This window comes from Streptomyces novaecaesareae, from assembly GCF_000716875.1.
Lineage (GTDB): Bacteria > Actinomycetota > Actinomycetes > Streptomycetales > Streptomycetaceae > Kitasatospora > Kitasatospora novaecaesareae.
The window spans coordinates 56,708-98,478 of sequence record NZ_JNWQ01000029.1; the positions used below are offsets into that span (position 1 = coordinate 56,708).

The 41,771-nt window shown below is 72.0% G+C and carries 36 protein-coding genes and 2 pseudogenes (1 of these 38 cut by a window edge); 32 read left to right on the top strand and 6 right to left on the bottom strand.

Features of this window, described 5'->3' with window-relative positions:
• The 14 genes and pseudogenes from rimM to OP86_RS13590 form a co-directional block, all read left to right on the top strand.
• A protein-coding gene (rimM, locus tag OP86_RS13525; protein ID WP_033331818.1) for a ribosome maturation factor RimM crosses the window boundary here: on the top strand, positions 1–559 show its 3' portion. Its footprint begins 89 nt before the window's first position; only the last 559 of its 648 coding nucleotides appear in the window; the start codon falls outside the window, past its left edge; the stop codon is at positions 557–559.
• A gap of 32 nt (positions 560–591) precedes the next feature.
• The gene (gene trmD, locus OP86_RS13530) at positions 592–1,410 is read left to right on the top strand and encodes a tRNA (guanosine(37)-N1)-methyltransferase TrmD (RefSeq protein WP_030056775.1); all 819 of its coding nucleotides are present in this window, start codon (positions 592–594) and stop codon (positions 1,408–1,410) included.
• Positions 1,411–1,564: 154 nt separating this feature from the next.
• Positions 1,565–1,915: a 50S ribosomal protein L19 gene (rplS, locus tag OP86_RS13535; protein ID WP_030056776.1), complete on the top strand. Its 351-nt coding sequence runs from the start codon at positions 1,565–1,567 to the stop codon at positions 1,913–1,915.
• A gap of 77 nt (positions 1,916–1,992) precedes the next feature.
• Complete coding sequence (gene lepB, locus OP86_RS13540) at positions 1,993–2,916, top strand: signal peptidase I (RefSeq protein WP_063832367.1); 924 nt, start codon at positions 1,993–1,995, stop codon at positions 2,914–2,916.
• A gap of 187 nt (positions 2,917–3,103) precedes the next feature.
• Complete coding sequence (gene lepB / locus OP86_RS13545) at positions 3,104–3,856, top strand: signal peptidase I (RefSeq protein WP_425337758.1); 753 nt, start codon at positions 3,104–3,106, stop codon at positions 3,854–3,856.
• Positions 3,857–4,098: 242 nt separating this feature from the next.
• Complete coding sequence (lepB, locus tag OP86_RS13550) at positions 4,099–5,142, top strand: signal peptidase I (RefSeq protein ID WP_030056779.1); 1,044 nt, start codon at positions 4,099–4,101, stop codon at positions 5,140–5,142.
• A gap of 145 nt (positions 5,143–5,287) precedes the next feature.
• Complete coding sequence (gene lepB, locus OP86_RS13555; RefSeq protein WP_030257882.1) at positions 5,288–6,043, top strand: signal peptidase I; 756 nt, start codon at positions 5,288–5,290, stop codon at positions 6,041–6,043.
• Positions 6,044–6,155: 112 nt separating this feature from the next.
• Entirely contained in the window at positions 6,156–6,629 is a 474-nt protein-coding gene (locus tag OP86_RS13560) for an NUDIX hydrolase (RefSeq protein WP_030056780.1), read from the top strand.
• Positions 6,630–6,684: 55 nt separating this feature from the next.
• Positions 6,685–7,011, top strand: coding sequence for a DUF2469 domain-containing protein (locus OP86_RS13565; RefSeq protein WP_030056781.1), 327 nt, complete (start codon positions 6,685–6,687; stop codon positions 7,009–7,011).
• A 196-nt stretch (positions 7,012–7,207) separates the two neighbouring features.
• Positions 7,208–7,741 (top strand): YraN family protein, encoded by a 534-nt coding sequence (locus OP86_RS13570; RefSeq protein ID WP_418952605.1) that lies wholly within the window; start codon positions 7,208–7,210, stop codon positions 7,739–7,741.
• A 1-nt stretch (position 7,742) separates the two neighbouring features.
• Positions 7,743–9,452 carry a YifB family Mg chelatase-like AAA ATPase gene (locus OP86_RS13575; protein WP_078588809.1) on the top strand — a complete coding sequence of 570 codons (1,710 nt, stop codon included), beginning with the start codon at positions 7,743–7,745 and terminating at the stop codon, positions 9,450–9,452.
• Positions 9,449–10,699 carry a DNA-processing protein DprA gene (dprA, locus tag OP86_RS13580; protein WP_051830050.1) on the top strand — a complete coding sequence of 417 codons (1,251 nt, stop codon included), beginning with the start codon at positions 9,449–9,451 and terminating at the stop codon, positions 10,697–10,699. The genes OP86_RS13575 and dprA overlap by 4 nt, the downstream gene beginning before the upstream one ends.
• Positions 10,700–11,292: 593 nt before the next feature.
• Positions 11,293–12,112, top strand: a pseudogene (whiG, locus tag OP86_RS32920) (RNA polymerase sigma factor WhiG); the annotation flags it as partial.
• Positions 12,113–12,252: 140 nt separating this feature from the next.
• Positions 12,253–12,837 (top strand): TetR/AcrR family transcriptional regulator, encoded by a 585-nt coding sequence (locus OP86_RS13590; RefSeq protein WP_030056787.1) that lies wholly within the window; start codon positions 12,253–12,255, stop codon positions 12,835–12,837.
• Between the two features lie 169 nt (positions 12,838–13,006).
• Here OP86_RS13590 and OP86_RS34755 read toward each other — a convergent pair.
• Positions 13,007–13,669: pseudogene (locus OP86_RS34755) on the bottom strand (peptidoglycan DD-metalloendopeptidase family protein); the annotation flags it as partial.
• A 523-nt stretch (positions 13,670–14,192) separates the two neighbouring features.
• On the opposite strand from OP86_RS34755, the gene rpsB reads away from it, so the two are divergent.
• The 6 genes from rpsB (at position 14,193) to rlmN (ending at position 20,413) form a co-directional block, all read left to right on the top strand.
• Positions 14,193–15,080 (top strand): 30S ribosomal protein S2, encoded by an 888-nt coding sequence (gene rpsB / locus OP86_RS13595; RefSeq protein WP_030056788.1) that lies wholly within the window; start codon positions 14,193–14,195, stop codon positions 15,078–15,080.
• Between the two features lie 129 nt (positions 15,081–15,209).
• Complete coding sequence (gene tsf, locus OP86_RS13600) at positions 15,210–16,049, top strand: translation elongation factor Ts (RefSeq protein WP_030056789.1); 840 nt, start codon at positions 15,210–15,212, stop codon at positions 16,047–16,049.
• Between the two features lie 262 nt (positions 16,050–16,311).
• The gene (pyrH, locus tag OP86_RS13605) at positions 16,312–17,076 is read left to right on the top strand and encodes a UMP kinase (RefSeq protein WP_030056790.1); all 765 of its coding nucleotides are present in this window, start codon (positions 16,312–16,314) and stop codon (positions 17,074–17,076) included.
• Between the two features lie 98 nt (positions 17,077–17,174).
• Entirely contained in the window at positions 17,175–17,732 is a 558-nt protein-coding gene (gene frr, locus OP86_RS13610) for a ribosome recycling factor (RefSeq protein ID WP_030056791.1), read from the top strand.
• Positions 17,732–19,201: a phosphatidate cytidylyltransferase gene (locus tag OP86_RS13615; protein ID WP_234434954.1), complete on the top strand. Its 1,470-nt coding sequence runs from the start codon at positions 17,732–17,734 to the stop codon at positions 19,199–19,201. Before frr ends, OP86_RS13615 begins: the two co-directional genes overlap by 1 nt.
• A gap of 72 nt (positions 19,202–19,273) precedes the next feature.
• Positions 19,274–20,413, top strand: a complete 1,140-nt coding sequence (rlmN, locus tag OP86_RS13620) for a dual-specificity RNA methyltransferase RlmN (RefSeq protein WP_030257891.1) — start codon at positions 19,274–19,276, stop codon at positions 20,411–20,413.
• A 9-nt stretch (positions 20,414–20,422) separates the two neighbouring features.
• Here rlmN and OP86_RS13625 read toward each other — a convergent pair whose 3' ends face one another.
• From OP86_RS13625 to OP86_RS13640, 4 genes are all read right to left on the bottom strand, one after another.
• On the bottom strand, positions 20,423–21,574 hold the full coding sequence (locus OP86_RS13625; protein WP_051830051.1) for a hypothetical protein: 1,152 nt from the start codon (positions 21,572–21,574) through the stop codon (positions 20,423–20,425).
• A gap of 45 nt (positions 21,575–21,619) precedes the next feature.
• Positions 21,620–22,360, bottom strand: a complete 741-nt coding sequence (locus tag OP86_RS13630; protein ID WP_030056795.1) for an ABC transporter ATP-binding protein — start codon at positions 22,358–22,360, stop codon at positions 21,620–21,622.
• 237 nt (positions 22,361–22,597) lie between these two features.
• Positions 22,598–23,992 carry an aspartate aminotransferase family protein gene (locus OP86_RS13635; protein WP_030056796.1) on the bottom strand — a complete coding sequence of 465 codons (1,395 nt, stop codon included), beginning with the start codon at positions 23,990–23,992 and terminating at the stop codon, positions 22,598–22,600.
• Positions 23,989–24,462: an Lrp/AsnC family transcriptional regulator gene (locus tag OP86_RS13640; RefSeq protein WP_030243538.1), complete on the bottom strand. Its 474-nt coding sequence runs from the start codon at positions 24,460–24,462 to the stop codon at positions 23,989–23,991. The genes OP86_RS13635 and OP86_RS13640 overlap by 4 nt, the downstream gene beginning before the upstream one ends.
• 268 nt (positions 24,463–24,730) lie before the next feature.
• Here OP86_RS13640 and OP86_RS13645 point away from each other — a divergent pair, with 268 nt between their 5' ends.
• The 3 genes from OP86_RS13645 (at position 24,731) to OP86_RS13655 (ending at position 29,051) form a co-directional block, all read left to right on the top strand.
• Positions 24,731–26,206 carry a gamma-aminobutyraldehyde dehydrogenase gene (locus OP86_RS13645; protein WP_030056799.1) on the top strand — a complete coding sequence of 492 codons (1,476 nt, stop codon included), beginning with the start codon at positions 24,731–24,733 and terminating at the stop codon, positions 26,204–26,206.
• A gap of 220 nt (positions 26,207–26,426) precedes the next feature.
• On the top strand, positions 26,427–27,785 hold the full coding sequence (locus tag OP86_RS13650) for an aspartate aminotransferase family protein (protein WP_030056800.1): 1,359 nt from the start codon (positions 26,427–26,429) through the stop codon (positions 27,783–27,785).
• Positions 27,786–27,851: 66 nt separating this feature from the next.
• Positions 27,852–29,051 carry a polyamine ABC transporter substrate-binding protein gene (locus OP86_RS13655; RefSeq protein WP_030056801.1) on the top strand — a complete coding sequence of 400 codons (1,200 nt, stop codon included), beginning with the start codon at positions 27,852–27,854 and terminating at the stop codon, positions 29,049–29,051.
• Positions 29,052–29,088: 37 nt separating this feature from the next.
• On the opposite strand, the gene OP86_RS13660 is transcribed toward OP86_RS13655, so the two are convergent.
• The gene (locus OP86_RS13660; protein WP_030257894.1) at positions 29,089–30,744 is read right to left on the bottom strand and encodes a PucR family transcriptional regulator; all 1,656 of its coding nucleotides are present in this window, start codon (positions 30,742–30,744) and stop codon (positions 29,089–29,091) included.
• 375 nt (positions 30,745–31,119) lie between these two features.
• On the opposite strand from OP86_RS13660, the gene OP86_RS13665 reads away from it, so the two are divergent.
• The 9 genes from OP86_RS13665 to OP86_RS13705 all read left to right on the top strand — a co-directional run bounded on the left by OP86_RS13665 (position 31,120) and on the right by OP86_RS13705 (position 41,574).
• The gene (locus tag OP86_RS13665) at positions 31,120–32,631 is read left to right on the top strand and encodes a gamma-aminobutyraldehyde dehydrogenase (protein WP_030056804.1); all 1,512 of its coding nucleotides are present in this window, start codon (positions 31,120–31,122) and stop codon (positions 32,629–32,631) included.
• 58 nt (positions 32,632–32,689) lie between these two features.
• Entirely contained in the window at positions 32,690–33,949 is a 1,260-nt protein-coding gene (locus OP86_RS13670; RefSeq protein ID WP_078588811.1) for a polyamine ABC transporter substrate-binding protein, read from the top strand.
• A gap of 44 nt (positions 33,950–33,993) precedes the next feature.
• Positions 33,994–35,136, top strand: a complete 1,143-nt coding sequence (locus OP86_RS13675; protein ID WP_030257897.1) for an ABC transporter ATP-binding protein — start codon at positions 33,994–33,996, stop codon at positions 35,134–35,136.
• Complete coding sequence (locus OP86_RS13680; RefSeq protein WP_030056807.1) at positions 35,133–36,077, top strand: ABC transporter permease; 945 nt, start codon at positions 35,133–35,135, stop codon at positions 36,075–36,077. The genes OP86_RS13675 and OP86_RS13680 overlap by 4 nt, the downstream gene beginning before the upstream one ends.
• Positions 36,077–36,880: an ABC transporter permease gene (locus OP86_RS13685; RefSeq protein ID WP_030056808.1), complete on the top strand. Its 804-nt coding sequence runs from the start codon at positions 36,077–36,079 to the stop codon at positions 36,878–36,880. Before OP86_RS13680 ends, OP86_RS13685 begins: the two co-directional genes overlap by 1 nt.
• 61 nt (positions 36,881–36,941) lie before the next feature.
• A complete protein-coding gene (locus OP86_RS13690; RefSeq protein ID WP_030056809.1) occupies positions 36,942–38,336 on the top strand; it encodes an NAD(P)/FAD-dependent oxidoreductase in 1,395 nt (464 codons plus the stop codon).
• A gap of 167 nt (positions 38,337–38,503) precedes the next feature.
• Positions 38,504–38,935 (top strand): bifunctional DNA primase/polymerase, encoded by a 432-nt coding sequence (locus tag OP86_RS13695; protein ID WP_030056810.1) that lies wholly within the window; start codon positions 38,504–38,506, stop codon positions 38,933–38,935.
• Positions 38,936–39,052: 117 nt separating this feature from the next.
• The gene (locus OP86_RS13700) at positions 39,053–39,817 is read left to right on the top strand and encodes a nucleotidyl transferase AbiEii/AbiGii toxin family protein (protein ID WP_030056811.1); all 765 of its coding nucleotides are present in this window, start codon (positions 39,053–39,055) and stop codon (positions 39,815–39,817) included.
• 233 nt (positions 39,818–40,050) lie between these two features.
• Complete coding sequence (locus OP86_RS13705; protein WP_030056812.1) at positions 40,051–41,574, top strand: CoA-acylating methylmalonate-semialdehyde dehydrogenase; 1,524 nt, start codon at positions 40,051–40,053, stop codon at positions 41,572–41,574.
• Positions 41,575–41,771: the final 197 nt, after the last annotated feature.

Genomic DNA, 41,771 nt, shown 5'->3' on the forward strand with positions numbered 1-41,771 from the left:
GCTCGGCCCGGGTGCCGTCCTGCTCACCGACCCTGCGTCCGCCGGGCCGCTGACCGTCGAATCCGGCAAGGTGCACAGCGGTCGGCTGCTGCTGCGCTTCGCCGGCGTCAAGGACCGCACCGCGGCCGAGGCCCTCCGGGGGACCCTGCTCATCTCCGAGGTCGACCCGGAGGAGCGTCCCGACGATCCGGAGGAGTACTACGACCACCAGCTCATCGGCCTGGACGTGGTGCTGCTCGACGGCACCCCGGTCGGCGAGCTGACCGAGGTGGTCCACCTGCCGTACCAGGACCTGCTCACGGTGAAGAAGGCCGACGGGACGGAGGTGCTGGTGCCCTTCGTCACCCAGATCGTGCCGACCATCGACCTGGAGAACCAGCGCGCGGTGATCACCCCGCCGGCCGGGCTGATCGACCCGGACCAGGCCGACGTCGCCGGTACGTCCTCGGCCGAGCGCACCAAGGGTTCGGAGGGTTCGGAGGGCGTGGAGGGCGCGGAGGAGGCCGAGGGCTCGACGGGGACCTCGAAGGGGACCGAGGGTTCGGGGGAGTCGGAGTGACCGTCGAGGAGAGCGGCGGTGTGCAGAGCGGCATGCGGATAGACGTCGTCACGATCTTCCCCGAGTACCTGGAGCCGCTGAACATCTCGCTGGTCGGCAAGGCCCGCGCCCGCGGTCAGCTGGACGTGCACGTCCACGACCTGCGCGAGTGGACCCACGACGTGCACCGCACGGTCGACGACAGCCCGTACGGCGGCGGCCCCGGCATGGTGATGAAGCCCGAGCCGTGGGGCGAGGCGCTGGACTCGGTGGTCGCGGGCGGGCCCGAGGGGCAACTGCCCACCCTGGTCGTGCCCACCCCGAGCGGGCGCCCGTTCACCCAGGAGCTCGCGCAGGAGCTGGCCGGCCGCCCCTGGCTGGCCTTCACTCCCGCGCGCTACGAGGGCATCGACCGCCGGGTGATCGAGGAGGCGGCCACCCGCATGCCGGTGGTCGAGGCCTCGATCGGTGACTACGTGCTGGCCGGTGGCGAGGTCGCGGTGCTGGTGATGGTCGAGGCGATCGCCCGGCTGCTGCCCGGAGTGCTCGGCAACGCCGAGTCCCACCGCGACGACTCCTTCGCGCCGGGCGCGATGGCCGACCTACTGGAGGGCCCGGTCTACACCAAGCCCGCCGAGTGGCGCGGCCGGACGGTGCCGGACGTGCTGCTCAGCGGCAACCACGGCCGGATCGCCCGCTGGCGGCGCGAGCAGGCCTTCGCCCGTACCCTGGCGAACCGGCCGGACCTGGTCGAGCGCTGGCAGCACGGCGCGTTCGACAAGAAGGACCGCGAGGCGCTCAGCATCCTCGGCCTGGCCTGGGACGAGCAGCTCGGCCGATTTCGGTCCGTGGCCGGTGGTGTGGAAGAATAGGCGGCTGCTGTCTGTCGCTGGTTCCCTCCTGTAGGGAGCACGTGGACCGGCGCCCCCGCCACGGGGGGCTCGCCGTCAGCCGATGCGGCCCGCAGCAGACCCCATTGTGACGATTTTCCGTGGGCGGCCCGTGGCGCCTGCGATGGAGAGCAACATGAGCAACAAGCTCGCTGCTGTCGACGCGGCCTCGCTGCGTACCGACATCCCGGCCTTCCGCGCCGGTGACACCCTGAAGGTTCACGTCCGGGTCATCGAGGGCAACCGCTCCCGTGTCCAGGTCTTCCAGGGCGTCGTCATCCGTCGCCACGGCGCCGGCATCGGTGAGACCTTCACCGTTCGCAAGGTCAGCTTCAACGTCGGCGTGGAGCGCACCTTCCCGGTGCACACCCCGGTCGTCGAGAAGATCGAGGTCGTGACCCGCGGTGCGGTTCGCCGCGCCAAGCTGTACTACCTGCGTGACCTCCGCGGCAAGGCCGCGAAGATCAAGGAGAAGCGCGACCGCTGATCCACCGGCCCCCGGCCTCGCCGGGGGATCGGAGCGCTCTGGGGGGCCGAACGGCCGCAAGGTAAGCTCACCCCCCGATGAGCACGTACGAACCACCCGCGGACCGCGACGGCAGTCCCGCACCCACCGGTGCGGGCGCGCTGTCGCGGTCCGCGGTCGTTTCGGGGGCTGCGGGGGGCGCAGCCGGGACCGCTTCCGAGGACGGCGCGGAGCGCGCCGCCGGGAGCAGGTCCGCCGAGGACGTCGCGGAGAGCGCCGCGGAGCGCGTTGCGGAAACCGCCGAGGAGAACGTCGCCGATGGCTCCGAGCAGGAGGAGGAGCCCGGACACTCGCGCTCGCGCGACCTGCTGTTGCTGGTGGGGATCTGCCTGACGGCCCTGCTCGTGGTGAACGCCTTCGTCGCGCGTCCGTTCGCGGTCCCCTCCGGGTCGATGGAGGACACCCTGCGGCCGGGGGACCGGCTGGTCGCGAACCAGCTCGCGTACGCCTTCGGTGGCCACCCACAGCGGGGCGACGTCGTGGTCTTCGACGGAACGGGCTCCTTCCTGAGGGAATCGGCGAAGCCGTCGGGCTTCTGGGACGGCCTGCGGGCGTTCGCCCAGGACCTCGGGCTGGCCCCGGTCGGCGACACGGTCTACGTCAAGCGCGTGATCGGGGTCGGCGGCGACCGGGTGACCAGCACCGGCCCGGGCGCGCCGATCACCGTCAACGGCGTACCGGTGAACGAGACCTCCTACCTGGCCCCGGGGGACGACCCGTCGAGTGTGGCCTTCGACGTGGTGGTGCCGGCCGGTGAGCTGTGGGTGATGGGCGACCACCGCAGCGCCTCCCGAGACTCCCGTGACCACCTCGGTGAGCCCGGCGGCGGCTTCGTGCCCGAGGAGAAGGTGATCGGCCGGGCGGACTGGGTGGTCTACCCGTTCTCGCGCTGGACCAGCCTGGACCGGCCCGCGGCCTTCGCCGCGACTTCGGGGACGGGCGGTCATGGGGACCAGAGGTAGGGGCAGGCTCGCCGACCGCCCGGCCCGGGCGCGGGGCGAGGCGGGGCCGGCGGCCGCGGGAGCGGGAGACAGCAGGGCCGCCGAGGCCCCGGTGGTACGCGGCCGGGCCGAGCGCCGCCGCAGTGCCCGACGCGTGGCCCGCCGACGCAAGCGGTCGCTGGTGCGCGAGATTCCGATGATCATCCTGGTGGCCCTGCTGGTGGCGCTGGTGATGAAGACCTTCCTGGTCCAGGTGTTCGTGATCCCCTCGGGCTCGATGGAACAGACCATCTTGGTCGGTGACCGGGTGCTGGTGGACAAGTTGACCCCCTGGTTCGGCAGCGAGCCGCAGCGCGGCGACGTGGTGGTGTTCAAGGACCCGGGCGGTTGGCTGGAGCACGACCACAAGCCCTCCGACGACGGTGCGGTGCTGGGCGCGGGCAAGCGGGTGCTGACCTTCGTCGGGCTGCTGCCGTCCGAGAACGAGCAGGACCTGATCAAGCGGGTGATCGGCGTCGGCGGGGACACCGTCGAGTGCTGCGACGCGCAGGGGCGGCTCAGTGTCAACGGCCATCCGGTGGACGAGTCCTACCTCGCGCCCGGCAACCCGCCGTCCCGGCAGCCCTTCAAGGTGAAGGTGCCGGCGGGCCGGCTGTGGGTCATGGGCGACCACCGGGACGTCTCCGCCGACTCCCGTTTCCACATGGGCAATCCGGGCCAGGGAACGATCCCGCTGAGCGGTGTGGTCGGTCGCGCGTTCGTGATCGCCTGGCCGTTGGACCGCTTCCATCAACTCGACGTGCCGAGTTCACTCTCCTCTCTCGCCGGGGCTCCGCAGGCCGCCGGAACTGCCGCGGAATACGTGGGCGTTGGGCCGGTTCCTATGGAACCTCCGCTCGTTATGGGTGTGTTGGGCATCCTTCCGCTCGTCGTTCGTCGGCGGGGCCGGCCTCCGGAGTGAGCCGTGCCGACCGCCGGCCGGCGGGGCCTCGCGTGTGGAACCGCGAGCCGGATGCCTTGGAGTGATAGAGAAGTGCAGGTGCGGCCGGGAGCGGTCCCGGTCGTACGCCGAGGCTGTGCCGGTGTCAGGGGAGCCCGCGGTGGGCAGCCCTGAGGCGTTCATGGTCATGGCGAGCGTGGTGCCCGCTGTGCGGCACTCTGAGCGCGGGCGCGCGGGCGTCCGCACAGCAGGGAGGAGACGTTGTGGGGGATTTGGTGATCGGTGCCCGCTCAGGCGCCGGAGAACCCGAGGGCCCGGGCCGTCGGGTGGCCCGGTCCGCCGACTCCGCGGCGCCCTCGGCCGCAGTCGAGGACGCGGCGGCCCAGACCGCCGACGAGCACGGCTCCGGAGCGGAGGACTCCCCGGAACGCTCGCACCCGGATTCCTCGCATCCGGGACCCTCGCATTCGGAGACCGAGCCGGCGGACGGGTCGGAGTCGGAGGCTCCGACCACGCCGCGCAAGCAGCGTTCCTTCTGGAAGGAACTGCCGATCCTGATCGGCATCGCGCTGATCCTCGCGCTCGTGATCAAGACCTTCTTCGTCCAGGCGTTCTCCATTCCGTCGGAGTCGATGCAGAACACGCTGCAGGTGGGCGACCGCGTTCTGGTGGACAAGCTGACCCCATGGTTCGGGGCGGAGCCCGAGCGCGGTGAGGTCGTGGTGTTCCATGACCCGGGTGGCTGGCTGAACGACGAGCCGACCCCGCAGAGCAGCAACTCCTTCGTCCGCGGCGTGCAGGACGTGCTCAGCTTCGTCGGGCTGATGCCCTCCGCCAACGAGAAGGACCTGATCAAGCGGGTCATCGCGGTCGGCGGGGACACCGTCGAGTGCGAGGGCGAAGGCCCGGTCAAGGTCAACGGCGTCGCGCTCAACGAGCCGTACGTCTTCCAGGGCAACACCCCCTGCGGTGACCACCCCTTCGGGCCGGTCAAGGTGCCCAAGGGCCGGATCTGGGTGATGGGCGACCACCGTGCCAACTCGCTGGACTCCCGCTTCCACATGGACCAGCCGGGTGGTGGCACCGTCCCGGTGGACAACGTGATCGGGCGTGCCTTCGTGGTGGCCTGGCCGATCGACCACTGGTCGACGCTGCCCGTGCCGGACACCTTCGACCAGAAGGGCCTGGCGGCGGCCGCGCCGTTGGCACCCCCCGTGGCCGGTGCGGTGGGGGCCGTCGCGCTGCTCCCGCTGGTGCGCCGGGTGCGGGGTCGGGCGGACCGGGTGGAGCGCCGGAAGGACTCCTGAGCTCCACCGGGTCGTCCCCGACTCTTGCGCGGGCCGTGGTACCGACGAGTAATCTGCTCGGACGTGCCACGGCCCGTCGGCCTTTCCGCCGGTGCCCCCGGCGTGCCAGTGGAGTTCTCCGGTCGGCCAGAGGTGGACGGTGTCGATGAGCAGTGTCGTGGAGCAGACGGCCGACCGCCCGGTCGCGCCCGCCGGTGGGCACCGCGGGCCCGGCGCGGTGCTGCAGGGCATCGCGCTGGCGCTCGGACTGCTGATGATGATCGGCGGTTTCGCCCTCATCGCGATCGACTACCGGCCGTACAACATCCCCACCGCCTCGATGCACCCGTCCCTGCAGGCGGGGGACACCGTGCTGGCGCGCAAGGTCGGCGGAGGCGCCATCGGCCGCGGCGACGTGGTGGTCTTCCGGGACCAGGCCTGGGGCGGCGAGCTCATGGTCAAGAGGGTGGTCGCGGTCGGCGGGGACACCGTCGCCACCAGCGGGGACAACCGCCGGCTGACGGTCAACGGACAGGCGGTGGACGAGCCCTACCTCGCGGCCCAGGGCCGTCAGGGCGAGTCGTTCAGCGTGACGGTGCCGCAGGGCAGGCTGTTCCTGCTGGGCGACAACCGGGTGGGCTCGCTCGACTCCCGCACCCACCTGGAGGTCGACGGCGGGACCGTCCCGGCCGACGCCGTCGAGGCCAGGGTCGAGGCCACCGTGTTGCCCTTCGGCCGGATGGGCCTGCTCGGCCGGACCACGGCCTTCGCCGGCCTCACGGGCCCGGGGACGTCGCAGCCCGGGCCGCTGGAACCCGCCGCCTACGCCACCGTCGCGGGTGCGGCACTGATCCTCGTGACCTCGGCGGTGGGCGGGGTGGCGGGCCTGGCCCGCCGGCTCCGCCGCGGGCGCAGCTCCTGAGCGGGGCCGTCGCGGCGCGGGCCGCTCTGTCGAACATCGCCCCGGCCGGCCGCGCCGGGTGGCAGGATCGGTAGCGCCACCGATACGGACGGAAGGAGCGTGGAGAGCCGCCATGACCGCACAGCGCCGCAGGGCGGCGCGGATCCTGCTGCTGGACGGGCTGGACCGCATCCTCCTCTTCCTGGGCGCCGATCCGGCGGTACCCGGGGAGACGTGGTGGTTCACGCCCGGGGGCGGCTTGGAGCCGGGGGAGGACCTGCGCGAGGCCGCCGAGCGGGAGCTCGCGGAGGAGACCGGCTTGCGGGGCGTGGACCTGGGGCCCTTGGTGGCGTACGGCACGGTGTCGTTCTCCTTTCAGGGACAGCGCTACGAGCAGGAGCAGTGGTTCCACCTGGCCCGGACCACGGAGACCGGGCTGGACCACTCGGGGATGGGCTCGGAGGAGCACGCCCAACTGCTCGCCGCGCGCTGGTGGACGGTCGAGGAACTGAGGGGGACCGCCGAGACGGTCTATCCGACCGGCCTGGCGGACTTCCTGGAAGTGCTGCTGGCCGAGGGCCCGCCGGTTGATCCGGTACGGCTCTGACCGTGGGTGCGGTGGTCCACAATGGGTGGACGTGACAAGTTGAGGGGACGCCTGGATGAGTGCCGAAGATCTCGAGAAGTACGAGACCGAGATGGAGCTCAAGCTCTACCGGGAGTACCGGGACGTCGTCGGCCTGTTCAAGTACGTGATCGAAACCGAGCGACGGTTCTACCTCACCAATGACTACGAGCTGCAGGTGCACTCGGTCCAGGGCGAGGTGTTCTTCGAGGTGTCGATGGCGGATGCGTGGGTCTGGGACATGTACCGGCCGGCCCGGTTCGTCCGCAAGGTCCGGGTGCTGACCTTCAAGGACGTGAACATCGAGGAACTCGCGAAGAGCGATCTGGAGCTGCCCTCGGACGAGTCCGGCTTCGGGAACTGACGTTGGACGACTCCGCCCCGCGTTGTCCAGCCGAATTTCGCGGGATCGGGGCTTCTCACTCCTGCGGGTGACAAAGTTATCCACAGGCCCGAGTTATCCACAGGCCCGAGAATTTCCGGGCCTCTCGGCGCGCAGTGGTGCAGCCTCCTCGGCGGAGGTGGTCACCATGCAGCACACCGTCGTGCAGGACCAGGCCGTGCCGGACACGGAAGCACCGGAGGCGGCCGTACCCGCCACGGCCGCGCCCGCCACGGCCGTACCCGAGACGACCGCGTCCGGGGAGAAGGCCAGGGCCGTCCCGGACCGCAACAGCAAGAACGGGCTCGGCCGCTACGGGGAGCGGGTCGCCGCCCGCCGCCTCGCGGAGGCCGGGCTCCGCATCCTGGACCGCAACTGGCGCTGCGTCGAGGGCGAGCTGGACATCGTCGCCCTCGACGGCGACACCGTGGCCGTCTGCGAGGTGAAGACCCGCTCCGAGCGGGGCTTCCAACAGCCCAGCGAGGCCATCGACCGGGTCAAGGCCGCCCGGCTGCAGCGCCTGGCCGAGCGCTGGATGGCCGAGCGCTGGCCCGGCCACTTCGCCCGGCTGGCCGGGCCCGACTACGACGCCGGCCCGACGGACCCGCACTGGCCGCCCGCCCCGCCGGGCGGTGTGCGGATCGACCTGGTCGCCGTGGTCAACCGGGCGCGGGGTGCGGCCCTGGTCGACCACCTGCGGGGGGTGGTCTGAGATGGCCTTCGCCCGTACCTGTTCCGTCGCGCTGGTCGGCGTCGACGGCGTGATCGTCGAGGTCCAGGCCGATCTGGAGCCCGGGGTGGCCGCGTTCACCCTGGTCGGCCTGCCCGACAAAGCGCTCAGCGAGGCCCGCGACCGGGTCCGCGCCGCGGTCGTGAACAGCGGCGAGGCCTGGCCGCAGCGCAAGCTGACGGTCGGCCTCAGCCCCGCGTCGGTTCCCAAGAGCGGCAGCGGCTTCGACCTCGCGGTGGCCTGCGCCGTGCTCGCCGCCGCCGAGCGGCTCGACCCCTCCTCCATCGCCGACCTGCTGATCATCGGCGAGCTGGGGCTGGACGGCCGGGTGCGGCCGGTCCGGGGGGTGCTGCCGTCGGTGCTGGCCGCCGCCGACGCCGGGTACGAACGGGTCGTGGTCGCCGAGCAGACCGCGCCCGAGGCCTCGCTCGTCCCCGGGGTGACGGTGATCGGAGTCCGCAGCCTGCGCCAGCTGCTGGCCATCCTGACCGGGGCGGCGGCACCGGAGGAGCCGCCCGACCCGATCAGCGGTCGGCCGGATCCGCTGATGGCCGGGCTGATGCTGCCCAGTGCGAGCGTGCGGGGTCTGTCCGACGACAAGGCTGCCCACCTCGACATGGCCGACGTGGCCGGCCAGTACGAGGCCAGGCGCGCCCTGGAGATCGCCGCCGCCGGGGGACACCACCTCTACCTGAAGGGGCCGCCGGGCGCGGGCAAGACCATGCTGGCGGAGCGACTGCCCGCGCTGCTCCCACCGCTGACCCAGAAGGAGGCCCTGGAGGTCACCGCCGTGCACTCGGTGGCGGGCCTGCTCCCGGCCGGGCGCCCGCTGATCGACACCGCGCCCTACTGCGCCCCGCACCACTCCACCACGATGCCCGCGATCGTCGGTGGCGGCAGCGGCCTGCCGCGGCCGGGCGCCGTCTCGCTGGCCCACCGGGGCGTGCTGTTCCTGGACGAGGCCCCGGAGTTCCCCGTCCGGGTGCTCGACGCGCTGCGCCAGCCGCTGGAGTCCGGAGAGGTGGTGATCGCCCGCTCGGCCGGGTCGCTCCGGCTCCCGGCCCGTTTCCTCCTCTGCCTGGCCGCCAACCCCTGCCCGTGCGGCCGGTTCTCACGACGGGGCGAGGGGTGCGAATGCACCCCGACGATGGTAAGCCGCTACCAGGGGCGGCTCTCCGGGCCGCTGTTGGACCGGGTCGACCTCCAGGTCCAGGTAGCCCCGGTGACACGGGTCGAACTCATGGAACGGGACGCCACGGCGGAGACCACCGAGACCGTCGCGGCCCGGGTGCTGGCGGCACGGGAGCGGGCGGCGGCCCGGCTGGCGAGCACCCCGTGGCAGACCAACGCGGAGGTGCCGGGCCATGAGTTGCGAACGCGCTGGCAGCTCGCGCCCGGTGCGCTCAACGACGTCGCACGCCAGTTGGAGCGGGGGCTGCTGACCGCCCGCGGCCTGGACCGGGTGCTCCGGGTCGCCTGGACGGTGGCGGACCTGGCCGGCCGTGACCGGCCCGACCAGCGGGACCTGCGCACCGCCCTGGTCCTGCGCACCGGGGTGGAGCACGGCCTGCCGTCGACGGAACGAGCCCTCGGCAGGCTCGGGCGAATCCCGGCCCAGCGCACCGGCCCGCCGGACGTCGGCCGGCCCGGCCCGGGCATCGAACGATCGGAGCACGAGGAGGGCGAGGCATGAACCAGCTGTTGAGGCACTCCCAGGCGCACTGCGCGGCCGGAGCCGCGGGTGACACCGCGCCCGGTGCCGCGCCCGGTGCCGCGCCCGGTGCCGCGTCCGGCGCCGCGTCCGGCGCGACCGCAGCGCCCGAACCCGAGCGCCTCGCCCGCGTCCGGCTCAGCCGGCTCAGCGAGCCGGGGGACGCGGTGCTCGGCCGCTGGCTCGGCCGGCTCCCCGCCGTCGACGTGGTCGAGGCGATCCGGACCGGGACGGTCCCCGACCACCCGGGGCTGGACGCCGAGCGGCTGGCCGGGTACCAGGCGAGACTCCCGGGGCCGGACCCGGAGACGGACCTGAAACGGGTGCGGCACGCCGGTGGACGGTTCATCATTCCGGGGGACACGGAATGGCCCAGTCAACTCGACGATCTGGGCGACGGACGCCCGATCGGGCTCTGGGTGACCGGTACCGGCTCGCTGCGGCTCCTGGCGCTCCGCTCGGTCGCCGTCGTGGGCTCCCGCGCCTGCACGGCCTACGGTGCCCACGTCGCCGGCGAGCTGTCGGCCCAACTGGCCGAGCGCGGCTGGGTGGTGGTCTCCGGTGCCGCCTACGGGATCGACGCGGCCGCCCACCGAGGAGCACTCGCCGTTGGCGGGATGACCATCGGGGTGCTCGCCTGCGGAGTCGACGTGGCGTACCCGAAGGGGAACGCCGAACTGATCCGGCGGATCGGCGTCCAAGGCCTGTTGGTCAGTGAACTCCCGCCCGGGGAACACCCGAACCGCTTCCGCTTCGTCCTTCGCAACCGGGTCATCGCGGCGCTCACCCGGGGCACCGTGGTGGTCGAGGCGGCCGTGCGCAGTGGTGCCCTGAGCACGGCCCGACGGGCACGGGACCTCAACCGCCACACCATGGGCGTGGCCGGCCCGGTGACCTCGGAGCTCTCGGCCGGGGTGCACGCCCTGATCCGCAGCGGCGGCGCCACGCTGGTCACCGACGCGGCCGAGATCAGCGAGCTGGTCGGGGCGATCGGGGACGATCTGGCCCCGCAGCGCAGCGGACCGGTGCTGCCGCGCGACCTGCTGGAGCCCCCGGTGGCCCGGGTGCTGGAGGCCGTACCGGCGACGGTGGAGGGCGCGCCGGTCGAGCGACTGGCCCGCCAGTCCGGGCTCCCGCCGGACGAAGTCCTGCAGAGGCTCTACGAGTTGGTCTCGCTCGGCTACGTCGAGCGACACGGCGCGCACTGGCGCATGGTGCGGAGGAGGTGAGCGTCGGAGCGGAGAACACCTGTACGCCGAGGGGTCGCGCGGCGGGACGGCCCGGCTGACCTGCTGATCCGGTACTTCCGCTCGCGTGGCCGGATCCGGTGAGTGAACGCCACCGGATCGGGGGACGACCGAGTGGCGGTAGCGCTTTGCAGTGAGTCGGTCACGCTACGCTCCACATGCCTTCCCTATCAGCACATGACTCGGCAGAACGGCGCAGACCAACGCATGCCCACACACATTCCCGGACACAGAGTGACCGGTGGCGCCCGGTCCTCGGGAGGGCCGAGGACCGAGCGGCGCTCCGCGACCGAGTTCCCGTCCAAGTCGGCGGGGACGATGGGAGGCCTGTCGCGCCAGGGCGGCCGGCCGACGGTGGTGCCAGGCCAGCCCGCGGACGCGACCCGGGACGCCGAGGCGACGCGCGGCGGCGAGGCGGCCCGCGTCGCTGACGCGCCCGCCGACACGTCCGCCGGCCCCGATGCCGACGGCGCGGCCAGTCCGCCCGGCACCGACCGGGCGCCGGACGCCGTTCCTCCGCCGCCCTCCCCGCCCGTCTCCCAGTCCCGTCGGGAGCAGGCGGCGGGCGGCCAGGGGCAGGGCGGCCAGCGGCAGAACGGCCAAGGGCAGAACGGCCAGGAAGCCGCGGCCCAGAGCCGCAGTGCGCTCGAAGAGCTCTGGCGCTCCTACAAGGAGACCGGGGACCAGCGGCTGCGGGAGCAGCTGATCCTGCACTACTCACCGCTCGTCAAGTACGTGGCGGGCCGGGTCGGGGTCGGTCTGCCCTCCAACGTCGAGCAGGCGGACTTCGTCTCCTCCGGGGTCTTCGGGCTGATCGACGCGATCGAGAAGTTCGACATCGATCGCGCCATCAAGTTCGAGACCTACGCGATCAGCCGCATCCGCGGCGCGATCATCGACGAGCTGCGCGCCCTGGACTGGATCCCCCGCTCGGTGCGGCAGAAGGCGAAGGCGGTCGAGCGGACGTACGCGACGCTGGAGGCCCGGCTGCGCCGGACACCGCACGAGCCCGAGGTCGCGGCCGAGATGGGCATCGCGATCGAGGACCTGCACGCGATCTTCAGCCAGCTGTCGCTCGCCAACGTCGTGGCGCTCGACGAACTGCTCCACCCGGTGGGGGAGGGCGGCGACCGGCTGAGCCTGATGGACACCCTGGAGGACCACGGCGCGGACAACCCGGTCGAGGTGGCCGAGGACCGTGAGCTGCGCAGGCTGCTGGCCCAGGCGGTCAACACCCTCCCCGAGCGGGAGAAGACCGTGGTGACGCTCTACTACTACGAGGGGCTCACCCTCGCCGAGATCGGGCAGGTGCTGGGGGTGACGGAGAGTCGGGTGAGCCAGATCCACACCAAGTCCGTCCTCCAGCTGCGCGCCAAGCTGTCGGACGTCCGGTAGCACGTCGGTCCGGCGGGGCGGGTGTCCGGCCCGGCGGGGCCCGCCGGGCGCGTCGGCACCGGCTCCGGATGCGCGGCGCCGTATCGGCCGCGGGTAGGGCTCCGTACAGTGGGAGCGTGCCGAAGATCCGAGCGGCCACGGTGGCCGAGCATCGCCAGCTGCAGCGCGCAGCCCTCCTCGACGCTGCCCGCACACTGCTCACCGAGGGCGGTATGGAGGCCCTGACCTTCCCCGCGCTCGCGACGCGCACCGGGCTGGCGCGTTCCTCGGTCTACGAGTACTTCCGCTCCCGCGCCGCCGTGGTCGAGGCGCTCTGCGAGGTGGACTTCCCGCTCTGGGCGGCCGAGATCGAGGCCGGGATGGAGAGCTGCGACACCGCCGCCGAGCGGATCGAGGCGTACGTCCGCGGCCAGCTGGCGCTGGCTGCCGACCCGCGCCACCGTGCGGTCGTGGCGATCTCGGCGCTGGAGTTGGACGAGGCCGCGCGCGAGCGGATCCGGGCGGCGCACGGCAGGCTGGCCGGCCTGCTCGTCCAAGCGCTGGAGGAGCTGGGCCACAAGCAGACCCGACTCGCCGCGGCACTGCTGCAGGGGGTCGTGGAGGCGGCCGTCCGTCGGGCCGAGCAGGCGGCGGCCGGGAGTCGCGCCGGCTGTGTGACCGAGAGCAGCGAGCAGATCGCCGACGCCGCCGTCGCCCTGGCGCTGCACGGACTCGGTCGGGCCTGATCCGCTGCCGACCTCGCGTCGGGCGTGGGCTCGCGGGGTGTGTGCTCGCCGGGTGTGAGCCGGCGGGGTGTGCGCTCGTGGAGTGTGAGCTGACGTCCTGTCCACTCCCGCCGTTCAGGGGCAGCAGTCGTGCCGTGCCCGCGCCGAACAGGGCCAGCGGGTCCAGGTAGCGGCCCCCGCGCAGCAGCCCCCAGTGCAGGCAGTCGTGCGCGGGGCAGTGCCGTCCGTCCGCGGCGAGCTGCCCGATCACCTGCCCGGCGGCCACCGTGGTGCCGACCGGCACGGTGCCGGTGACGGGCAGGTAGGTGGTCCGGAGCGGGGGAGACCCCGAGCCCGGGTGGGAGACGGTCACCACCGGACGGCCCGCCACCAGGCCGGAGAACGCGATCACCCCGGCGGCCGCCGCCCGTACCTCCGCCCCGGGCGCTGCCGCGAGGTCCACCCCCCGGTGGCCGGCGGCCCAGGGGTGAGCCGGCGGCTCGAACCGCCCCAGAACCCCTCCGGGCCCGCCCACCGGCCAGGCCCGCACGCCGCTCCGGCCGACACCCACACCGCCACCCACACCCACACCGCCACCCACACCCACACCGCCACCCACGCCCACACCCACACCGACTCCGGCATCGGCACCACCGTCGGAGCCCCCGGTCCCACCCGAAGCCGTCGAGGCGCCCGACAGTACGAGCCCCACCGCCACCACCACGGAGAGCGCTCCCCGAACCCCGACGAACCACGCACGAGCTGTCATGCGCGAAGGCTCGCCGTCGCGCCGCCGCCGCACCACCCACATCCGGATTCCTGTGGACAAACCGCCCGCACACCCGGCCGCCATCCCTCCGACGGGTGTACTGACGCCGCCATCCGGTGTACAAGCGGCGTACTGGCGGCCTACGGAGGGCAGGCGACGGACCTGGGCGCCGCTCGCCGTCCCGACCCCCGCAGTCCTCCCGCAGTCCTCCCGCAGCGCCCCCGCAGACCCGCCACGGCCCCGCCGGCTCCGGCCGTTTCCCGGGCTCTTCCCAGGTCCCCGGCGGGCCCCCGGCCGCTCGCGAAGTCGCCCGCCGCTCGGCGCTTCCCGTACACTTCACACGCGACCCGGTCCGCCGGGTCGACTTCGCACGCCCCGCCACCGGTGGTCGGACGCGGTAAATCCGCGGCCCCGCCAGGTGCGAGTGCCGCTCGGTCCGCCGAGCCCGACCGGCCCCCGGGCCGAGCGGGCGCAAGCGGCTCGGCACGTTCGGGGCGTCAGGCGTGGCTGTCACCTGGCCGCCACGGACAAACCGAGCCTGACCCGGCTGTGGGCGATCGCTGCGACGCAGTGCCGCTGCCGGGCCGCAACACCAAGGAGTACGGCAATGGCCGTCGTCACGATGCGGGAGCTGCTGGAGAGCGGCGTCCACTTCGGTCACCAGACCCGCCGCTGGAACCCGAAGATGAAGCGCTTCATCATCACCGAGCGCAACGGCATCTACATCATCGACCTCCTGCAGTCGCTGAACTACATCGACCGCGCCTTCGAGTTCATCAAGGAGACCGTTGCCCACGGCGGCAGCGTCCTCTTCGTCGGCACGAAGAAGCAGGCCCAGGAGGCCATCGCCGAGCAGGCCACCCGCGTGGGCATGCCCTACGTGAACCAGCGCTGGCTCGGCGGCATGCTGACCAACTTCTCGACCGTCTACAAGCGTCTGCAGCGCCTGAAGGAGCTCGGCGAGCTGGACTTCTCGGACGTGGCCGGCTCCGGCCTCACCAAGAAGGAGCTCCTGGTCCTCCAGCGCGAGCACGACAAGCTGGAGAAGACCCTCGGCGGTATCCGCGACATGCAGCGCGTTCCCAGCGCTGTCTGGATCGTGGACACCAAGAAGGAGCACATCGCGGTCGGCGAGGCCCGGAAGCTCAACATCCCGGTCGTCGCCATCCTCGACACCAACTGTGACCCCGACGAGGTCGACTACAAGATCCCGGGCAACGACGACGCGATCCGCTCCGTCACCCTGCTGACCCGCGTGATCGCCGACGCCGTGGCCGAGGGCCTGAAGTCCCGCGCCGGTGTCGCCAAGGGCGACGCCAAGGCCGAGCCGGGCGCCGACCAGCCGCTGGCCGACTGGGAGAAGGACCTCATCGAGGGCGAGAAGAAGGCCGAGGAGGCCCCCGCCGCTGCCGAGGCCCCCGCTGCCGAGGCCCCCGCCGCCGAGGCTCCGGCCGCCGAGGCCCCTGCCACCGAGGCTCCGGCCGAGCAGGCCTGACGTACCAAGGGTGAGGGGCACTCGCCGGTACGAAGCCGGCAGGTGCCCCTCTCTCCCGCGCCGGGACCGAACCATCGGTCCCGGCGCCACCCCACGCAGACACGCGAGACGCGAGAAGAGATTCACACCATGGCGAACTTCACCGCCGCGGACGTCAAGAAGCTCCGTGAGCTCACCGGCGCCGGCATGATGGACTGCAAGAAGGCCCTGGACGAGGCCGAGGGCAACGTCGAGAAGGCCGTCGAGCTCCTGCGCATCAAGGGCCAGAAGGGCGTTGCCAAGCGCGAGGGCCGCGACGCCTCCAACGGCGCCGTTTCCGCGCTGATCGCCGAGGACAAGAAGTCCGGCGTCCTGGTCGAGCTGAACTGCGAGACCGACTTCGTCGCCAAGGGTGACAACTTCGTCAAGGTCGCCGACGCGATCGCCGCCCACGTCGCCAAGACCGCCCCGGCCGACCTGGACGCCGCCCTGGCCTCCGAGATCGAGGCCGGCAAGACCGTCCAGCAGTACGTGGACGAGGCCAACGCGACCCTGGGCGAGAAGATCGTCTTCCGTCGCTTCGCCCAGTTCGACGGTGACGGCTTCGTCGCGGTCTACCTGCACAAGACCAGCCCCGACCTGCCGCCGGCCGTCGGCGTCCTGGTCGAGCTGGACAAGGAGAACGCCGAGGTCGCCAAGGACGTCGCGCAGCACATCGCCGCCTTCGCGCCGAAGTACCTGTCCCGCGAGGAGATCCCGGCCGAGGAGCTCGAGAACGAGCGCCGCGTCGCCGAGGCCACCGCTCGCGAGGAGGGCAAGCCGGAGGCCGCCCTGCCGAAGATCGTCGAGGGTCGCGTCACCGGCTTCGTGAAGGAGAACTCCGTTCTGGAGCAGGCCTTCGCGAAGGACAACAAGAAGACCGTCGCCAAGGTCCTCGAGGAGAACGGCGTCGCCCTCAAGCGCTTCGCCCGCTTCCGCGTCGGCGCCTGAGCCACGTTCCACCTGGTTCCCGGCCCCCTTTAGGCTGGGAACCGCCCCCGCCCGCTGACCAGGGCGGGAGGAACGCCGAACGGGCTCACCCAGCGCCTACCGCCCACGGGCGGGCTCGCGTCGGCACCAAGAACGACGAGGAGGCCATTGCCGTGCAGGACACCGAACCGGTTCCCGCGGCAGTGGCCTCCTCGCGTGTACGCGCAGGCGGGGCATCCGCACACCCGCGCCTGTGACCAGTAGGTGCAAAAAGGAGAAGTCCATGCAGGAGACGCAGGAGACCGCGCAGGACCCCAAGGCCGGCTCGCGCCGCCGGGTGCTGCTCAAGCTGTCCGGTGAAGCCTTCGCCGGTGGCGGCGGGCTCGGCGTCGACCCGGACGTCGTGCACGCGATCGCCCGGGAGATCGCCACCGTCGTCCGCGCCGGTACCGAGGTCGCGGTGGTCATCGGCGGCGGCAACTTCTTCCGGGGCGCCGAGCTCCAGGTCCGCGGCATGGACCGGGCCCGCTCCGACTACATGGGCATGCTCGGCACCGTCATGAACTGCCTGGCGCTGCAGGACTTCCTGGTCAAGGAGGGCATCGAGACCCGGGTCCAGACCGCCATCACCATGGGCCAGGTCGCCGAGCCGTACCTGCCGCTGCGCGCCGTCCGGCACCTGGAGAAGGGCCGCGTGGTGATCTTCGGCGCCGGTATGGGCATGCCGTACTTCTCCACCGACACCACGGCCGTCCAGCGCGCGCTGGAGATCCACGCCGACGTCCTGCTGATGGGCAAGAACGGCGTGGACGGCGTCTACGACTCCGACCCGCGGACCAACCCGGACGCGGTCAAGTTCGACGCGCTGGAGTACTCCGAGGTCATCGCGCGCGACCTCAAGGTCGCCGACCTCACCGCGATCACGCTGTGCAAGGACAACAACCTTCCGATGCTGGTCTTCGAGCTGCTGGCGGAGGGCAATATCGCGCGTGCGGTGAAGAGTGAGAAGATCGGCACACTCATCAGCCAGGATTCTGTCCGGGCCTGAGCAGCAACCAGCCGTACGGGACGGCGCGGGAGCCGCTACCGGCCTCCGAGCCGTCACCGGTCGGAACAACAGCAGATGAACCGGACAGGGAGACCACAGTGATCGAAGAGACCCTCCTCGAGGCCGAGGAGAAGATGGAGAAGGCCGTCGTCGTCGCCAAGGACGACTTCGCCGCCATCCGCACCGGCCGCGCGCACCCGGCGATGTTCGCCAAGATCGTCGCGGAGTACTACGGCGCCGTGACGCCGATCAACCAGCTGGCCTCGTTCTCGGTGCCGGAGCCCCGGATGGCGGTCGTCTCGCCGTTCGACAAGACCGCGCTGAAGGCCATCGAGCAGGCGATCCGCGACTCCGACCTGGGTGTCAACCCGTCCAACGACGGCAACATCATCCGCGTGGTGCTGCCCGAGCTGACCGAGGAGCGCCGCCGGGAGTTCATCAAGGTCGCCCGCGGCAAGGGCGAGGACGCCAAGGTCTCCATCCGTTCGGTGCGCCGCAAGGCCAAGGACGCCATCGACAAGCTGGTCAAGGACGGCGAGGTCGGCGAGGACGAGGGCCGTCGCGCCGAGAAGGAGCTCGACGACACCACGGCCAAGTACGTGGCCGCCGTCGACGAGCTGCTGAAGCACAAGGAAGCCGAGCTGCTCGAGGTCTGATGAACGACGCCCCTGACGCCCCTGGCTACTGGGGCCCGTCCGACCAGCAGTTCCAGCCCTACCGCCCGGCGCCGCAGCCGCAGGCACCCCGTGACCCGGCCGCGCCGGGGCCGGGGTACGGCGAGCAGCCGGCGCCGGTCCAGGGACACCCCGGCCACCCGGGCGGCCAGGCCGTGCCCCCGGGCGTGCCGGGTGCCGTCCCGGGGGACCAGGGCCTCCGTTCGGATCACTCGCGGCAGCCCCCGGTGTACTGGGGCGGCGACGCGGAGGAGACTCGGGTCATGCCGCCCGTACCGGCCGACCCCGGCCCGCCTCTCGGTGCGCCCGACCGCGGCCGACCGGCCGCCCCCGCCCCCGGTGCGTCCGCGGCGGAGCCGGCCCGGGAGGCCGGCCGGCTGAGCGGTCCGCTGTTCCGGGACGAGCAGCCCGGGACGGCGCCGCCCGGTGTGTCGGAGACGGTCGTGCTGCGTGCGATATCGCCCGACGTCGCCCCCGCCCCCGGTCACGGCACCCCGCCGCACCCGGGGGCACCGGTGCATCCCGCGCCGCCGCCCAGCCACCCGGCGGCCGGACAGCCCCGCTTCGTGCCGTCGTCCCATCCAGGGCAGGAGACACCCGTGGCCGCCCAGCCCGACCCGCAGCCGCAGCCGCCCAAGCAGCGCGGTGGCCGTAACCTCCAGGCCGCAATAGGCGTGGGGGTCGGCCTCGGCGTGGTGATCATCGCCTCGTTGTTCGTGGTGAAGGCGCTGTTCCTGGTCGTCGTGATGGCCGCGGTCGCGGTCGGCGTCTGGGAGCTGACCAGCCGGCTCTCCGAGCGCAAGCAGATCAAGGCGCCGCTGGTCCCGCTGGTCGTGGGCGGCGTCGCGATGGTCGCCACCGGCTACTGGTCCGGGGTCGAGTGGGCCGCCGCCTCGCTCGCGCTGACCGGCCTGGCGGTGATGGTCTGGCGGATGGCCGAGCCGCCGGAGAACTACCTGCGGGACATAACGGCGGGTGTGTTCACCGCCTTCTACGTGCCGTTCCTGGCCACCTTCGTGGCGATGATGCTGGCAGCCGACGACGGCCCGCAGCGGATCGTGCTCTTCCTGATCGTCACGATCTGCAGTGACACCGGCGCCTACGCCGTGGGCTACAAGTTCGGCCGGACCAAGCTGGCCCCGACGATCAGCCCCGGCAAGACCCGCGAGGGCCTGGCCGGTGGCATCGCCTTGTCGATGCTGGCCGGCGCCCTGCTGATGCAGCTGATCATCGACGACGGCAGCTGGTGGCAGGGCCTGATCCTGGGCGGCTGCGCGGCGGTCACCGCGACCCTGGGTGACCTGGGCGAGTCGATGATCAAGCGCGACCTCGGGATCAAGGACATGGGCACGCTGCTGCCCGGCCACGGCGGCATCATGGACCGGCTGGACTCGCTCCTGCCGACCGCCCCGGTGGTGTGGCTGCTGCTGGCGGCCTTCGTCGGCAGCTGATCCTCGCGTATCGCGGAGGGCCCCGGACGCCGGCGTCCGGGGCCCTCGCGCGTCTGCGACACTGGAACAACCATGCCTAAGCCCGGAGAACTCACCTTTGTCGCGCCGCGCGGCGCCAAGCCCCCGCGACACCTCGCCGACCTGAGCCCCGCCGAGCGCAAGGAGGCCGTCGCCGAGCTGGGCGAGCAGCCGTTCCGCGCCAAGCAGCTCTCCAACCACTACTTCGGCCGGATGTCGAACGACCCGGCGAGCTGGACGGACATCCCCGCCGCCAGCCGGGAGAAGCTCACCGGGAGCCTGCTGCCCGAGCTGATGTCGGTGGTGCGGCACGTCTCCTGCGACGACGACGCCACCCGCAAGACGCTCTGGAAGCTCTTCGACGGCACGCTCGTGGAGTCCGTGCTGATGCGCTACCCGGACCGGGTCACCATGTGCATCAGCTCGCAGGCGGGCTGCGGCATGAACTGTCCGTTCTGCGCCACCGGTCAGGCCGGGCTGACCCGCAACCTCTCCACCGGCGAGATCGTCGAGCAGATCGCCGCCGGGATGCGCGCGCTCAAGGCCGGGGAGTTCGGGGCGCGCGGGGCGTCCTCCGCCGAGGACGGCAGCGGTCCGGCCGGCGAGGCGCGGCTGTCCAACGTGGTCTTCATGGGCATGGGCGAGCCGCTCGCCAACTACAACCGGGTGCTGGCCGCGATCCGCCGGCTGACCGACCCGGCGCCGGACGGCTTCGGCCTGTCCCAGCGCGGCATCACGGTCTCCACCGTCGGGCTCGTCCCGGCGATGCACCGCTTCGCCGACGAGGGCCTCAGCTGCCGTCTGGCGCTGTCGCTGCACGCCCCGGACGACGAGCTGCGTGACGAGCTGGTGCCGGTGAACACCCGGTGGAAGGTCGCCGAGGTGCTGGACGCGGCGTGGAACTACGCGGAGAAGTCCGGCCGCCGGATCTCCATCGAGTACGCGCTGATCAAGGACATCAACGACCAGGCCTGGCGGGCCGACCTGCTCGGCCGGTTGATCAAGAACCACCGGGTGCACGTCAACCTGATCCCGCTGAACCCGACGCCGGGTTCCAAGTGGACGGCCTCCCGGCCCGAGGACGAGCGCGAGTTCGTCCGTCGGCTCCGGTCCCACGGGGTGCCGACGACCGTCCGCGACACCCGTGGCCAGGAGATCGACGGCGCCTGCGGCCAGCTCGCCGCGGCCGGCTGACCGGGGCGGTCAGCGCAGTCCGGCGGCCGCCAGCGCGGCGGTCGCCCCGCCGGTCAGCAGCAGCGTGGTGCCGACGGCCAGGGTGCGCAGCGCGACCGCGCCGAACAGCAGTCGGGGCGAGGTGCCGAGGCGCAGCAGCACCTCGGTGACGTCCCGGCGGTCGGTGTGGACCTCGGCCAGCCGGGCGATCACCGCGGCGGCCGCGCAGCCGAGCACCAGGCAGGCCTCGACGGCGGGCAGGGCGTCGGCGCTGCCGGGGGTGCCGATCCAGTAGCGGATGGTGGTGAGCACCAGCGCGACGGCGAGGGTGAGGATGGCCAGCGGCGCGCCGAGGCGGGGGGCCTGGGCGGTGAGCCCGCGTCCGGCCAGCAGCCGCAGCGGGGTGGGCCGGCCGAGGGCGAGCAGTCGTCCGGCCCAGGCCAGCAGCGGGCCGGTGAGCAGGGCGAGGCCCAGCGCGCCGGCCGCCCAGCCGCCGAGGGCGGCGGTGCTGGTGGTGCCGAGCCCGGCGGGCAGGTGGATCGGGCGGCCGTCGGCGGCGGCGCCGGGCCGCAGCGCGATGAGTTCGAGTGCGGCGCCGATCACGCCCAGCCCGATCGGCAGCGCGATCCGCCAGACGCCGAAGTCGGTGCGGCGGCGGGTGCGGCCGCCGGGCAGGTCCTCGGCGACGGGCACCGCGCAGGCGGCGGAGATGCCGGCGGTGAGCGGGACCAGGGCGAGCAGGGTGACCGGTGCGGCGGGCGGCAGCGGCACGCCCATGCCGAGGTCGGGGGCCAGCGAGGGCCCGGCGATGTCGTTGCGCAGCACCAGGAAGGCCAGCAGGGTGAGCACGCTGCCGAGGGTGCAGGCGAGGGCGACCTCGCCGGCGATCAGGGCCCGGATCCGGCGGGAGCCGGCTCCGGCGGCGGTGAGGCCGGCGATCCGCTCGGGCCGCCGGGCGGGTACCGAGCGGGCGGCGACGGCGGCGAACCAGGCGACGGCGGCGAGCGGGGGCAGACACCAGAGCAGTCGGACCAGCGGGTCGGCGCCGCCGAGCGGGTCGCTCATCGCCCGGCCGAGGGAGCGCAGCAGGAAGGCGGCGACCACGGCGGCGGCCAGTGCGGTGAGCAGCCAGCGGCCGAGGTCGGGCACCCGGTAGCCCCGGGCCAGACGGAGATAGAACACGGCGACTCTTTCAGCGGCTCGGCGTCGTCAGCGGCTCGGTCGTCGTCAGCGGCGGGTGGCCGTGACGGCGGGCGCGCCGGAGGTCCCGCGCGGGACGGGGGCGGCGGGGGCGGTGAGCCGTCCGTCGACGAGGGCGACGGCGCGGTCCGCGAACCGGACGAGTTCGGGGTCGTGGGTGGCCAGGACGAGGGTGAGCTGGTGCGAGCGGGCCGCGCTGGTCAGTATCCGCAGGACCTGGTCGGTGGCCTCGCGGTGCAGCGGGGCGGTGGGGTCGTCGGCGAAGACGACGGGCGGCAGCGGGGCGAGGGCGCGGGCGACGGAGACGCGCTGGCGCTGGCTCTGGACCAGCCGGTCGGGGCGGTGCCGGGCGAAGTCGCCGACGTCCAGGCGCTCCAGCCACTCGTCGGCGGCGGTGTACGCGGCCTTGTTGCCGGCTCCGGCGAGCAGCAGCGGCAGGGCGACGTTCTCCCGGGCGGTCAACTCGGGGACGAGGTGCGGCTCGGAGCCGACGAAGCCGAAGCGGTCGCGGCGCAGCCGTTCGCGGCCGGCCCGGTTGAGGGTGTGCACGGGGGCGCTGTTGAACCAGACCTCGCCCTCGTCGACCGGGAGTTGGGCGGAGAGGCAGCCGAGCAGGGTGCTCTTGCCGGAGCCGCGCGGGCCGGTGACGGCGAGCACCTCGCCCTCGCGGACGCCGAGCGAGATGCCGCGCAGGGCGGGGGTGCCGTGATGGGACTTGACGATCCCCCGGGCCCACAGCACGTCGTTGTCAGGCGGTGCCGCTGACATGAGGTTCCATCCTGGGTGGCCGCAGGGATATGACAGTCGTCAGATTAGAACGACCGGGGCGGGTCGCGGTTGCGGCGCACTGGTCCATCACGGGCAAATCACCCGCATTCAGGCATGTTTGGTCATGCGACTGTGATGTTGCGGGTGCGCAGCGCCAGGGGCGGGAAACGCCGAAGGGCGGCCCCGCGGGGAGCGGGGCCGCCCTTCGGCGGAGGGTGGGGAGGAGGGCTCAGGGGATCAGAGCTTCGCCCACGCGTCGGTGAGGCTGGTCCGCAGGATCTGCTCGATCTCGTCGAAGGTCGACTGGTCGGAGATCAGCGGCGGGGCCAGCTGGACGACCGGGTCGCCACGGTCGTCGGCGCGGCAGTACAGGCCGTTGTCGAAGAGCGCCTTCGAGAGGAAGCCGTAGAGCACGCGCTCGGTCTCCTCCTCGTTGAAGCTCTCCTTGGTGACCTTGTCCTTCACGAGCTCGATGCCGTAGAAGTAGCCGTTGCCGCGGACGTCGCCGACGATCGGCAGGTCGCGCAGCTTGCTGAGGGTGCCCAGGAAGCGCGACTCGTTGTCGAGCACGTGCTGGTTCAGGCCCTCGCGCTCGAAGATGTCGAGGTTGGCGAGCGCCACGGCCGAGGAGACCGGGTGGCCGGCGAAGGTGTAGCCGTGCAGGAAGGTGTTGTCACCCTTGTAGAACGGCTCGGCGATGCGGTCCGAGATGATCGTGGCGCCGATCGGGGAGTAGCCCGAGGTCATGCCCTTGGCGCAGGTGATCATGTCCGGCACGTAGCCGAACTTGTCGGCGCCGAACATGGTGCCGAGGCGGCCGAAGGCGCAGATGACCTCGTCCGAGACCAGCAGCACGTCGTGGCGGTCGCAGATCTCGCGCAGGCGCTGGAAGTAGCCGGGCGGCGGCGGGAAGCAGCCACCGGCGTTCTGCACCGGCTCGACGAAGACGGCGGCGACGGTCTCGGGGCCCTCGAAGAGGATGGCCTCCTCGACCTGGTCGGCGCACCAGCGGCCGTACGCCTCGGGGTCGACGGTGCCGTCGGGGCCCTCCAGGTAGTGCGGGGCGCGGTAGATGTTGGTGTTCGGGGCCTTGTGGGTGCCCGGCACCAGCGGCTCGAACGGGGCCTTCAGGCCCGGCAGGCCGGTGATGGACAGCGCGCCCTGCGGGGTGCCGTGGTAGGCGATGGCGCGGGAGATGACCTTGTACTTGGTGGGCTTGCCGATCAGCTTGAAGTACTGCTTGGCGAGCTTCCAGGCGGTCTCGACGGCCTCGCCGCCACCGGTGGAGAAGAAGACCTTGTTGAGGTCGCCCGGGGCGTAGTTGGCCAGGCGCTCGGCCAGCTCGACGGCCTTGGGGTGCGCGTAGCTCCAGATCGGGAAGAACGCGAGTTCCTTGGCCTGCTTGGCGGCGACCTCGGCGAGCTCGGTGCGGCCGTGACCGGCCTGCACGACGAACAGGCCGGCCAGGCCGTCGATGTACTTCCGGCCCTTGTCGTCCCAGATGTAGGTGCCCTCGCCCTTGACGATCGTCGGCACGGGGGAGTTCTCGTACGACGACATGCGGGTGAAGTGCATCCACAGGTGGTCGTAGGCGGTCTTGGAAAGGTCCTTCTGCGCCGGGTCGGCTGTCATCGGGTGCCCCAGGTGTAGGTCTGTTTCCGGAGCTTCAGGTAAACGAAGCTCTCGGTGCTCCGCACGCCGGGAAGCGCGCGGATGCGCTTGTTGATCAGTTCGAGCAGGTGCTCGTCGTCCTCGCAGACCAGTTCGGCCAGGAGATCGAACGAGCCTGCGGTGCAGACGACGTAGTCGACCTCGTCGAGGGCGGCCAGTGCGTCGGCGACGGGCTCGATGTCGCCCTCGACCCGGATGCCGACCATCGCCTGGCGGGTGAAGCCGACGGTGAGCGGGTCCGTCACGGCGACGATCTGCATCACGCCCTGGTCGAGCAGCTTCTGGACGCGCTGCCGTACGGCTGCCTCGGACAGGCCGACGGCCTTGCCGATGGCGGCGTACGGGCGGCGCCCGTCCTCCTGGAGCTGCTCGATGATCGCCTTGGAGGCGGCGTCGAGGGGAACGCTGGCGTTCCGGTCGCGGTTGGCCACGCGGCCACTGTGCCTGATCGGTCCCGGGTACGCAAGCGTGGAAGCTGCTGATTTCGTCGCGATCTTGGAAAACGCGTACGGATTTCATCGCGTATATGCGATCGTCCTGCCGATTACGGCAGTGGTGCGGCTACCCTGGCACGGTACGCGCGCGGCCCCGCGGGATCCGGTGCGTACCCCCACCAGTGGACCGCGCCGTTTCGGGCACGGCCACTCGGCCCCCTTCGTACGCCGGATCCGCCGACGTACCATGGCGCCGGAATCTGCAATGCCGCAGGCCCCGACCGAGGAGAGACCCGTGAGCGACCTTCGCACGCTGCGCAACTACATCAACGGTGAGTTCGTCGACGCGGCTGACGGCCGCACGCTCGACATCGTGGACCCGACCACCGGCGAGGCGTACGCGACGTCGCCGCTGTCCGGTGCCGCGGACGTGGACGCTGCCATGGCCTCCGCCGCCGCCGCGTTCCCGATCTGGCGCGACGCCACCCCGAGCACCCGGCAGAAGCTGCTGCTCAAGATCGCCGACGCGGTCGAGGCCCGGGCCGACGAGATCGTCGACGCCGAGGTGCGCAACACCGGCAAGCCCCGCGCGCTGACCCTCTCCGAGGAGATCGGCCCGATGGTGGACCAGATCCGCTTCTTCGCCGGCGCCGCCCGCCTGCTGGAGGGCAAGGCCGCCGGTGAGTACATGGACGGGATGACCTCGATCATCCGCCGCGAGCCGGTCGGCGTCTGCGCCCAGGTCGCGCCGTGGAACTACCCGATGATGATGGCCGTCTGGAAGTTCGCCCCAGCCATCGCCGCGGGCAACGCCGTCGTGCTGAAGCCCTCGGACACCACCCCGGCCTCCACCGTGCTGCTGGCCGAGATCATCGGCGGTGTCCTCAAGGACCTGGAGCTGCCGGCCGGCATCTTCAACGTCATCTGCGGCGACCGCGAGACCGGCAAGCTGATGGTCGAGCACCGGACCCCGGCGATGGCCTCCATCACCGGCTCCGTCCGGGCCGGCATCCAGGTCGCCGAGTCGGCCTCCAAGGACGTCAAGCGCGTCCACCTGGAGCTGGGCGGCAAGGCCCCGGTCGTGGTCTTCGAGGACGCCGACATCGCCGAGGCCGTCGAGGGCATCTCGGTGGCGGGCTACTTCAACGCCGGCCAGGACTGTACGGCCGCCACCCGCGTGCTGGTGCACGAGTCGATCCACGACGCCTTCGTCGAGGCGCTGGCCAAGGCCGCGGCCGAGACCAAGACCGGCGGCGTGGACGACGAGGACGTGCTGTACGGCCCGCTGAACAACGCCAACCAGCTGAAGCAGGTGGCCGGCTTCATCGAGCGGCTGCCCGCCCACGCCAAGGTCGAGGCCGGTGGCCACCAGGTCGGCGACAAGGGCTACTTCTACGCCCCGACCGTCGTCTCCGGCCTGAACCAGGACGACGAGATCATCCAGAACGAGGTCTTCGGCCCGGTCATCACCGTGCAGAAGTTCACCGACGAGGACCAGGCCGTCGAGTACGCCAACGGCGTCGAGTTCGCGCTGGCCTCCTCGGTGTGGACCAAGGACCACGCCCGCGCCATGCGGATGTCGCGCCGCCTGGACTTCGGCTGCGTCTGGATCAACACCCACATCCCGCTGGTCGCCGAGATGCCGCACGGCGGCTTCAAGAAGTCCGGCTACGGCAAGGACCTGTCGTCGTACGGCTTCGAGGACTACACCCGGGTGAAGCACGTCATGACCGCGATCTAGCGGGTCATGACGGTCGGGCGCAGTATGACCGCGATCTAGCGGGTCATGACGGTCGGGTGCAGTATGACCGCGATCTGACCTAGTTCAAGTCGTACGAACTGACCGTGGGTCCGGGGCTTTCCGCCCCGGGCCCTGTGTCTTTGCATCCTGTCGGCGGATCGAGTGACCGGCTGACAAGATGAAACTGCACTTCCGTGACGGCCCGCCCTAGCCTTACGGCATGAGCATCCCCACCGCTGACTCAGCCGCCGGCCAGGCCGTCAAGGCCGCCGACCGCGCGCACGTCTTCCACTCGTGGTCCGCCCAGGCGCTGATCGACCCCCTCGCGGTGGCCGGCGCCGAGGGCTCGTACTTCTGGGACTACGACGGCAACCGCTACCTCGACTTCTCCTCGCAGCTGGTCAACACCAACATCGGCCACCAGCACCCGAAGGTGGTCGCCGCGATCCAGGAGCAGGCGGCGAAACTCTGCACCGTCGCCCCCGGCTTCGCGGTCGAGGCGCGCAGCGAGGCCGCCCGGCTGATCGCCGAGCGCACCCCGGGCGACCTGGACAAGATCTTCTTCACCAACGGCGGCGCCGAGGCCAACGAGAACGCCATCCGACTGGCCCGGCTGCACACCGGCCGGCAGAAGGTCCTGTCCACCTACCGCTCGTACCACGGCGCCACCGCCAACGCGATCGCCCTCACCGGCGATCCGCGGCGCTGGGCCAACGAGACCGGCGTCTCCGGCGTGGTGCACTTCTGGGGCCCGTACGCCTACCGCTCCAACTTCCACGCCGAGAACGAGGCGCAGGAGTGCGAGCGCGCGCTGCGGCACCTGGAGGAGGTGATCGCGTTCGAGGGGCCGGGCACCGTCGCGGCGGTCATCCTGGAGACCGTGGTCGGCACCGCGGGCATCCTGATCCCGCCGCCGGGCTACCTGGCCGGGGTGCGGGAGATCTGCGACCGCTACGGCATCGTGTTCATCCTCGACGAGGTGATGGCGGGCTTCGGCCGCACCGGCGAATGGTTCGCCGCCGACCACTGGGGCGTCACCCCGGACCTGCTCACCTTCGCCAAGGGCGTCAACTCCGGCTACGTGCCGCTGGGCGGCGTGGCGATCAGCGCCGAGATCGCGGCCACCTTCGCCGAGCGGCCGTTCCCCGGCGGGCTCACCTACTCCGGCCACCCGCTGGCCTGCGCCTCGGCGGTGGCCACCATCAACGCCATGGCGGAGGAGGGCATCGTCGAGAACGCCAAGCACATCGGCGAGACGGTGCTCGGCCCCGGGCTGCGCGAGCTGGCCGAGCGGCACCCGTCGATCGGCGAGGTCCGCGGCCTCGGCGTGTTCTGGGCGCTCGACCTGGTGAAGGACCGGGAGACCCGCGAGCCGCTCGTCCCCTACAACGCCGCCGGCGCCGCCAACGCGCCGATGGCCGAGCTGGCCGCGGCCTGCAAGCAGCGCGGGCTCTGGCCGTTCGTCAACATGAACCGCTTCCACGTCGTCCCGCCGTGCACCGTCACCGAGGAGGAGGCCAAGACGGGCCTCGCGGTGCTGGACGAGGTGCTGTCGCTCACCGACGCGCACACTGTCTGACGTACCTCCAGGACGGCCCCGGACACCTCCGTGCCCGGGGCCGTCCCACGCTCCGGAAGGCTCCCCATGCCCAGCTCCACCCTGACCCGCCGTTCGTCCAACTCCGCTGCTCTGCGCCGACGTTCCGTGCTCGGCGGGGCGGCGCTGCTCGGTGCCGGCACGCTGGCCGGCTGCGGGATCCCGTCCGCGTACGTCGCCGAGGACCGCCGCTCGGTGCCGGACCGTTCGGAGAGCGACCGGCGGCTCGCCTTCTCCAACTGGACGCAGTACATCGACACCGACGACCGGGGCGGGCGCCCGACCCTGGACGCCTTCAGTGCGAAGACCGGGATCGCGGTCACCTACACCGAGGACATCAACGACAACGACGAGTTCTTCGGCAGGATCAGCCCGGTGCTCACCCAGGGCGCGGACCCCGGCCGGGACCTGATGGTGGTCAGCGACTGGATGGCCGGGCGGTACGTCTCGCTGGGCTGGGTGCAGGCCATGGACCGGGCCAACCTGCCCAACGTCACGGCCAACCTGGACCCGCAGCTCGCCGACCCGGCCTTCGACCCCGGGCGCCGGCGCAGCGTGCCCTGGCAGTCCGGGATCACCGGCATCGCCTACAACCGCAAGGCGCTCGGCCGGGAGATCAAGTCCACCGCGGACCTGTGGGCGCCCGAACTCAAGGGCAGGGTCACGCTGTTCGCCGGGCTGGACGAGGCGCTCGGGCTGCTGATGCTCTCCCAGGGCGCGGACATCGCGAAGTTCACCGGGGACGACGCGGACAAGGCGATGGACCTGGTGCAGAAGATGGTCGACACCGGCCACGTCCGCCGCTTCACCGGCAACGACTACACCAGCGACCTCGCCTCGGGCGCGGCGCTCGCCTGCCAGGCCTACTCCGGCGACGCCGTCCAACTCACCGCCGAGAACCCGGACATCGAGTTCGTGGTGCCGGAGGAGGGCGGCGAGCTGTGGGCGGAGAGCCTGATGATCCCCAACCGGGCCGTCCACAAGCGCAACGCCGAGGCGCTGATCGACTACTACTACCAGCCCGAGGTGGCCGCCGAACTCGCCGCGTTCGTCCAGTACATCTGCCCGGTGCCGGCCGCCCGCGAGGTGCTGGCGGCCAGCGGCGACAAGGCGAAGGCCGAACTCGCCGAGAACCCGCTGGTGTTCCCGACCGAGGAGATGCGCGCCCGGCTGCGCACCATGCGCGACGTCACCTCGGCCGAGCGGCCGCAGCTGCACAAGGTCTGGGGGCGCATCACCGGGGTGTGAGGACAGCGGGACGGCGCCGGGGCGTGACGCGCGGGGCTCAGCGGCGGACGGCGTCCAGGGCGAGCAGCGCCACGTGCAGGGAGAGGCAGGACTCCACCTGGTCGAGGTCCACGCCGAGGATCCGCTCGACCTTGTGCAGCCGGTCGTAGAAGGACGGCCGGGACAGGTGCGCGGCGTCCGCCGCGGCCGACTTGTTCCGCCCCTGCTCCAGGTAGATCCGCAGCATCTGCACCAACTGGCCGTTGTGCTCGGCGTCGTGGGCCAGCAGCGGGCCCAGCTCCCGCTCCACGTAGGTCTGCAGCCGGGCGTCGTCGCGCAGCAGGTGGAGCAGGCCGCGCAGCCGGACGTCCGGCAGCCGGTAGTAGGAGGAGGTGCGGCTGCCGCCGGGCACGTCGTGCAGTGCGGCGTCGGCGACCTGGGTGGCCTCCAGCAGGGTGCGCCGGGCGTCGCGGACCGAGCCGACCGAGGAGCCGACCGCGACCACCGGGCCCGCCGGGTCGCCGCCCTCCCGGCCGGCCTCGGCGGACATCCGGCGCAGGGTGGCCGAGAAGGCGTCCAGTGAGGCGTGCTCGTCCTGCTGGGTGCCGAGCGAGATCAGCAGGCCGACGCCCTCGTCGTCCAGCGCGCCGACCAGGGCGGAGAGCCGGGCGGCCCGGGCCGCGCCCGCGGCCAGCTCGGTGAAGTCGCGCAGCCGGGCCTGGGCCTCCAGCGCGGCCGGGATCGGCCCGCGCCGCTGCCGCAGCACCACGCCGACCAGCCGCCGGCCCTCCAGCGGGACGCCGAGCGCCTGGGCGCGCAGCGCCGCCTCGGAGACGGTCAGGGCGTGGGTGAGGATGCCGGAGAGCAGGGTGCGGTGGGTCTGCCGCTCCAGGGACTCCCGGTCGCGCACCACCAGCCGGTTGAGCGCCAGCGCGGACGCGCCGCGCTCCAGCAGCATGGTGTGCGGGTGGGCCTCGCCCTCGGGCAGTGGGCCGGGCTCCTGGACCAGGACGAGCCGGCCCCAGTCCTGGCCGCGGGCGCCGACGACGGTGACCAGCCAGCCGCTGCGCGGGTCGTGCCCGGTACGGCCGTCCGGCCGCACCCCGCGCGAGCGGCGCTCCCAGTCCTCCAGCACCTCGGCCTCCGGGCGCCCGGCGGTGTCGTGGGCCAGCACCTGGTGGGCCAGGTTCTCCAGGACGACCGGCGCGCCCGCCATCCGGGCCACCTGGCGGATCACCTCCGGTGGCTCGGCGCCCTCCACCACCAGCTCGTTGAACACCTGGTGGACGGACTCGGAGACGCGCAGCTGCTCCAGCTGGGCGTTGACCACCAGGGCGTGCACGGCCTCGGTGACGGCGACGAAGCGCAGCTCGCGGCGGAGCGTGATCAGCGGCAGCCCGCGCTGCTCGGCGGCGTTCACCAGGGCGCGGGGGAGCGCGTCGAAGTAGCGCCGCCCGAACTCGACGACCAGGCCGGCCACCCCGACGTCGTCCAGTTCGCGGACGTAGCGGGCCAGGCCCTCGCGGTCCTCGGGCAGCGCGATGCCGGTGGTCAGCACCAGCTCGCCGCCGCGGAGCATCCCGGCGACGTCCGGCAGCTCGCTGACGTGGACCCAGCGGACCGGCCGCTCCAGGTGGTCGGCGCCGGCCACGACCTGGGGCAGGCCGCGCCGCATCACCTCCAGGTCGAGTACGCGGGCGACGGTGGGGAGCATCGCGGGGCCTCCAGGGTCGTGGGGGACCAGAGTGTCAGGTAAATCATCCATCGCGGTGACGACCTGTTGCCCTGATCGAACCCTTGCACCTTGTAAGGCCCTGCGCGCCGAGGTTGTCGCAGTGACCCTTGTCGCGCCGGGGCGGCACCGGGCATGGTCAGCGGGTCGGCTGTGGCGAAAAACAGTCCTCACGCCGGAATCCGTAGCGTTAACCAGAACGCAACAGCGGAATCCCTTGTCCGGGCTCCGCCGGACTGTCAGGATCGCGCAACCCCGTTGATCGACAGGGCGGATTCCCTCTCACCGCTTCCCCCTCCCCGGGGGGAGTGTGCTCTCGCCGTGCGCAGTCGAACCACCGGCACTTGGAGGAACCAGATGGACCTGACCGACTTCGGCGCGGGCGCGCAGTACATCGCGGGCCGCCGGGCCCGGGGCGGCGGCGAAGCCTTCCAGGTCGTCAACCCCGCCGACGGCAGCGTGGTCGAGCAGGTCTCCCTGGCCACCACCGGGGACGTCGACGCCGCCGTCGCCGCGGCGAAGGCCGCCCTCCCGGGCTGGTCCTCGGCCACCCCCGGCGCGCGCTCCGAGGCGCTCACCCGGCTGGCCGCGGTGCTGACCGACGCCTGCGGCGACCTCGCCCGGGTGGAGACCGCGCAGACCGGCAAGCCGGTCAAGCTCGCCACCGAGTTCGACGTGCCCGGCACCATCGACAACGCCGCGTTCTTCGTCGGCGCCGCCCGCAACCTGGAGGGCAAGGCGGCCGGCGAGTACTCCGGCGACCACACCTCCTACGTCCGGCGCGAGGCGATCGGCGTGGTCGGCTCGATCTCGCCGTGGAACTACCCGTTGCAGATGGCCGCCTGGAAGATCCTCCCGGCGATCGCGGCGGGCAACACCATCGTGCTCAAGCCGGCCGAGCTGACCCCGCTGACGTCGCTGATGTTCGCCGCGGCGTGCACGGCGGCGGGCATCCCGGACGGCGTGGTCAACGTGGTCACCGGCGCCGGGCGCACCGCCGGCGAGCACCTGGTCGCGCACCCGGACGTCGCGATGGTGTCCTTCACCGGCTCCACCGCGGTCGGCAGGAGGGTCGCCGAACTCGCCACCGCGAGCGTCAAGCGCACCCACCTGGAGCTCGGCGGCAAGGCCCCGTTCGTGGTCTTCGACGACGCCGACCTGGACGCCGCCGTGCACGGCGCGGTCGCCGCCTCGCTGATCAACGGCGGCCAGGACTGCACCGCCGCGACCCGCGCGTACGTCCAGCGCCCGCTGTACGACGCGTTCGTGGCCGGGGTGGCCGAGCTGTTCGCGGCGATCCGGATCGGTGACCCGCTGAACCCGCACACCGACCTCGGCCCGCTGGTCTCCTACACCCACCGGGACCGGGTGGCCGGCTTCGTGGAGCGCGCCCGCTCGTACGCCACCGTGGTCACCGGCGGCCGCGTCCCCGAGAAGGGCCACGACGGCACCGACCTCACCCGGGGCGCGTACTACCCGCCCACCCTGGTCACCGGCGCGGCGCAGGACAGTGAGGTCGTCCAGGGCGAGATCTTCGGCCCGGTGCTGGTCGTGCTGCCCTTCGACGGCGACGACGAGGGCCTGCGGCTGGCCAACGACACCCCGTACGGCCTGGCCGCCTCCGCCTGGACGGGCAACGTGCACCGCTCGCTGCGCGCCACCCGGGAGCTGGCCGCCGGGTGCGTCTGGGTCAACGACCACATCCCGATCATCAGCGAGATGCCGCACGGCGGCTACAAGGCCTCCGGCTACGGCAAGGACATGTCCCAGTACTCGCTGGACGAGTACACCCAGGTCAAGCACGTCATGTTCGACACCACCGCGGTGGCCCGCAAGGACTGGCACCGCACCGTCTTCGGAGACAGATAACCCACGGACCAGGGCGCTCCCCCCCACGCGCCCTTATGCCCCCCAGGAGGCCCGTTCCATGACGTTCAAGGCGTTCAACGAGCTCACCGACGGTCTGCCCGAACCGGTCCGCAGGGCCTGGGAACGCAGCCTGACCAGCGGCCGGGCCGCACTCGGCCGCCGCACCCTGCTGCGCGCCGCCGCGCTGACCGCCGGAGCGGGCACCCTGGCGGCCTGCGGCATCCCGGCGGCGCCCCGGGCGACCGGCGACTCCACCGCGAACGCCGCCAAGGACCTCTCGGACACCGAGAAGGAGGTCTCCTTCTCCAACTGGCCGCTCTACGTGGACACCGACGAGAAGGACAAGGAGAAGCACGGCACCCTGGAGGCCTTCACCGCGGCCACCGGGATCAAGGTCAAGTACACCGAGGACGTCAACGACAACGTCGAGTTCTTCGGCAAGATCAAGCCGCAGCTCGCCTCCGGCCAGGACACCGGCCGCGACCTGATGGTGCTCACCGACTGGATGGCCGCCCGGCTGATCCGGCTCGGCTGGGTGCAGAAGCTCAACCCGGCGAACGTCACCACCGCGATCACCAACGTCGAACCGCGCTTCCGCGCCCCCGACTGGGACCCGGGCCGGCTCTACTCCTACCCGTGGGCCGGCATCCAGGTCGTCGTCGCCTACAACAAGAAGGCGACCAAGGGGAAGGAGGTCACCAGCGTCTCCCAGCTGCTGGACGACCCCGAGCTCAAGGGCCGGGTCACCTTCCTCTCCGAGATGCGCGACAGCATCGGGATGGTCCTGCTGGACATGGGCAAGGACCCGGCGAAGTTCACCGCCGACGACTTCGACGCCGCGATCGCCCGGCTGCAGAAGGCCGTCGACGGCAAGCAGATCCGCCGCTTCACCGGCAACGACTACGGCCAGGAACTCTCCTCCGGCGACATCGCCGCCTGCATCGCCTGGGGCGGCGACCTGATCCAACTGCGCGCCGACAACCCGGACATCGAGTTCGTCGTCCCGGAGAAGGGCTTCCTCTCCTCCACCGACAACATGCTGGTTCCGGCCAAGGCGCAGCACAAGGCGAACGCGGAAAAGCTGATCGACTTCTACTATCAGCCGAAGATCGCGGCGCAGCTGGTCGCGGGCATCGGCTACGTCTCCGCCGTCACCGGGATGAAGGACGAGCTCGCGACCCTCGCCCCGGACAGCGCGGCCAACCCGCTGGTCGTACCCACCCCCGAGATGGCGGCCAAGGCGCACGTGTTCCGCACCCTCACCGAGAGCGAGGAGAGCGACTTCGAGCAGAAGTTCTCCAAGCTCATCGGCGCCTGACCCCCTCCCGGCAGAGAACCGCAGAGACCAGGAAGACAGACCCCATGACAGACCAGCAGCGAGACGCGGCCGCCGGCGGCGACGTCCGGCTCACCGGCATCGGCAAGACCTACGGCTCCTTCACCGCCGTCCACCCGCTCGACCTGACCGTCCCCCAGGGTTCCTTCTTCGCCCTGCTCGGCGCCTCGGGCTGCGGCAAGACCACCACCCTGCGCATGATCGCCGGCCTGGAGGAGCCCACCAGCGGCACCGTCCTGATCGGGGGCCAGGACGTCACCGCCCTGCCCCCGTACAAGCGGCCGGTGAACACCGTCTTCCAGAGCTACGCGCTCTTCCCGCACCTGGACATCTTCGAGAACGTCGCCTTCGGCCTGCGCCGACGCGGCAGGAAGGACGTCAGGAAGCAGGTCGACGAGATGCTGGAGCTGGTCGAACTCGGCCAGTACGCCCGGCGCAAGCCCCACCAGCTCTCCGGCGGCCAGCAGCAGCGCGTCGCCGTCGCCCGCGCCCTGATCAACCACCCGCAGGTGCTGCTCCTGGACGAGCCGCTCGGCGCGCTCGACCTCAAGCTCCGCCGCCAGATGCAGCTGGAGCTCAAGCGGATCCAGACCGAGGTCGGCATCACCTTCGTGCACGTCACCCACGACCAGGAGGAGGCCATGACCATGGCCGACACCATCGCGGTGATGAACGGCGGCCGGGTCGAGCAGCTCGGCGCGCCCGCCGAGCTGTACGAGAACCCCGCCACCACCTTCGTGGCCAACTTCCTCGGCCAGTCCAACCTGCTGCCCGCCGAGGTCACCGGCAGCGCGAACGGCGACCTGCTGCTGAGCGCGGCCGGCGCCCGGCTCACCGTGCCGAAGGCGCGCTGCGCCACCGACGCCAAGCGCGTCCACCTGGGCGTGCGCCCGGAGAAGATCACCATCACGCACGCCTCCGAGGAGGTCGCCGACGGCCGCAACCAGCTGGCCGGCACCGTCCTCGACTCCAGCTTCATCGGCGTCTCCACCCAGTACGTGGTGCGCACCGAGAGCGGCCAGGAGGTCAGCGTCTTCGAACAGAACATGGAGCGCGACGCCCGGATCGTCCCCGGCGCGGCCGTCCGGCTGCACTGGAACCCGGCGCACTCCTTCGCCCTCGACGCCTCGCAGGCGATCGACGCGGGCACCGCGGAGGAGGCCGCATGACCGCCGCCACCCCGGCCGCTCCGACCCGGGCGATACCCCCCGACGGCACTCCCGCGGCCCCGGCCGAGCGGAAGCCGAAGCGCAAGCTCACCCCCTACTGGCTGTTGCTGCCCGGCATCGCCTGGCTGGTCGTCTTCTTCGCCGTCCCGATGGTCTACCAGGCGTCCACCTCGCTGCAGACCGGTTCGCTCGAAGAGGGCTTCAAGGTCACCTGGCACCTCTCGACCTACTGGGACGCCCTGGTCGAGTACAAGTGGCACTTCGTCCGCTCGTTCTCCTACGCCGGCGTCGCCACCGTGCTCTGCCTGGCCGTCGGCTACCCGCTCGCGTACACGATCGCCTTCAAGGCGAACAAGCGCTGGCGCAACGTCATCCTGATCCTGGTCATCGCGCCGTTCTTCACCAGCTTCCTGATCCGCACGCTGGCCTGGAAGACCATCCTGTCCGACGGCGGCCCGGTGGTCGGCGCGCTGAACGCGCTGCACGTCCTGGACCTCACCAACCTGGTCGGGCTCACTGACGGCGACCGGGTGCTGGCCACACCGCTCGCGGTGGTCTGCGGCCTGACGTACAACTTCCTGCCGTTCATGATCCTGCCGCTGTACACCTCGCTGGAGCGGATCGACCCGCGCCTGCACGAGGCGGCCGGCGACCTTTACGCCCGCCCGTTCACCACCTTCCGCAAGGTCACCTTCCCGATCTCGCTGCCGGGCGTGGTCGCGGGCACCCTGCTGACCTTCATCCCGGCCTCCGGCGACTACATCAACGCCCAGCTGCTGGGCTCGCCGAGCGAGCAGATGGTCGGCAACGGCATCCAGAAGCAGTTCCTGAACGTGCTCGACTACCCCACGGCGGCCGCGCTGAGCTTCATCCTGATGGCCCTGATCCTGGGCATGGTGACGGTCTACATGCGCAAGGCCGGGACGGAGGAACTGGTCTGATGTCCCGGACAGTCAAGTGGATCCGCGCCCACCTGGTGGTGCTGGCCGGCCTGCTGGCCCTCGCCTACCTGGTGCTGCCCAACCTGGTCGTGCTCGCCTTCTCGTTCAACAAGCCGGTGGGCAAGTTCAACTACGAGTGGAACGAGTTCTCCACCGACGCGTGGACCAACCCCTGCGGCGTGGCCGACATGTGCCAGTCGCTCTCGCTCAGCCTGCAGATCGCGGTGTTCGCCACCATCGGCGCGACCGTGCTCGGCACCATGGTCGCCTTCGCGCTGGCCCGCTACCGCTTCCGCGGCCGCTCGGCCACCACCGCGATGATCTTCCTGCCGATGGCCATGCCCGAGGTGGTCATGGCCGCCTCGCTCGGGACGCTCTTCCTCAACATGCGCATCCCGTTCGGCTTCACCACCATCCTGATCGCGCACATCATGTTCTGCCTCAGCTTCGTGGTGACGGCGGTCAAGGCGCGCGTGATGAGCATGGACCCGAGGCTCGAACAGGCCGCCCAGGACCTCTACGCGACCCCCACCCAGACCTTCCTCAAGGTCACCCTGCCGCTGGCGGCCCCCGGCATCGCGGCGGGCGCGCTGCTCAGCTTCGCGCTCTCCTTCGACGACTTCATCATCACCCAGTTCAACTCGGGCCCGACCACCGTCACCTTCCCGATGTTCGTCTGGGGCGCCTCGCAGCGCGGCATCCCGGTGCAGGTGAACGTCATCGGCACCGCGATGTTCCTCGCCGCCGTCGCGCTGACCGTCGCCGGCCAGTGGCTCGGCAACCGCAGGAAGGCCACCGCCTGACGTACCGTCGGTCAGCGGTGGCTCGTAACGTCATCTATCCGTGGAAAGTGGCTGATAATGCATGGACTCCGCGCGCGCACTCAGTGACGCCAGGCCCACCCCCTTCTGGCTGGAGGACCCCGGCCGCCCGGCGGCGCTGCCCGCCCTGGTCGGCGACACCACCTGCGACCTGCTGGTCGTCGGCGGCGGCTACTCCGGCCTGTGGACCGCCCTCATCGCCAAGGAGCGCGACCCCGCACTGGACGTCGTGCTGGTCGAGGGCAACGAGGTCGGGTGGGCCGCCTCCGGGCGCAACGGCGGATTCTGCGCGGCCAGCCTCACCCACGGCTTCGGCAACGGCCTGGAACGCTGGCCCTCCGAACTCGGCCAACTGGAACGCCTCGGCGCCGCCAACCTCGACGCCATCGAGGAGACCATCAAGCGCCACGGCATCGACGCCGAGTGGGAGCGCACCGGGGAGATCGACGTCGCCACCCAGCCCCACCAGGTCGAGGAGCTCCACGAGGTCGCCGAGGCCGTCGCCCGGTACGGCCTCGACATCACCGTCCTGGACGCCGACCAGCTGCGCGCCGAGGTGAACTCGCCGACCTTCCTCGGCGGCCTCTGGGACAAGGAGGGCGTGGCGATGGTCCACCCCGCCAAGCTCGCCTGGGGCCTCAAGGACGCCTGCCTGCGCCAGGGCGTGCGGATCTTCGAGCACACCCGGGCCACCGACCTGCGGGAGTACGGCAGCGGCATGGCCGCCCGCACCCCGTACGGCCGGGTCTTCGCCCGGCGGGTCGCGCTCGGCACCAACGTGTTCCCGTCCCTGCTCAAGCGCGTCCGTCCGTACATCGTGCCGGTGTACGACTACGCGCTGATGACCGAGCCGCTCAGCGAGGAGCAACTCGCCTCGATCGGTTGGCACGGGCGGCAGGGGCTCGGCGACAGCGCCAACAAGTTCCACTACTTCCGGCTCTCCGCCGACAACCGGATCCTCTGGGGCGGCTACGACGCGGTCTACCACTACGGCGGCCACGTCCGGCACGAGTACGACCAGCGGCCGGAGACCTTCCGCACCCTCGCCACCAACTTCTTCCGCTGCTTCCCGCAGCTGGAGGGGCTGCGCTTCACCAACGCGTGGGGCGGCGCGATCGACACCTGCAGCCGGTTCTCGGCGTTCTTCGACACCGCGAACCGGGGCAAGGTCGCGTACGCGGTCGGCTACACCGGGCTCGGCGTCGGCGCCACCCGGTTCGGCGCCGAGGTGATGCTCGACCTGCTCGCGGGCGAGCGCACCGAGCGCACCTCGCTGGAGATGGTGCGCAGCAAGCCGCTGCCCTTCCCGCCCGAGCCGGTGCGCTGGGCCGGGATCGAGATCACCACCCGGTCGCTGGAACGGGCCGACCGCAACGGCGGCCACCGCAACCTGTGGCTGCGCACGCTCGACCGGCTGGGGCTGGGCTTCGACAGCTGACCCCCGACGCCTGCCCCCGGCGCCGCCGGATCGGATCCGCCCGTTCCCGCGACCTGTGCAAGGACCCGTGTAAGAGGGACCCGCCGTCCGCCTCTCCTAGGTGGCGGCGGGTCTCGGCCTTTCCCGCCGCGCCCCAACAGGACGAACGGCAAGAAGCGGGGACAGACATGGAGAGCACCGGACTGCACTGGCTCGCCCAGGTGGCACCGGACCCGGAAGCCTTCCGGGAACAGTGGGAGCGCACCCCGCTGGGCCTGATGCTGCTCCCGGCCGGCCGCCGCTGGGACGTCCTCTCCGTCCCCGGACGCCTCGGGCGGCCGGCACTGGAGATCCTGGGCACCGGCTCCCGCGGCCCGGTCCTCACCGACTTCGGCGAGGGGCACGTCAGCTTCCTGGTGCCGGTCGGCACCGCCGCGCGCTGGGTCGGCACCGGCGTGCGCGGCGCGGGGGAGGGCACCTGGATCGTCGTCCCGCACCCCGAGCGCAGCAGCCGGGGGGTGCGCTGGCTGGTCCCGCCGGACGGCTCCGGGCGGCTCAACGACCCGGTGCTGCTGGAGCTCGCCCTGCACGAGGCCGCGGCGGGGCTCAGCGGGTGGTGAGCGGCGCGCCCGGGCACCTGCGGGTGCCCGCGGCGTCCCGGTGGGTGTCCCGGTAGGAGTCCCGCTGTGCGGGTTGGTGGCGGCGCGCGGAGCGGGCGGTCGCGTCAGACTGGAGGCGTGACCACCGCCCCGCACACCGTCGACGCGTCCCTGCGCCCGGGCCCCGCCCAGCTGCGCCTGGCCGCCCTGGCCGCGCCGGTCTGTCACCGGTACGGCCTCGCCCTGGCCGGTGGGCACGCGCTGCGTGCCCACGGCGTCGCGGCCTGCACGCAGGACGGGCTCACCCTGGCGACCGGCGGGGCCGACCTGCCGGAGGTGGCCGACGCGCTGGGCGAGGCCTACCGGGCGGCGGGCGGCGGAGTCGCCGAGCGGCCGGGCACGCCGCGGCTGGAACAGCTGATCGTCCGGCTGGCACTGGGCGGGCGGTCGCACTCGGTGGAACTGCGCAAGGAGCCGCTGGGGCACCGGCCGGTCCGGCTCGACCTCGGCGTGCCCGGGCCGGACGAGCCGCCGGTGGTGCTGCCGGTCGTCGCCCTGGAGGACGCGGCGGCGCTGACCACCGCGCTGCTCGTGGACCGGGGCATGCCGCGCGACCTGATCGACGTGCACGCCCTCACCCGCTGCTACCGCGAGGGCGAACTGCTCGCACTGGCGGGGGAGTTGGACCCGGACTTCCAGCCCGTGGCGCTCGCCGACCGGCTGGAGACGCTCGCCGAGGCGGCGGACGGACGGTTCCGTGCCCGGGGCGTCCCGGCCGGGGCGGTGGAGGGGCTGAAGCGGTGGGCGCTGGCGTGGGCGCAGGACCTGCGGTTGGACCTGCTGGAGACCCAGGAGGCGGCGGACGGGTTGCACGACCCGTACCTGGAGGACGAGGAGGCCTGAGCTGCCCCGGCAGGGCCTTGGCGCGCGCACCCGTCCGGAGTAGCGACCGGACGACCTGTAAGGCTGAATCCAGGATCCCCGTCAGCCTGTTCGTTGAGCCTGGCCCGGTCGGCCACCAGACTGGAGACGAGAGCGCGGTAGCCCCGTGAATTCCCGTCGCCCGGCCCACTCGCGGGCGGCGCCAGACCGGACCGGTGGCAGGACGCCGCCCGGGACTTCGGAGGCAGACGGACTTGAGCAAGCACATCATTCACTGGATCGCCGGCAAGCCGGTCGCCACCGCCGGTGCGGCGCCCCGCCGCGGCGACGTCTTCGACCCGGCCACCGGCCAGGTCGCCGGCCACGTCGACTTCGCCGAGATCGCCGAGGTCGACCAGGCCGTGGCCGCCGCCGCCTCGGCGTTCACCGAGTGGCGCACCGCCTCGGTCGCCAGGCGGTCGACGGTGCTCTTCGCCTTCCGGGAGCTGCTGAACGCCCGCCGTGACGAGCTGGCCTCGATCATCGTGGCGGAGCACGGCAAGGTGCACTCCGACGCCCTCGGCGAGATCGCCCGCGGCCTGGAGGTCGTGGAGTACGCCTGCGGCATCCCGCAGCTCATCAAGGGCGGCTTCACCGAGCAGGCCTCCACCGGCATCGACGTCTACTCGATCCGCCAGCCGCTCGGCCCGGTCGCGATCATCTCGCCGTTCAACTTCCCGGCCATGGTGCCGATGTGGTTCTTCCCGATCGCCATCGCGGCCGGCAACACCGTCGTGGTGAAGCCCTCGGAGAAGGACCCGTCCGCCGCCAACTTCCTCGCCGAGCTGTGGAAGGAGGCCGGCCTGCCGGACGGCGTCTTCAACGTCGTCCACGGCGACAAGGTGGCCGTCGACCGCCTGCTGGAACACCCGGACATCAAGTCCGTCAGCTTCGTCGGCTCCACCCCGATCGCCCGCTACGTCTACGAGACCGGCACCCGCTACGGCAAGCGCGTGCAGGCCCTGGGCGGCGCCAAGAACCACATGCTGGTCCTGCCCGACGCCGACCTCGACCTGGCCGCCGACGCCGCCGTCAACGCCGGCTTCGGCGCGGCCGGCGAGCGCTGCATGGCGGTGTCGGTCCTGGTCGCGGTCGACCCGATCGGCGACGAGCTGGTCGAGAAGATCAAGCAGCGGATCGCCACCCTGAAGGTCGGCCCGGGCTGCAACGGCGACTCCGAGATGGGCCCGCTGGTCACCGGCCAGCACCGCGACAAGGTCACCTCCTACGTGGAGTCCGGTGTCGCCGACGGCGCCGAGCTCGCCGTGGACGGCCGCAAGCACCCGGTCACCGCCGAGGACAAGGACGGCACCCCGACCGCCGACGGCTTCTGGCTCGGCCCCACGCTGTTCGACCACGTGAAGCCCGGCATGTCCGTCTACAACGACGAGATCTTCGGCCCGGTCCTCTCCGTCGTGCGCGTCTCCTCCTACGACGAGGGCCTGGCGCTGATCAACGCCAACCCGTACGGCAACGGCACCGCGCTCTTCACCAACGACGGCGGCGCGGCCCGGCGCTTCCAGTTCGAGGTGGAGGTCGGCATGGTCGGCATCAACGTGCCGATCCCGGTGCCGGTCGCCTACTACTCCTTCGGCGGCTGGAAGGCCTCGCTGTTCGGCGACGCCCACGCGTACGGCCCGGACGGCGTGCACTTCTTCACCCGCGGCAAGGCCGTGACCCAGCGCTGGCTGGACCCGTCGCACGGCGGCATCAACCTGGGCTTCCCCACCAACAGCTGAGCCCCCTATCTCGCCGTCGAGCCGGCCGGACCCCTCTCCCCGGGGCCCGGCCGGCCGGCTTTGCACGCCGTTTGCATCCACCTGCCGAAGCGTGTAGAGTTCTTCGAGCTGCCTGGCAGGGAGCACCGGACACGCATCGGCGCGGACGGTCCCGGGGCAGCCAATCCTCTGAAACACCACTTCCCGGCTCGGGCTGG

Excerpts from the sequence above, each read along its gene's own strand:
- lepB (WP_030257882.1), top strand. The coding sequence starts at position 5,288 with ATGAGCAGTGTCGTGGAGCAGACGGCCGACCGCCCGGTCGCGCCCGCC.
- OP86_RS13680 (WP_030056807.1), top strand. The coding sequence starts at position 35,133 with ATGACCGCCGCCACCCCGGCCGCTCCGACCCGGGCGATACCCCCCGAC.
- OP86_RS13565 (WP_030056781.1), top strand. The coding sequence starts at position 6,685 with ATGAGTGCCGAAGATCTCGAGAAGTACGAGACCGAGATGGAGCTCAAG.
- lepB (WP_063832367.1), top strand. The coding sequence starts at position 1,993 with ATGAGCACGTACGAACCACCCGCGGACCGCGACGGCAGTCCCGCACCC.
- OP86_RS13670 (WP_078588811.1), top strand. The coding sequence starts at position 32,690 with ATGACGTTCAAGGCGTTCAACGAGCTCACCGACGGTCTGCCCGAACCG.
- OP86_RS13575 (WP_078588809.1), top strand. The coding sequence starts at position 7,743 with ATGGCCTTCGCCCGTACCTGTTCCGTCGCGCTGGTCGGCGTCGACGGC.
- rlmN (WP_030257891.1), top strand. The coding sequence starts at position 19,274 with ATGCCTAAGCCCGGAGAACTCACCTTTGTCGCGCCGCGCGGCGCCAAG.
- dprA (WP_051830050.1), top strand. The coding sequence starts at position 9,449 with ATGAACCAGCTGTTGAGGCACTCCCAGGCGCACTGCGCGGCCGGAGCC.
- trmD (WP_030056775.1), top strand. The coding sequence starts at position 592 with ATGCGGATAGACGTCGTCACGATCTTCCCCGAGTACCTGGAGCCGCTG.
- pyrH (WP_030056790.1), top strand. The coding sequence starts at position 16,312 with ATGCAGGAGACGCAGGAGACCGCGCAGGACCCCAAGGCCGGCTCGCGC.
- OP86_RS13685 (WP_030056808.1), top strand. The coding sequence starts at position 36,077 with ATGTCCCGGACAGTCAAGTGGATCCGCGCCCACCTGGTGGTGCTGGCC.
- rplS (WP_030056776.1), top strand. The coding sequence starts at position 1,565 with ATGAGCAACAAGCTCGCTGCTGTCGACGCGGCCTCGCTGCGTACCGAC.
- OP86_RS13695 (WP_030056810.1), top strand. The coding sequence starts at position 38,504 with ATGGAGAGCACCGGACTGCACTGGCTCGCCCAGGTGGCACCGGACCCG.
- tsf (WP_030056789.1), top strand. The coding sequence starts at position 15,210 with ATGGCGAACTTCACCGCCGCGGACGTCAAGAAGCTCCGTGAGCTCACC.
- OP86_RS13615 (WP_234434954.1), top strand. The coding sequence starts at position 17,732 with ATGAACGACGCCCCTGACGCCCCTGGCTACTGGGGCCCGTCCGACCAG.
- OP86_RS13560 (WP_030056780.1), top strand. The coding sequence starts at position 6,156 with ATGACCGCACAGCGCCGCAGGGCGGCGCGGATCCTGCTGCTGGACGGG.
- OP86_RS13655 (WP_030056801.1), top strand. The coding sequence starts at position 27,852 with ATGCCCAGCTCCACCCTGACCCGCCGTTCGTCCAACTCCGCTGCTCTG.
- OP86_RS13690 (WP_030056809.1), top strand. The coding sequence starts at position 36,942 with ATGGACTCCGCGCGCGCACTCAGTGACGCCAGGCCCACCCCCTTCTGG.
- OP86_RS13635 (WP_030056796.1), bottom strand. The coding sequence starts at position 23,992 with ATGACAGCCGACCCGGCGCAGAAGGACCTTTCCAAGACCGCCTACGAC.
- OP86_RS13645 (WP_030056799.1), top strand. The coding sequence starts at position 24,731 with ATGCCGCAGGCCCCGACCGAGGAGAGACCCGTGAGCGACCTTCGCACG.
- OP86_RS13630 (WP_030056795.1), bottom strand. The coding sequence starts at position 22,360 with ATGTCAGCGGCACCGCCTGACAACGACGTGCTGTGGGCCCGGGGGATC.
- OP86_RS13665 (WP_030056804.1), top strand. The coding sequence starts at position 31,120 with ATGGACCTGACCGACTTCGGCGCGGGCGCGCAGTACATCGCGGGCCGC.
- rpsB (WP_030056788.1), top strand. The coding sequence starts at position 14,193 with ATGGCCGTCGTCACGATGCGGGAGCTGCTGGAGAGCGGCGTCCACTTC.
- OP86_RS13675 (WP_030257897.1), top strand. The coding sequence starts at position 33,994 with ATGACAGACCAGCAGCGAGACGCGGCCGCCGGCGGCGACGTCCGGCTC.
- OP86_RS13650 (WP_030056800.1), top strand. The coding sequence starts at position 26,427 with ATGAGCATCCCCACCGCTGACTCAGCCGCCGGCCAGGCCGTCAAGGCC.
- OP86_RS13660 (WP_030257894.1), bottom strand. The coding sequence starts at position 30,744 with ATGCTCCCCACCGTCGCCCGCGTACTCGACCTGGAGGTGATGCGGCGC.